This window comes from Sphingomonas yabuuchiae (assembly GCF_014199595.1).
GTDB lineage: Bacteria > Pseudomonadota > Alphaproteobacteria > Sphingomonadales > Sphingomonadaceae > Sphingomonas > Sphingomonas yabuuchiae.
On record NZ_JACHNX010000018.1, the window covers coordinates 1 to 57671 of the forward strand.

Consider the following 57671-nt stretch of genomic DNA (forward strand, 5'->3'; position numbering starts at 1 on the left):
ACCGCTGCGGTGAAACCCCTCTAGGCCGGTCACTCCCGACGGTCAACAACATTTTTCACAACAATGTCGTTTTTCTTGCGCCGCAACGTAACATCGCCGCCCTAGCCTCCCCCGTTGCCCCACGCCCTGCCTTATAAGCCCTGACGCTACGGCTCTCAGGACCGCGCAATGGCATCACGAACCTAGCATAGCTCTATCGACACGCCGGGTGGATACGATAGTCATCGCGCAGGAGATTGATATGAAACGCCTAATCACCCGGGTTATGCGATTGCGACAGGCCGACAGCCAGATCTCCTCGCGGGTTCGGGCCGTGCTGGTGGAGTCGCTCTACGCCTCGCCTCGCTCGCTGGTCATCGGCGCGCTGAGCAGCAGCGCCATTGCGGCGGTCGTCGCGATCTGCAGCGGCGACGACTGGCTGATCATATGCGCCATCGCCGTGGGGCTGGTGGGGCTGATCCGTATCGGCGACGCGCTGTCGAGCCGCCCGACCTCGGTTCCGCAACAGGAACGAGGCTACCGCTTGGGCGCGCTGAGCTATGCAACCTTGCTGGGCCTTTTCGGCCTGCTGACGCTGACGCGGACCGACAATGGGGTGTTGCACCTCCTCTCCGTCACGACTGCCATCGGCTATGCGGCTGGGATTGCGGGGCGCAATGCCGGGCGGCCTCTGATCGCCTTGTCCCAGCTTTGCTGCGCCTCCCTGCCGCTCGCGATCGGGCTGCTGATCCCGCTGAGCCCGTTGAAAGCGCTGATGGCGGCGGTGATCCTGTTCTTCGTCATCGCGATGATGGACATCACGCAGCAGACCTATGCCGCAATCCTGCGCGCCACCGTCGCCTCGGAAGAGAAGGCCGCGCTGGCCGAGCATCATGCGCGCATGGCTCGGCGCGACGACCTGACCGGCGTGTCCAACCGCACGGCCTTTCACGAGCAGTTCGAGCAGCGCCTGCAAGGGCTGGCGCAATCCGGCGACAAGCTCGCGTTGCTCTGGCTCGATCTCGATCGCTTCAAGGAGGTGAACGACTCCTTCGGGCATCTGGCGGGCAATGCGCTGCTTGTCGCCATCGCCCGGCGATTGAATGCGCAGTTCGGCGAAAAGGGCATCGTCGCCCGGCTGGGCGGCGACGAGTTCGCCGTCCTGTGCCATGTCTCGCAGAATGACGTCGTCGACCAGATCGGGGCGACCATTCTCCATCTGGTGCGCCAGCCGGTGCCGTTCAGCGGGCATATGCTGCACACCACCACCTCGATCGGCGTCGCCATCGCGCCCGAGGATGGCGGCGATGCCGACACGCTATTGAAGAATGCCGACCTTGCCCTCTACCGCGCCAAGGAGAGCGGCCGGGGCCAGGTGCTGTTCTACGAGCCGGTCATGGACGAGAAGATCGAGCGCCGCCGTCAGCTCGCGGCCGCGATGAACGGGGCACTGGAACGGGGCGAGTTCCATTTGCTCTTCCAACCCATCTTCCGCCTGGCCCAGAACAGCATCGCGTCGTGCGAGGCGCTGCTGCGATGGCACAGCCCGCAATTCGGCCCCGTATCCCCGGCCGAGTTCATCCCGATCGCCGAGGAAAACGGGCTGATCGTACCCATCGGTGCCTGGGTTCTGGAGCAGGCCTGTCAGGCCGCAAGCACCTGGCCATCGGGTGCGACGGTCGCGGTCAATCTTTCGCCCGTGCAACTGCGTACCGAGAATCTGACCGTCATGGTCGCGCGGGCGCTGAAGGACAGCGGCCTGCCCGCGAAACGACTGACGCTGGAGGTGACGGAGACGGTGCTGCTCGATGATGTCGAACGCTCGGTCGCCGCGTTGACGGCGCTGAACGCGATCGATGTGTGCACGACCTTGGACGATTTCGGGACCGGTTATTCCTCGCTCAGCTATCTGACCCAGTTTCCGTTTCAGACGCTGAAGATCGACCGTTCCTTCGTGATGGATCTGGAGCACAACCCCGCCTCGATCGCGATCGTGCAGACTATTGTCGAACTCGCCGCCAAGCTCGGCATGCGGACGGTGGCAGAAGGGGTGGAGACGCCCGCTCAGCTCGACCAGCTGCGCCGGACGCGGTGCGACGCGGTGCAGGGCTATTTGCTGGCCAAGCCGATGCCCGCCGCGGAGGTGGCCGCCTTGTTCGCCGAGGCCGCCATCGGGGAGCGAAGCCCCGGACAAGCAGTTCGCCTGCCCGGGGCCGGTTGATCAGGCTACGGCCTTGTCCCGCAAACGGCTTTGCGCGGCGACCAGCCGTTCCATCCGCTTCAGGTCTCCCTCGGTCAGCCGCAACGCGGCGTCGGCCCAGAGGTCGACCACGGCCTCCAGCTCCTCCAGCGGCAGCGGATTGACCGCCCGCGACGCCTCGTAGATGGCGCAATGGGCGCTGTGCCGCCGCTCGTTCTGGCGGATATAGTCGGCGACCATGTGCCGCCCCTCGCCCCGCTCGGCGAGGCCATGGACGAGGCCCATCTCGTACAGTTCCTCGGCGCTATAGGTCCGGCCGCTCAGGATCATCCGCTCGGCCCTCGCCGCGCCCAGCCGCCGCGACAGGAAGCAATGCGCCCCCATGCCCGGGAACAGGCCGAACATCGTTTCGGGCAGGCCGAAGCTGGTGCCCCGTTCGGCAATGACGACGTGGAAGGACAGAAGCGCCTCGAACCCGCCCCCCAGCGCGTCCCCCTCGACCAGCCCGATGGTGATGATCGGCCGTTCCAGTCCGCGCATGTTGCGATAGAGGATGCGGACGCAGCGATGGCCGTAACGGGCCAGCGCGTCATGGTTGCGGTCGCGGATCGCCTGCGCGAACAGGTCGAGATCGCCGCCCAGCGAGAATACGCCGGGAAAACGCGAGCCGAGCACGAGATAGCGGATCGGCAGCGTGCCGCTGTCGACCGCCTGCACGATCCCGTCCTGCCAGCGCTCGAAATCGCTCAGCAGATCGGGATTGAAGCTGGGCCGCGCACGCGGGCGCATCGCGGTCCAGAGCGTGTGGGCGGCGCCGTCATATTGCGTTTCCAGCTGCTCGAAGCTGAGCGCGCGGACGGTATCCGACATGAGCGAGGCGCGGCCATCGCGGAAGTCGTTCGCCATTTTGGGGTCATAAGCGGTCATCGGTGATACTCTCGACATGCAGCACCATGCTGCCTGTCGAGAATAGCCCGGACGCCGATCGCGCCCCTTGCCGAAACTGTCCCGTGCGCGACAGTTTCGGCCTTATAATACGTTAGTTAGCGGATGACTGGCCCAAATATTTGCCGAACCATGCCAGTTGTCGCTTCATCACGTCGGGGGCCTGGGTCGGCACGCAGTGTCCGGCATCGGGATAGATGACGAGGCTGGTCGGCACGTTCTGGCTCTTCAGCGCATTCCACCATTCGACCGACTGGGTGGGCGGTACCTCGATATCGCGTTCGCCGACATAGATGAAGGTCGGGGTCCGCGCCGTCTTGACGTGGTAGACCGCCGAGACATCCTCATAGGCCCGATAGTCGTCATAGACCGACTTGCCGAAAAACGGGATCATCCAGGTATTGATGCCGTTGGTCCCGTAATAGCTGACCCAATCGGACAGCCCAGCCCCGGCCACGATCGCCTTGAAGCGATTGGTCTGCGTGTTGGCCCACATCACCATGAAGCCGCCGTACGAACAGCCGGTCAGGCCCAGCCGGGCGTCGTCGATCGGCGCGAGCTTCTCGACCGCATCGATCCCGGCCAGAATGTCGCGCAGGTCGCCGCCGCCGAAATCGCGCTTGTTCGCGGCGGTAAAGGCCTCGCCCTGCCCATAGGAGCCGCGGGGATTGGGCAGGAAGCGGTAATAGCCGGCATCCTCGAACGCGCTGGCCAATCCCTTTTCGATGAAGCGCGGCGTGCTGGCGGCGCTGGGGCCGCCATGGACCTGCACGATCATCGGCGCCCTGGCATCGGGCTTTGCCATCAGCGGCGACAACAGCCAGCCTTGCACGGTGAAGCCCTCGTTCGTCCAGGTCACGCTGCGCGCCTGAACCGCGGGCTGTTGGGCGTCATTGTCATGCGTGATCTGGCGCAGATCGGTCACGCGCCCCGCATAGACGGCCGGTGCATGGGTGAAGTCCTCGACGACGCTGGCCGCCATGTCGCCCTTGGCATTCCATGCGATCTTGCCGTCCCCGGCCGACAGGCCCGCGGGACGGGCGAAGAGCGGACGCGGGGCTTGGCCCGGCGTCAGGGCGACAGCCCCCATTTGGTCGTTGCGCAAGGTCGCCGCGCGCAAGCCGCCCTTCGTCCAGATCAGCGCGGTGAAGGTCATCGGCTGGCCCTTGGTCTGATTGACCGGCGTGCCCCCGGCAAGCGGCACCGTCCAGACATCGCCGCCGATCGAGCCAAAATCGCTCATCAGCCCGCCGATATAGGCGACGGTCTTTCCATCCGGCGACACGCGCGGCATGTTCAACTGGGTGGCGGGCTTGGCGATCGCCGTCACCGCGCCGGTCGTCGCATCCACCCGGTCGAGCGTCGCCACCCACCAGTTCGCATCGCCATTGCCCAGCGCCGAGGTCACGACCAAAGCCGAGCCATCGGGCGTCCAGTCATATTCGTAGATATAGCGCCCCTGCGGCGACAGCGGCACGGCTTTGGCGGGTGCCCCCTCCCCTATGGCCACGACGGCGAGGCGCTGTTCGTCATTGGCGACACCGATCTCCCCGACCTGCCGCGCGCCCGCCTGGGTCGCACCGACATCCTTCGTCGCGCCCAGCGTGATGAGCATCGCCACCCGCTTGCCATCGGGCGAGAAGCGCGGGGTCGAGGCGAGGCCCTCTACGGTCGCGACTGGCCGTACCGTGTCACCGCGCGCGATCATCAGCGTGGCGACGCCGCCGTCCCGCGCCAGAAAGGCCAGGCCGTCGCCCTGCGGGGCATAGGTCAGCCCCGAATAGCTGCACGTCGTGCAAGGATCGATCCGCCGCACCACGCGTCCATCGCGCGCCGAACGCACCACGATACCGGGATGGTTGTTCTCGCCCGGCTCGATCGCGGCGACCTCGTTGCCCGAGGGCGCCATCGTCAGGCCGAGATAACGATGCACCGCCGCCTGCGTCGGAAACGCGACGGCCGAGACGAGGAGAAGGGCTAGAGGAAGACGCATCGGCGATCCTTGATGGAAGATGATGGCAGGCAAAGGTGACAAGATACTGAACTACGGGGCGGTCATGGCAGGATGGTCACGCATCCTCGACCACCCGGATGCCGCGCGCGTCCAGTTTGGCTAGCCGCGCCGGCAGCGCCTTGCTGATCGCCAGAAGCCGGGGGCGCGGGGCCTTTTTCCACTTCCGGCATTCCGGCAGGGTCCGGGCACACGCCACGCACCAGCCGGTGCGGCCATCGAAACGGCATATGCTGATGCAGGGGCTCTTCATGCGCGCACCATGATAGGCCCGCTATCCCTCTGCCCCGCCTCGACAATCATAACGCAGCCGTTCACCGCAACCGCATGAAGGCGGCGACCGCATTACGGACGCTGTCGGCGAAACGGTCGTAGATCATGCGGGAAACCTCGGCAATGACGGGCTGGCGATCCCGCCCTCCCCGCGCGAAGACGGCGATCGCGACACGGCGGCCGTCGGGCATGGTGATGAACCCGACATCGTTGGTGATGCCGTCGAGCGTGCCCGTCTTGTCCTCCACCAGCGTCCCGGCCGGAAGCAGCCCGCGAATGCGGCGGGTGCCCGTCCGGCACTGGCGCATCAGGCCCAGCAGATAGGCGCGGCTCTGGCTGGAGAGCGCGGTGCCGCTATCGAGGATCTTCAGCAGCTGGACCATCGCGACCGGCGTGGCGACATCCTTGATATCGGCCAGATGCCCGCGCTCACGAAGCAGCTGCGCAATCGTGCGGTCGACCCGCATCCCGCTGATGTTGTGCGACAAGACCCATTGCTGGACCTTGGCCGGGCCGCCGAGCGTGGCGAACATCTGGTCGGCCGCCAGATTGTCGCTGCGCACGATCATCGCCTCCATCGCCTTGGCGGCGGTGCGGCCGTTGACCATGTCGTTCAGGCTGCGTCGGCCCTGGTCCACCTCCGCCAGATAGGCGCCCGCAATGGCCAGCTTGACCGTGCTCGCCATCGGAAAGGGGATTCCGCCATTGACCATCGCGGTCGAGCCGTCGTCGAGGTCGATCGCCGCGATCCCATATTCACCCGACCGGCCGGAGAGCAGCGCGTTCATGTCGCGCTGAAGCTCGACGAGTTCCAGCGACCGTGCGGAGGCCGGGGCGGGAATAGCGCAACAGGTCGCAATGCCCATCAGGAGAAGACGGGAAAGCGGGGTAAAACGCATACAGCTTACTCGATCGAAGACGGATTCAGCGGCAGCGACGCTAACCAAAAAATCCGGACGCGTCGCGTGGAAATATGCGGGCTTTGCGGCGAGTCGGTCGAACGTGCGGCAGGCGGCGGCTGGCCTAGCGCCGGTCGGTGCTGTTACCGTCCCTCATGGCTTCCATGAATTTCGAGCTGCTGGACATACGGGTGTTCGTCGCGATCGCGGACGGCAAGAGCTTCCTGCGCGCCGCCGAGCAGCTGAACCTGTCGCAACCCGCGATCAGCCGTCGCGTCCAGAAGCTGGAGGCGACGGTCGGCACGCCCCTTCTGGAACGGACGACGCGGACGGTGCGGCTGACCCCGGCGGGCAAGGAGATATTGCCGCTGCTCCGCCGTCTGCTGGAGGAACTGGACGAATCGCTGCTCGGCATGATGGCTTCGGGCGAGCGACAGGCGGGACGGCTGACCATCGCCAGCATTCCCAGCGCCACGGTGCGTTTCCTGCCGGACGTTCTGGAAGCGCTGGGTCGCGACTATCGCAACGTCCGGGTGCGCGTGCTCGATCTGTCGGCGACCGAATGCGCCGAGGCGGTGCGGACGGGACAGGCCGAGTTCGCCATAACCCTGCCCGTCTCGTCGGACGGGGACATGGTCTATGAGCCGCTGACCGACGATCCTTATGGCCTGGTCTGTCGAAAGGACGACCCGCTGGCCGATCTCGCCGATCCGGCGTGGAGCGATCTGGCGGGGCTGCGACTGGTGACGGTGCATCCGGGCAGCGGCAACCGGACCGCGCTCGACGCCGGGCTGGCGCGTGCGGGCATCGAGTTGCGCTGGTTCTACGAGGTGACGCGGCTGACCTCGGCGCTGGCGCTGGTGCAGGCGGGACTGGGTCCGTCGGTGCTGCCGCGCCTGGCGTGCGAGGGGCCGGATGCGCGCGATCTGGTCTGGCGGCCGTTGCGCGGCGCTGAGGTCACGCGCACCATCGGCGTGCTGCGCCGCAGCTCCGCCACACTGTCCCCGGCCGCGTCACGGCTGATGGGGCTGCTTACCGATGCCTGGGCCGCCGAACCGCGTCCCTCCCCAGCGCGCGACGAGTAACGAGGCGGAGACATTGGCCGTGCCGCTGGTCAGCGCGCGGATCTCCGACAGGAAACGGTCGACCGCGATCAGCATCGCCGCCGCCCCGACCGGAATATCGGGCAGTAGGGACAGGGTGAGTAACAGCGCCGAAAATCCGCTGCCCGTCACCCCCGCCGCCGCCTTGGAGGTGATCAGCATCACGCCCAGATAGACCGCGACCCGCTCCGGCGTCAGCGCGATGCCCAGCGCCTCGCCCAGGAACAGGGTCGCGACGACCAGATACACCGCCGTCCCCGCCAGATTGAGCGAATAGCCCAGAGGAACGGTCAGTCCCGCCACGCTGCGCGGCACGCCCAGCGCCTCCAGCTTCAGGATCAGGCGCGGCAGCACCACCTCGGTCGAGGAGGTGCCCAGCACGATCAGGATTTCGTCGCGGAACACGCGCAACAGTGTGCCGCCGCCAATCCCCGTGGTGATCCACACCAGCAGGACCAGTCCGGCGATCAAGAGACCGCACGCCAGCGCCAGTGTCGCGAACAACAGCCCCAGCGAGCCGATGAACCCGACGCCATAGGTGCCGACCGTATAGGCGATCGCCCCGAACGCCCCCACCGGCGCGGCGCGGATCAGGAAGCCGAAGATCGCGAATTGCAGCCGGGTCAGTGCCTCGATTCCGCGCACGATCGGCGCGCCCGCCTCACCGATGCGGAGCAGGCCGAACCCGACCAGCCCGGCAACGAACAATACCGGCAGGACATCGCCCGCGGTAAAGGCCGAGAACAACGTATCGGGCACGATCCGTACCAGGAAATCGCCCGGCCCGGTGATGTGCCGCCCGGCCAGCTGCCGCTCCACCTCGGCCACCGCCTCGCCATATGGCGGTAGCGGCAGGCCGCGCCCCGGCTGCATCAGCGCCGCGACGCCCAGCCCGATGGCAAGCGCGGCGATGGTGATGCCGAGGAAGACGATCAGGCTGCGCAGCACTGTGGCGCCCGTGTCGCGCGCGGCGCCGTGGCGGACGATCCCCTCGACGATGGTGCAGAACAGCACCGGCGGCACCATCATCCGCATCGCCTTTACGAAAGCGATGCCCAGCGGCCCCAGATCGCGTCCGAACGCCGGGGCCAGCGCGCCAATCAGCGTCCCGGCGACGATGCCGATCAGCATCTGAACATAAAGGTGCCGCAAGACGCGCAAGACCCGATCCGCTCCAAATATATGCACGAAACGCATCAAGCGGACCGATCATTGCATTTGATCGACACGCCCGGTGTGAGGCTTAGTGCCGCGTGAGGCACGATGGCTCAAGCCCCTGCCACGACAAGACAATGCAACGACTAGAACCCGCGAGCGAGCGGGACGGCCAGAAGAGAGGTATGATGAAAGCCCGATCTCCAAGGTTCCGAACCCTGATGCCCCGCCGCGCCGCGCTGGGGCTGGCATTGCTGCTGGGGCTCAACGCCGTCAGCGCGCCCGCCCTCGCCCGCGATACGAAGCCCGCGAAAGTCCGCGAACTGCACGTCGTGACGTCGGGCGGCTTCACCGCCGCCTTCCACGCGCTGGCGGCGAACTATGAGCGCGACACCGGCGTCCATATCGTCGCCGAGCACGGCCCCTCGATGGGTGACACGCCGCAGGCGATCCCCAACCGGCTCGCCCGGCATGAGGACGCCGACGTCGTCATCCTCGCGCGCAGCGGACTGGACAAGCTCGCCGATCAGGGTCTGGTCGCGAAGGGCACCGAAGTCGATCTGGGCTTGTCCAAGATCGCCATGGCGGTGAAGGCGGGAGCCCCCGCCCCCGACATCTCCACTCCCGATGCGCTGCGCTCGACCCTGGTCAACGCCAAGTCGGTGGCATGGTCGGACAGCGCCTCCGGCGTCTATATCCAGTCGACCATGCTCGACCGGCTGGGCGTCACCGATCAGGTGCGTCCCAAGGGTCGGATGATCCCCGCCACCCCGGTGGGCCAGATCGTCGCCACCGGCCAGGCCGAGATCGGCTTCCAGCAGCTCAGCGAGTTGAAGACCGTCAAGGGCATCCGCATCGTCGGGCTGATCCCGGACTCGTTGCAGAAGGTGACGCCCTTCTCGGCAGGCGTTGTCGCCTGGTCGCCGCGTCAGGCCGAGGCCCGCGCGCTGATCGCCTATCTGTCCTCGCCCAAAGCCTATCCGATCATCCGCGACAGCGGATTGGAACCCGCCTCGCAAAAGGCCAAGCCATGAACACCTCCACCATGCCCTTCCCCGCCGCCGCCGATACCGCATCCCCGGTCTCGGCCGAGCGCCGCAAGTCCGCCTTCAAGTCGATCTTCATCGTTGCCAGCGGTAACTTCCTGGAGATGTTCGACTTCATGGTGTTCGGCTATTACGCCACCTACATCTCGAAGGCGTTCTTCCCGACCGGCAGCGAGTTCGCCTCGCTGATGCTGACCCTGATGACCTTCGGCGCGGGCTTCCTGATGCGCCCGGTCGGCGCGCTGGTGCTGGGCGCCTATATCGACAAGCATGGGCGGCGGCAGGGCCTGTTGCTGACGCTGGGCCTGATGGCGCTGGGCACGCTCGCCATCGCGGTGACGCCCACCTATGCGCAGATCGGCGTCGCCGCACCCGTCATCATCCTGCTCGGACGGCTCGTCCAGGGCCTGTCGGCGGGCGTCGAGGTCGGCGGCGTGTCGGTCTATCTGAACGAGATCGCGCCGCCGAACCGCAAGGGCTTCTTCTGTTCGTGGCAGTCGGCCAGCCAGCAGGCCGCGGTCGTCTTCGCCGCGCTGATCGGCCTGATCGTGTCGACCAGCCTGTCGCCCGAGACGATGCAGGCCTGGGGCTGGCGCATTCCGTTCATCATCGGTTGCGTGATGATCCCCTTCCTGTTCGTCATCCGCCGCCACATGGAGGAAACGGAAGTCTTCCTGAAGCGCAAGGAGCATCCGCCGCTGTCGCAGATCATGCGGACCATCGGCGGCAACTGGGGCGTGGTGCTTCAGGGCGCGCTGATGGCGGTGATGACGACCGTCTTCTTCTACATGATCACCGCCTATACCCCGACCTTCGGCAACAAGGTGCTGTCGCTGACCCCCGGTGCCGCGCTGTTCGTCACCGCCTGCGTCGGCGTCACCAACTTCGTGCTGCTGCCGGTCATGGGGGCGCTGTCGGACCGGATCGGGCGTCGGCCGCTCCTGATCACCGCCACGCTGCTCGGCGCGCTGCTCGCCTATCCGCTGATGAGCTGGCTGGTCGCCGCGCCCAGCTTCGGGCGACTGCTGACGGTCGAGCTGCTGCTCGCCGCCATCTATGCCACCTATAACGGCGCGTTCATCGTGTACCTGACCGAGGCGATCCCGGCGCATGTCCGCACCGTCGGCTTCAGCCTGGCCTATAGCCTGGCCACCGCGATCTTCGGCGGCTTCACGCCCGCGATCAGCACCGCGCTGATCGGCGCGACCGGTGACAAGGCGATCCCCGGTGCCTGGTGCGCCGCCGCCGCGCTGCTCTCGCTGCTCGCGCTGCTGATCGGGTCGCGCATGCGCCGCAGCGCCGACTGATCCTCGAACCGCCGCACTCCTGAAGGGGGTGCGGCGGTTTCCCTTCCTGAACAATTCGAGGCGGCGGCCAAGAAGCCTCTCGCCCACCCCTGAGAGGATGCCGAAATGTATCGTGGAGCACTGCTCGCGATCGGCCTGTGCGCGCCGCTGCCGGTCGCCGCGCAAACCACCCCCGCCCCCGCCCCAGCACAACGCAATGACGATGTCGCGCGCCTGACCCGCCTCGTCGAACAGCAACAGGCGCAGATCGAGCGGCTGGAAGCCCGGCTGGCGGCGGTCGAAGGCGGCAAGCCACAGATGCTCACCGCCGCCCCGCTCGGCCAGCCGCTGCCCAGCGATGCGCATCCCTCCGTCCCGCCGCAGATCGCGGCGCAGGCCCCGCAGGCGGCCCGGACGCCCGCGCCGCTCGGCCAGTCGCTACCCAGCGACGCGCACCCGCCCTCGCTCGACGCGCGACTGGCGCGGATCGAAAAGGCGCAGAAGGAAGGCGTGCATGTCGACTGGTCGAAGGGCACGCCCGAATTTACGAGCGCGGATGGCCGTTTCTCCTTCCGGCCGCGCGGCCGCATCCTGGTCGACGCCGCCGCCACGACCGGCAGCGCGCTCCCGAACCGGAACATCACCGCCACAACCGCCCGGTCGCTCCGCCTGGGCTTCGAGGGATCGATCGGCCCGCACCTTTCCTATTTGCTGGAGGGCGATTTCGCGGACAATGACCCAGCGATCAAATCCGCCTATCTCGCCTGGACCACCGGCTTTCTGGGACAGCAGGCCGAGTTCGCGCTGGGCAATCGGTTGAACGATCGCGGGCTGGACGGGTCGAGCGGCACCATCTCGGTCCCGTTTCTCGAACGCAATTTCGTCGGCCAGGGCATCATCCCGGTGCGCGGCTTTTTCGGGCTGGGCGCGGCCGCCCGCATCTATGGCGATGGCTGGCATGTCGGGGTGCAGGTGTCGGGCGACGACATCAGCAATCCGGGCACGCAAAGCGACGGCCTGACCATCGCGGGGCGCGCGCATTGGAACCCGGTCAAGACCGCCGACTGGCTGGTCCATCTGGGCGTCTGGGGCTTTCGCGAGACGATCGCCGCCGACGCGACCCGCCCGACGCGCAGCATCGCGGTCGGCGGCTTCTTCAACGACAATCTGCGGATTCTGCCCGGCACCTTCACCGGCGCGACGGCGGGCACAGGCTATGGTTTCGAGCTGGGCACCTTCCACAAGTCGCTCTGGGCGTATGGCGAATATGGCACGCGGCGGATCGAGAACCGCGCAGGGTCCGCGACCGATCAATCGGCCTGGGCGGTGCAGGCGGGCTGGTTCCTGACCGGCGAGACCCCGCCCTATCTGACGCGCGGCGGCGTGTGGAGCCGCCCCAAGGTCCTGCGTCCCTTCACCTCGGGCGGGCGCGGCGCGATCGAGCTAGCCACCCGTTACGAGGAGCTGGACTACAGCGACAATCCCACCGCCGGACGGGGAACCGCACTGACGCTGGGCATCAACTGGTATCTGAACAATTTCGTCCGGCTACAGCTGAACGCGATCGACTGGACCATCGCCAACCCCGCCCAGCTCGGCGGCGCGAACGATCATGGCCAGACCCTGATCGGCCGCGTCCAGATCGCCTTCTGAGGCAACGAAACGAAACGGAACGCAAGACTGCGCCCAAGCGCTGGACGGACAGACGGGTCAGCCCCCCCCATGGACGCACAGGAGCGAAAAGCGCATGAATGCCGCAGATGTCTTCACCAAGCTCGATGTCGAACTGAAGCCCGATCCCTCGCGTACCGTCATCCGCCCGTTCCGCTTCGACTATCCCGAGGCGTTCGACCGCAAGCCCAGCCGGGCCGAATGCGTCGCCCGGCACGTCATGGCACTCGACCCGGCGACGCGCGACCGGATGCTCGACTTGCTCCATGACGCGATGAGGCAGCGTCACCGCAATGTCGACAATGTGTTCCTCCGCCGTTTCGACCAGATCAAGGCGGACATTGGCGACATAGGGGTCGAGCGGGATTGCGATCGCCTGCTGCTGGGGGCTTATTTCAGCCAGGAATATGCGTTCGAGTCCGCCGCGCTGTTCAATCCCAGCATCGTCACCCTGCCCGACCAGGACCCGGACGACCAAAGCATCCGCTTCCTCCTGTCGCTGCGCGGCGTCGGAGAAGGGCATATCTCGTCCGTCACCTTTCGCACTGGCACCTGGGACGGCGCGACGGGACTGACCGTCGATCCGGCCAGTTCGCAGGGCGTTCCTCCGCGTATCGACAGCGAGGATGGCGAATGGGTCCGGATGCGGGCGGACGACAGCCAGGACATCTCCGAAACCGTGATCTTCCCGATCCTGCCCAGCCAGCGAAGCGGCATCGAGGATCTGCGGCTGGTCCATTTCACCGATCATGACGGGGTGCGCAGCGTCATCGGCACCTATACCGCCTTTGACGGCCAGACCGCCCGGTGCGAGCTGCTGCGCGGCATCAACGAGCAGAGTTTCGAGATGCGGCCGCTGACCGGCCGCCTTTCGGGCTACAAGGGCATGGCCCTGTTTCCACGTCGGATCGGCGACCGTTTCGCCATGATCGGGCGGCAGGACAATGTGAATCTGTGGCTGCTCTATTCGGACGACCTTCACATCTGGGATGAAGGGATGCGGATCATGGGCCCGCAATATCCGTGGGAGTTCGTCCAGATCGGCAATTGCGGCTCACCGATCGAGATCGACGAGGGCTGGCTGGTCTTCACCCACGGGGTCGGCATGGTCCGGGGTTATTGCGTGGGTGCATGTCTGCTCGACAAGGACAATCCGGCCAAGGTCCTTGCGCGTACGCATTCGCCGATCCTGTTCCCGTCGGCGGAACAGCGCGGCGGCTACGTGCCCAACGTCACCTATAGCTGCGGCGCGCTGCTCCATAAGCGCCACATCCTGCTGCCCTATGCCATCGGCGACCAGTACACCGCCTTTGCGACCGGCAGCGTCGACGATCTGCTATCGGTCATGGTGTAAGGGCGAGCCGGTTCCGACGGACCGGGCTCGCCCGAAACGGCGGCTCAGCTGATGGCCAGGACCGCTGCGCAGATCACGCCCCAGGACAGGACACAGGCCCCGCCCAGGATCGCCAGGCGGGTACGGGTCGTCAGCTTGTGCACCGTCCTCGTCTCGGCGGCGGGCACGGGGTCGGCCGTGAAGGACAGGATATTGGTCGGCCCCTGCGCCGCCGTCACCGCGCCGGGCGGCAAAGGCCGGTCGAACAGGCACCCCAGATTGCCGATGCTCTGCCACACCGCCGTCGCCTGAACGCGACCGATATTGGCCAGGCCGATCTCGATCGTCGCGCCGTGCACCACCGGCAGGTCGGTCTCGATGCGGCAACCCTCTCGGGTTAGGTCGAGGACAACGACGTCATGCGGATGCGGGTCACCGCCGATGCGCAGGACGCCGCGACGATCCAGCGGAGTCCGCTCCTCGCTACGATATTCGGCGACATCATATGCGGTCTTCGCCAGATTCATGCCAATGCCTTCTGAAGGGGGTCGCATTCGGCCCCGTCCGAACCGTCCACCGCGCCGCCGGGGTCATGCGAAGATGACACCGACGACATAAGCGGCAACGTCTCGATACGGGACAAACGAGAGAGTGGGAATGGTCGGTGCAAAAAGCGGATCAGTAAAGGCCCAGCACCGATCCGGCGAAGAACAATGCCCAGCCGCCGATGCCGCCGACCAGGATCAAGGCCGGGGCTCGCAGGCGGTGGAGGGACTCGATTTTGGCCGGCTGCTTGTTGCTGAAGCTGGCCAGCACGATCCGTTCCCGACTGGGGTCGAACTCTTCCCACAGACGCTCTTGCAAGGCGTGCACGGGCGAGGCGGCGGACGACGCGGCCGTGCCCTGGGCGGGCGTGGCCGCTTCGGTGCCGGTCGACGTGTCCGCCGTGACCTTGCGGGCTAGACTGTGTCGCATGGCAAACCCCAAACGGTTGGTGTCGATGGGAACCGCCTTAGGCCACCGTGTTTAGACGGGACTTAATCCGGCTGGTTAACCCGATGTTATCCATAAATCAGCCTGTTCACTTCGCCTTGTGACGGGATGGTGAAATATGCCATTTGCGACATCAAACGGACCAAGGGGATCACCATGTCGATCATCAAGCGGCTTGCCGGCCTTCGCCCTGCCATGCTGGCCATGCTGGCGAGCAGCGCCGTGTTGAGCGGATGCGCGACGGCACCGGCCCCACCGCTGCCCGCATCGGAATATGGCCAGGCCAACCAGCCCTATACGCTGGGCGTCGGCGACAAGCTGCGCGTCAACGTTTATCGCGAGCCGGAGCTGAGCGGCGAATTCTCGGTCAACGGCACCGGCGCCATCACCATGCCGCTGGTCGGCGAAGTGCCGGTCAAGGGCATGACCCGCGCCCAGGTCGAGGCAGAACTCACCCGTCGCCTGGGTTCGGGCTTCGTGCGCAATCCCAGCGTCTCGGTCGAGGTCTATGATTTCCGCACCTTCTCGATCCTGGGCGAGGTCCAGCGGCCGGGCAACTATCCGGCGCGTGAAGGCACGACCCTGACCGCGGCGATCGCGGTGGCGGGCGGTTATACCTACCGCGCGAATGAACGTCGCCTGCTGCTGCGGCGCGCCAATGGGCAGAGCTATTACAGCGTGGATGCGGACGCCAATGTCGAGATCCGCCCCGGCGATACGATCCAGGTGCCTGAGGTCCATTTCTAAGGGCTGCCCCAGGTGTCTCGCTCCTCCATTTCCGCTCCCGCCCTGCTGGTGCTGCTGACCTCCGTCGCGGTGCCGGTGGCGGCGCAGACCACCCCGACCGCGCCGAATTCCGGGCCGGGGCGGCTGACGCTGCCGCCGCAAAGCGATCCCATGCGGGATCCGCAGGCCCCGCTGCCGCCAGCCCCCTTGCCGCCGCGTGCCGTCGATCCCCAGACCGGCCGCCCGATCACGGTACGGCCGGATAATGTCGATCCGGTGGATACGGCCACCCGCGAGCGCCTGCAATCGGGCGCGACCGTTCCTGTCCCGGCCTATATCCCCCTACCCACCGGCTCGACCCAGCAGACCGAATTGCCGACGCAGCGCGTTGCCGATCGGGCGCTGGCCGCATCGCGGTTGCCGGGGACGACGGTCCGCCTGCGCCAGCGCCCCGGCTATGACGCACCCGGCCTGCGGGCGGGCGGGATGGTCATCCACCCCTATATCGACACCGGCATGGCCTATGACGCCAATGTCTATGCCGAGGAAAATCCGCGCAACGACGTCTTCGCCCATCTGACCGGCGGATTCGATGCCGCGTCCGACTGGGGCCGCCATCGCGCGGTGCTGAGCGGTTTCGTCCGGCGGCGCCAATATGGTCAGTACACCAGCGAGAATACGACGACCTATCGCCTGATCGGCGCCGGTCGCTATGACGCCGACTCGCATCTGTCCTTCAACAGCGAGGCGTCGCATCAGCGTATTCAGCTGGAGCGCGGCGCGGTGGAGGAAGTCTCCAGCCTGGCGCTGCCGACCCTCTATGATTTTACGAGCGGACTACTCGGCGCGCAGGTTCAATATGGCTCGACCCGCCTGAGTGCTCAGGGTGGTGTGAACCGCACCGCTTTTCGCGACAATCGGTCGCTCACGGGCGCAGTGACGGACCAGCGTTTCCGGAACTTCACGGGCTATACGGGTCAGGCCCGTCTTGAACAGGAAGTGCTGGGCGGCCGGACTCTCTACGGTCAATTCAACTTCGAACGGCGGCGGTTCGAGACCGCCGACGCCATCCGGCTGAGCAACGCCGATGTCTACACTCTCACCGGCGGCCTGCGCGGGGCACTGACCCAATTGATCCGGGGCCATGCCGGGGTCGGCCTTATTCGCGTCGACTTTCAGGACCCTGCCGCACCATCCATTTCCAGCCTAACCTTCGATACCCAGATCGACTGGCTGGTGCGGGATCGGACGACCATCTCGCTGTCGGGGGAACGGGATTTGCGAACGGTCGCGCAGCGCGGCGTGCGTGCGGCCCTGTTCACCACCGTAAATTTGCGGGTCGATGAAGAAATACGGCGCAATCTGATCCTGTCGGTCGGCCTGCGGCAGCAATTCACCGATTATGTCCAGGATACGCGTCGCGCTTCGGCGACCGGCGTCACCCTGGGTGCCGACTGGCTTCTGGATCGCCACTGGACCGTCCGCCCGCAGGTCAGCTACCTCCGGCGCACCGATCGCGGGTTCAATCTGGACCTCGGCCCGGAAGACGCGCAGGTCGGCGTCAGCGCCACATTCCGCCTATGATCGCCGCCGGGACGCCATCAGCCGCGCTGGCGCGGTGCATATCGGTCCCGGCCGGAGATCAAGGATCAATGACGATCGCGGGCCATGGAGGTTGGATTGCCTGAACGCTTGCAGGACGGGGCCGTCGCGGTCGCCAATTCCCCCTGGCGTCGGCGCGAGGACGCGCACGCGTCGCGGATGATCCAGGCTGTCGGCCGATACTGCATCATCCCGGCCGCCATCATCGCCATCTATCGCAGCACCCAGATGTGGTATGGGTATCCCACGTCGCAGGGCGACAATGCGCTGAACGACCCGTTCCTGATGCAGCTCGTGCTGTATTCGCTCGTCCCGCTCCTCGCGCTGACGACCCTCACCCTGCCCCGCATGGCCGCTCGGTCCATCGTCGAGATGGGCCCCATGGTCGCCTTGCTCGGAGTGTTTCTGTTCGGCTCGATCGTGACGTCAGCCAACCCCCAAATGTCGCTACGCGGACTTGTCCAGATCATCATCTTGGCATTGCCTATGATCTACCTTCGCGCATTTTACGGCGCGCGGGGCGCATTCGAACTGCTGCGCAAGGTGATGGGGGTCCTGCTCGTCATCAACTTCCTTTACGCCGCCCTATTTCCGCATATCGCCTTCATGAGCGGATCGCTGAACGGGGCCATGCGCGGCATGTTCGTGCACAAGAACGCGTATGGCGCCTATTGCGCGATGACCTTCGTGATGATGGTTCCGCCGGACATCAACATTCGCCGCTGGGACCGGTTGCTGCAGGTCGGCTTGTGCGGACTGGCCATGGTCGGCGCCGTTCTGTCCAAGTCATCAACGGCTGTCGTCTTGCTGATTGTCGGAACCGGCGTGTTGGTCATGATCAACATATTGAGCCGCGTCGAACAGCGGAGCATCCGAGCGATAACCTTCGGTAGCGCCCTGGTCTTTGCCATTTTGCTTGCCGGGGGCGCGGGCACCGCACTGCTAGGTGAGGTCGCAGGGCAGTTCGGCAAGGACGTCACCCTGTCCGGTCGCGCCGAGATATGGCAGACACTTTGGCCCGTTGCGCTGGACAAGCCTTGGCTGGGCCATGGTTTCGCGATGTTCCGCCAGACGGCGTATTTCCAGCAGTTCACGACAACGATCGCCTGGGGGCCCCGATCTACGCACAATACCTATCTCGAAATCGTGTTGAACTCCGGCTTTCCCGTATTGATCGTGTGGTTGTCCATCGTCCTGGGGGCAATTTTTCGTGCCGTCCTGCTCGTGAATGTGACGAAGCCCGACTATCGCCCGTTGCAAAAATCGGTAGCAGCCATCGTTCTCGTCCTGCTGGTCTCGACCAGCGAAGCTGGGCAGATGCTAGGTCCCCAGCCCTCCTGGCCGATCCTGGTCCTCGCGCTCTATTGTATCGCTGCCGCTACCAATGGTCGACTGCGCAGGAACTCCGTCGACGGCCCGACTTGGAACGGCTGGGTGGCCAGCCCTGCGCCGCGCTGACCGGTTAATTCGGAAGCCTCAATGTGCGGGTGGCGTAAACGGCCCCTGCACGCGACAGATGATGGGCGTCCCCATAGAGGATGTGCCCCGCATGGCGGAACCGGCATCCGGCTTCGTTGCATAGTCCCATAGTCGGGTCGAACAGCGTGACGCCCGGCACCTGTCGTGCGACATGGGCGAGCACGCCACGGGCCTGATCGGCAATGACCCGTGACCGGGGCAGTCGATCGTCGCTTACGCCCTTGTGCTTGGGATCGGCGTCCAGCCAGTTCGACACTAGCGCACGCTGGGGCATGATATCGACCAGTGCGACGCTATAGGGATCGATCGCGAAGTGCGGAACGTCCTGCACGATGACCACCTGGCGGCCCATCTTGCGAAGCACCTCCGCCGTATGGCGCAAACCGACCGCCAGTGTCTGACGCTGGCGGACCATCCACGCCGCGCGCTGGGCCGGGTTGCTGGGCCGATCGACCATGGTCTGGCGGTCCTGCGTGACGAAGGACGACCAATATCCCGCAAGGACCAATATCCGGATTTCCGGATGCGCGGCGACGGTCGACAGGACGCGCGCCATGAACGCCGCGCACTCGCGATGATGCATCGGATAGCGGTCCAGCACGCGGCTATAGCCGATGATAGGCTGGCATGACGATTTGGTCATCTGATAGACGGCGAGCGAGCGTCGCTCCGCAATCTGCCGCACGCCCTCCACCAGCGAATTGGCATGGCTGTCCCCCACGACCGCCACGGCGGGTCTGCCGCTGACGGGCAGGCACGACAGCTGCTCGCTGGGCGTGGAGTCGCCATAGGATGTCAGGCAGGGATTGGACATGGCGCTCCGCACGTCCCCATCCGCCTCCCTCAGCGCGGGCGAGGCGAGACGCGAGAGCCCGCCGCTCAGGTCGATTACCCCCAGCGGGATCACGACCGCCCCGAGCACCGCACCATAGCACCGCATCGATGGCAAAGAGGCCGGACGGCTGCGGCGAAAGGGCTGTTCGACAAGCGCATAGCTGATCATCGCGATCGCGAAGGTCGCGATCAGGAAACCGATGCGCGCCATCGGCTCCAGGTCGATGCCAAGCAGGTTCATCGCGGCCAATGGGGGCCAATGCCACAGATACCAGGAATAGGAATATCGCCCGATCACCACGCCGGGTTTCGCCCCCAGCCCATAGCGGTTCAGCACGGAACGAGGCGCGGCGATCAACGCCATGCTGCCCAGCACAGCCAGCGCTCGAAGGACGACGACCGAAACGGGGTAGGTGATAACCAGAGCCGATCCGAGCAGGACAACTCCCAGCGCCGCAAAGCCATCGGCGAACCGGCGCGAGGCCAGCCTCTTGTTGCCGGTCAGATCAACGGTCGCCAACCATGCGCCCGCAGCGAACTCCCAGGCGCGGAACGGCAGAAGATAAAAGGCCGCATCGGGTCGATACCATTCGAAAGCCGTCGCCGCCGCAAAGGATAACGCAATGATGACCGCAAAGAATTTCGCCAGCGCGCGAGGGCCTTTGGGAATGATCCCGACGATCAGGGGCGGCAACACCAGATAGAATTGCTGCTCCAGCGACAGCGACCAGGCCATCATCAGCAGTTGGCGGGACGCCTTTGGCGAAAAATAGTCGACGAACCCCAGGAATGCGAAATTCGATATGCCGAATATCGTCGAAATCGCGGTGACCGCGTAAACCTTGAGCTCGTACGGTGTCATGAAGACCATAGCGAACAGCGTTGCGGTGACGATCACTGCGACCAGCGCTGGCACCAGGCGACGGGCCCGACGCCGATAGAAATCGAGATAGCTGAACCGCCGCTGATCGACCCGGCGACAAATGTCGGATGTAATGAGGAAGCCACTGATTACGAAGAAGATATCGACGCCAACATAGCCGTTGGCCAGATGACCGACGTCATAGTGGAACAGCACGACCGCCAGAATGGCGATCGCCCGCAAACCTTCGATATCGGCTCTGAATCCCAACCCCATTACCGCGTCGTACCGCCTATGCCCTGCATCGTTGTGCCCAGAGGCAAGACGTCCAACACTTCAATCGCTTGCCCTATCCCGGCGTCATGACATTCGACGAACCCGAGGGGCATATCCCAAATGGTATAGAGACCGTCCCTTTGACGCGCGCCGCCATGCCACACGAACCATTTCAGGACGTTGCAGGCCATCGCGAAACAGAAACGGGCGACCGACATAGTGTCGGCCGCCCGCCATTTCGTCCTGACCAAACGGGTCGGGATCCTTCGGAACCCACCCGGATGCGAGGGGGTATCAGAGGACCAGCAGGTCACCTGCCGTAAGGTGCGGCGTCAGGTCGATGACCAGCGCGCCCTGATCATAGCTGCCGCCATGGGCCGCCTTGTAGACGAAGCTGTCGCTCGTCTTGTGGTCGGCGACCATCCGGGCATTGGCATCGGCATCGAGCGTGTAGGTGAACGCACCGCTGGCATCGATATGGAGCGTGCCGTACGCGCCCTTGAGGTCGATCGCGCCCTTCGACACGGTCTGTCCACCGACGGTGCGCAGCGAAAGGATGCTGCCGTCGGACATGATGTCGTTGGTCGAGACATTGCCCGTCACGACATGGCTGTCGGCGCCGATCTTATAGAAATCGTCGACCGCCTTGGCCTTCAAGACCGGCGCGCCGGACTTTGCCGCGGCCTTTGCCGCCGCGCTCGTTACGTCCTGGGTGCCGACATAGGCGGACAGGTCGATCGTCAGGCTCGACGTGACGACCTTGCCGCTGTCATTGGCCTTGTACTGGAAGCTCTCGGTCGGGGTCGCGACGTTCTTCAGCTTGGCCAGGGCGCCGGTGTCGAGCGCGTAGGTGAAGTGGCCGTTGCTGTCGACGTGCAGGGTTCCATAAGCACCCTTCAGGTCGACACCCTGTGCTCCGATCCGCGAACCGCCGACGGTGCTCAGCCCCAGCTTGTTACCCGCGGCGTTGATGTCGTTATCCAGGATGTTGCCGGACATCTTGGTGCCCGAGACATCCATCGCATAACGATCGGCGTTGATCCCGATCTTCTGGATCTTGTTCAGATTCTCGGAATAGCTTTCCTGCAGGATCTTGGCCGCGGCGGCATCGGCCTGCGCCTTCAGCACCGCGTCGGCCTGCGCCTTGGCGACGGCATCGGCCTGGGCCTTGGCGACCGTGCTGGCCTGCGCCTTGACGTCAGCCGACATGTTCGCCGCGGTCGTCTGAAGGTTTCCGCTGACATCGAAGACGCTCTTCAGGCCGTTGCCGGCAATCTGGGTCAGCTTGCTGTCGACGACGACATTGTCGTGGAAGGCACCGGTGGCTTCCTTGTCGATCTTCAGCGCGGCGTTGGCGACGCTGACGAAGGTGTTGTTCGCAATCTGGATGTTGCTGCGGCTGACATTGCCGTCACGCGACAAGCCGGTCAGCGCCACGCCGAAGTTCGAGCCCACGACCTCGTTGCCCGAGATCGTGTAGTTGCCGATATCGATACCGGCGCTGGCCATGATCGCCGACGACCACGCATATTTGTTCTGACCGCTCAGCTTGTTGTCGGTGATCTGGACGTTCCAGCCATTGATCGCGACACCGAAGCTGCCCCCCTTCACTTCGTTGCCCGAGGCGACGACGTTCGAGCTGGAGTTGACCATGATCCCGCCCTTGGTGGAGTCGGGAGACGTCGACTGGTCGATCTTGTTGCCGCTGATCTTGACGTTTGACGAGCTGGTCACCTGGATGCCGTCGGCGGTGCCGCCCACCAGATTGGACATGACGTTGTTGACGATGGTCAGGTCCGTCATGTCGACGACATAGATGCCGTCGTTCGACACATGGTCGAACTTGCTGTTGGAGATGGTGACGTTCTTGCTCGTCTTCATCGAGATGCTGCCCGTACCCGTGGCGGTACCGGCATTGATGAGCGAGACATGATCGATGACCCAGTTCTCGGCCTGGGCGGCATAGATCGCATTGAAGCCGGTCGAGAAGGTCAGGTCCTTGATGACGATGTTCGCCGTCTTGGTGCCGTAAATGCCCTGCTTGCCGGTGAAGGTCGGGTCGGTACCGGTGCCATAGGCGCCGATCGTGATCGGCTTGTCGGTGGTGCCCGAACCGTTGATGGTCAGCATGTCCGCATAGTTGCTGCCGCGCGCCAGCAGAACCGTGTCGCCCGCCTGCAGCTTGATGCTCGAAATCTTCGCAACCGACTGAAACGCCGCACCCGCACTGGTGCCGGCATTCTTGTCCGAACCGTTGGCAGCATCGACATAATAGGTCGTCATGTTCCGTCGTCTCCGGGGAAGGAAGCCGTGATCTTCCCGATGAGACGGTAGTGGCGATGACTCCGGAAACGGTCGGTTACATGGAAGGGTTAACGCATTGTATACGTTAAATCGCTGTGTTTATGGACCATTTTTCGGGCTTTCGGCGGTACGTTAAGATACCTTTCCGTGTCTTTAATTCGCCGATAACGCATTTTTGGCCCGCAAAAATGTTAACGCCGGCGTCCCGAAGGACACCGGCGTTAACATTTGCATTGCAATCGATTCGCTCGCCGCCGGGGTGGCGAGCGACGCCCGATTACACGCCCGGCGCGACGTTGAAGTCGATCGTCAGGATCGCATAGTCGGTGTTGTTGCCCTGGCCGTTCTGGCCGTCATGCGGCTTGTAGGCGAACTTTTCGACGCCTGCATTGCCGTTGAGAGCGATGGTGTCCGGATCGGTCTGGTCGACGACATAGGAGAAGACGCCCTTGTCGTTGATCGTCAGAGTGCCGTACACGCCCTTGATCTCGACATTGCCGAGGCCGGTGATGTGATAGTTGGTGTTGGTGGCGAGGTCGATCACGCCGCCGACATGCAGGGTATCACCGTCCGGATCGCTGTCATTCGCCAGGACGTTGCCGCCAGCGACGGTCGAATTGGTGGTGACGAAGTCGTCAACCGCGACCGGGCGCTGGTTGGCCATGCCCATGACGTCGAACTTGATGATGCCCTGATCGTAATTGCCCTGGCCGTCACGGATCTTGATGGTGAAGTCTTCGACCATCGTGCTGCCGGCGACGAAGTTGACGCCCTTGTTCAGCTCGTAGGTGTAAGTGCCGTCCTGGGCGATGGTCAGCGTGCCATACTGGCCCTGAATGACGTTGACGCCCTTGCCGCCGCCGATCGAGCCCGCGATGTACGCACCATCGACGCGCGCCACGGTGATGGCGCCGCCATCCGCGTCGGTCGCGCCACCGTTCAGCAGGATGTTGCCCGTCATGGAGCGGGTCGTCTCGTTCAGCTTCATGGTCTGGTCGTTGAAGATGGGCTTCGCCATGGTGATGATCCCTGTTTTTGCGTGTTGAAACTGTGAATGCTTAGCGATGTGGCAGCGTGCCGCCTCTCTACTGCCCCATATGGTAAGCGCCGGGTTAACCAGAGGAAGAGCGAATGTTTCCCCGCAATTTCGAACTGTCCCGAAGTGAAGCGATCCGGCATGGGGGGAGGCGCGCGGCCGTGCTGTAAGGATCAGCCAACGGAACCGTAGAATTGAAACCGCGTTCTCGTCCGTTTTTCCCGATGCGCCGAACTCGGGATAATCACCATGATATCCGGTATCCAAAAGCACCGGTCGAGGAGCGATCAGACTTCAATACGCCGTGAAGTCGCGCATTTCTGCCATTTCGCGCTCAATTGTCCGGCGATGAGGATCACCGTCTGCGGCATTCATTACGGTGACACACTGAATCGATAGGGTCAGGCTAAGGCCGAATCCGCCCAAACCCGCCCTGGGATGAAAATAAATTTAAACTTGGCTTTTATGGTCGAGACTTATGGCCGCTGGTTGTCAAAAGGGTCAGTTTGACGCGGGCCGATAACAAAGTTCCGAACGCCAACTCCATTCATCGTGGAAATCGCGCGCTTCATCGTAATGATTTCAATCGCGCAAAAACCCGCCATTTTGAAGAAAATGACGGGCTGATGGCTTTCAAATGAGATTCTACCCGAATCAGCGCAGCTTTCCCTTGTCCTGCTGCGGAACCGACGCCGCGATATGACGGATCATCCGTGGCCTGGGATGGGTGCCCGTCCGTGGCGAGTTCACGCCGTCATTCGCATTCGGCGCAAAGACCTCGGTTCCGGCGGGGGCGACGGTCCGGCTTCCCGCATAGTGAAGCCTGCAAGTCCACGCACCCGGTTGGCCCGATATCGCCACGACCGTCGCGATATCGGCCGTCGCGCCGGACGTCCATTGCAGCGTATCGCCGATCTCCGGCGCGTCGACGAGCGTGATCATGTCGTACGTGGCCGTTCCGTCCGTCCCCGCCTGTTGCGCCAGCTGTGTCACGAAGAACGGCTCGGGCCACCTGCCCTGGGTGTCGGATAGCCCGGCGGGACGCACGACCTCGATATAGGCGGCAACGGTGCCGTCCATGCCTGCCGCCTTGTCCGCCTCCAACTGGTAACGGAGCCCGTTCGGCCATTCCCCGCCCAGCTGATAGCCCTGCCCCGCAAGTGTCCGGAAGCCGTCGGTCGAGTTGGGATGGATGACCTGCCCGACCGCGATGATGGGCGTGCCCGGATGGCGCACGAGGATACGATCGTTCAGCGCCTTCCAGTTCGCGCGCATCACCGCATAGCCGCCGCTGTCATAGTCGTTGCGTCCCATCTGGTTCAGGATGCAGGTGAAAGGCCGCCGCCCGCCGTTCATCGCAACGATCTGGTCGATGATATCCCAGCGTCGCGACGCATTGGCCGCGATCAATTCCCGCTTCGATGCCGCGCCGGGCAGGCCGATGACCGCATGGGGAGTCCGACCGAGCGGTCCGGCACGGTCCAGCCAGCGCCGCAGCCAGCCCATGTTGCGCCGGGCATCGGCCACCAGCGGGCTATCCGCCTGACGCTCGCCGATGGAGTCGCAGACGATCAGCGGCACCGGGCGACCGTCCCAGCCCTTCGCGACCATGAAGTCCGGCCCATAATATGCCGGAAAGCTCATGCTATCGAGCGAGGCGGTGCTGGCCGTGTCGCTCCCGATCAGAGCCATCAGCGCGGCGGCATTGTCCGCCCCCCAGACCCGCTCTCCCCGCCGCGAGGTGATCTGATAGACCGGGATCTGCCGCTCCCCCGCCGCCGTGGAATATAGAGTGTAGACGGTCACGAGCGATTCCGGCGGGACGGCCAGCGACAGGTCGTCGCTCCAGGCGCCCGTCGAACCGCTCGCGACCGACAGGTCCGCCGCCCCCGCAAAGCGACAGGCCGTCGCCGGACCGCCATTCACCGAAACCCAGACGCCGTGCACCGTCATCGCGTTGCCCGGCAGGACCGTCTCCTGCGGACTGTTGCTGCCCTCGGTACAGGCGAAGCCCGAATAATGAAGCCGCAGATGGTCGATCGCATATTGCGGCGATCCGAAGATCAGCTTGGTCATGACGAAGCGCGTATCCGCCTGCGCCGTCACCAGCGCGCCCGACGGCATGCGTGCGCCGGACGCCCAGAACATATAGCGGTCCGGATCGCCCGACATGCGCGGATTGCCGAAGGCGGGGCGATTGCCCGCATAATCCTGCGCCATGGCTTAGGCCTCCCCGATCAGATCGGCCGCCGTTGTGCCGGTGGCGCGCACATGGCTGGGCCGGACGTTCAGATAGACCCCGCTCGCCACGTTGCGATAGGTGACGTCCCCCGCGCCATCGACCCCGCGCAAGGTGACATGCCCGCCCGTACCCACGAAAATCCGCTTCGGCACGGTGGCCAGCGCAACCGTATCGCTCGGCACGATGCCAAAGGGCGCGCGTGCCGGTGCATTCAGGCTGTCGCTGTTGAACGGATCGGTCATTATTCTTCTCCCCCCAAGATCGCCCGGACGCTGTCGTTCGGGACGATGTTCTCTATATGTTCGGTTTTATCCTGTAGGAAAGCGCCGATTGACCCGGTAACGGCGGCCCGAAGGACGCGTGTTTGTCGGCGGCGGCCCGGTATCCGGCCGCCGCACAGCTAATGGGATCGGTATGAGTCAGGCAGCCGGGGGTGTGGGTAAGCGGATCGCCAAGGGGAGCATGTGGCTCTCCGCCGCGCGGCTGGTGGTCAACCTTTCGGGCATGGTCAGCACCGTGCTGCTGGCGCGCCTGCTCGTCCCCGCCGATTTCGGCCTCGTCGCGATCGCCGCGACCCTGATGCAGATCGTCACCTCGATCACCGAAATGTCGCTGTCCCAGGCGCTGATCCGGCTGGACGATCCGACCGACCAGGATTTTCATTCGGCCTGGACGCTGTCGATGCTGCGCGGCGTGACGATCGCGGTGGTCCTGTCCGCGTCCGCGCCGCTGGTTGCCCATATCTATGGCGATCAGCGGCTGGTGCCGATCATGATCGTGCTCGGCTGCGGCGCGGCGCTGTCGGGTCTGGCCAATCCCTGGCTGGCGGTGTTCCAGCGCAAGCTGGTCTTCTGGCAGGAATTCGTGCTGTCGACCGCCTCGAAGATGACCAATGTCATCGTCGCGGTCGCCGTCGCCTGGTATTTCCAAAGCTATTGGGCGATCGTCGCCGGGATCGTCGGCATGTATGCCGCGACCGTCATCGCCTCCTATTGCATCCTTCCCCGCCTGCCCCGCTTCTCGCTGGCGAGCTGGCGCACCCTGTTGTCCTTCTCGGTCTGGACCAGCGCGTCGCAGCTGGTGAACGCGCTCAACTGGCGCGCGGATCAGCTGCTGGTCGGCAAGATCGCGACGCCGACCGTGCTCGGCTATTATAATGTCGGCTTCAACCTGGCCAATCTGGCGACGCGTGAGACCACGCTGCCCCTGATCCAGACGCTGTTCCCCGCCTTTGCCGCGATCAAGCATGACAAGCCGCGCCTGGCCGCAGCCTATATCCGCGCCGACCGCCTGCTCGTCGCGCTGGGCGTGCCGGTCGGCGTCGGCTTCGCGCTGGTCGCCCAGCCTATGGTCCCGCTGTTCCTCAATCCCAAATGGCTTCCCGCCGTGCCGATCATCCAGGCCTTTGCGGTGATCTTCGGGCTTCAGGGCATTGCCGGGCTCGTCACTCCGCTGGGCATGGCGATGGGGCAGGTCCGCCTGTTGTTCATGCGCGACCTGCAAGTGTTGTGCATCCGCCTGCCGCTGATGATCGCGGGAGCGGTCATCTGGGGCGTGCCGGGTCTGGTCGCGGCGCGGGTCCTGACCGGGCTGTACCAGATCGCCATCGCCATGCTGCTTGCCAAGCGCCTGGCCGGGGTGAGCCTGATGCGGCAACTGCGCACCCATTTGCCTACTCTTATCAGCTGCTGCGCCATGGCGCTGGCGGTCTGGTGGGTCGCCGGAACCGGGTGGCGTCTATTCGCTGGGTACGATCTGGCGCAGGACCTCGTACTTCGCGTGATGGTCGGCGGCATCGTCTATATCGGCGCGCGCGTGATTCTGTGGATCGTCATGGGCCGTCCGGAAGGACTGGAGCGTGAGGCCGCCAATATGGTGGGCAAGCTGCGCCGCAGGCCCGCCTGACCCAGAGGCGCTTCCTCTCGCATGCAACACCGTATCAAAACGGCACATAAATAAAGCCCATCCGAACTCGCATCTTTATGGGCCTGTGGGAAGTTGCAGAAACAAAACCACGAATCCGCCTGAGCGGACGCCTGGGGGGCATCAGCCCGTTAACGAGTTGGGGCTATATCCTGACTCCATGATCGTATCGGAGTCTCCGGTGCGGCCTATAGCATGGGCGTAAGGAAGGGCCGAGTTTTGCGTACTGCCGACGGGGGACAAGACGATCTGCGGGCGGCCATGCGCCGATACCGATCCGTATTCGGGATGATCGTGGCGGTCAGCGCGATCCTGAACGTGCTGCTGCTGGCAGGCTCGATCTACATGATGCTGGTCTACGACTCGGTCCTGCCGGGGCGATCGATCCCTACGCTGGTCGGTCTGCTGGTCATGGTGACGCTGGCCTATGCCTTTCAGGGCTTTTTCGAGAATCTGCGCGCGGGCATGTTGTCGGATGTCGGCAACGGTCTGGACCGCGCCCTGTCGCGCCGTGTCCAGACCGCGATGGGCCAGATATCGCTGAACGGCGGCGTGCAGCAGGGCGACGGGCTGGGTCCGATGCGTGATCTGGACCAGATTCGGTCGTTCATCAGCGGCTCGGGCGTGGCGACGATGATCGACCTGCCCTGGATCCTGTTCTTCCTGGGCATCCTGTTCATGCTGCACGTCTGGCTGGGCGTCACCACGCTGGTCGGCGCACTGATCCTGCTCGGCCTGACGCTGATCACCAACCGCAAGATGAAGCAGCCCGCCAACGACCTGCATCAGATCTCGTCGGTCCGCAACGCGCTGGCCGAGGGCAATATCCGCCATGTCGAGCTGTTCGCCGCGCTGGGCATGCGCGACCGGATGCGCGAGCGTTGGGAACGGGTGAACGATCATTATGTCGGCCTGTCGAACCGCGTTGCGCGCCAGAGCGCCGAGCTGGGCGGCCTCAGCAAGATGCTGCGCATGCTCCTCCAATCGGTGATCCTCAGCGTCGGCGCGCTGCTGGTCATCAGCGGCAAGGCGAGCGGCGGCGTGATCTTCGCCTCGTCCATCCTGTCGGGCCGCGCGCTGGCCCCGGTGGATCAGGCGATCGCCAACTGGCGCAATCTGGTCGGCGCGCGGCAGGGCTGGGCGCGACTGAAGCAACTGTTCGCCCGCGTGCCCGCCACCGAGCCGGGCGCGATCCGCCTGCCCCCGCCCCGCCAGAGCCTGCTGGTCGAGAATCTGGTGGTCGGACCTCCGGGCACGCAGCGCACGACCCTGCACGGCGTCCAGTTCCGCCTCAATCCCGGCGACGCGCTGGGCCTGATCGGCCCCAGCGGTGCCGGGAAAACCACGCTCGGCCGCGCGCTGATCGGCCTGTGGAAGCCGCAGGCGGGCGCGGTCCGCCTGGACGGCGCGGCGCTCGACCAGTGGTGGCCCGAGGATCTGGGCCGGTCGCTCGGCTATCTTCCGCAATCGGTCGAGCTGGTCGGCGGCACCATCGCGCAGAACATCGCCCGCTTCGACCTCCAGGCCACGTCGGACGCGATCATCGCGGCGGCGCGGGCGGCGGGCGTCCATGCGCTGATCACCAGCCTGCCGGGCGGCTATGACACCCAGCTGACCGATGACGGGCGCGAACTGTCCGCCGGGCAGCGGCAGCGGATCGGCCTGGCGCGCGCGCTGTACGGCGACCCGTTCCTGGTCGTGCTGGACGAACCCAATTCCAACCTCGACGCCGAGGGCGAGGCCGCGCTGGCCGCGGCGATCGGTAGCGTGCGGGATCGCGGCGGCATCGTCGTCGTCATCGCCCATCGTCCAAGCGTACTGGGCCAAGTCAACAAGATCATGTATCTGCGCGACGGGCGGATCGAAGTATTCGGGCCGAGCGACCAGGTGATGGAACACCTGTCCCGCGCGGCAATCCCCCAGGCGGCGGCAGCGGCGCCGGAGCGTACCCTTGAGGAAAGCAAGTCATGAACGGCATCGTCACCACCGGCGGCCCCGGATCGCGCCTGGCGATCATCGAGGAACAGTCCGTCTCCTATGATCCGGTGCGCAGTGCCAGTCGGCATTTCCGCGTCGCGCTGATCGCCATTCTGGTCCTCGTGCTGGGCTTCGGCCTGGCGAGCGCGCTGATCCCGATCGGCGGCGCGGTGATCGCGCCGGGCCAAGTCGGCGTGAAGAGCCGGATCAAGCGGATTGCCCATCCGGGCGGCGGCGTCATATCCGAAATCCTGGTCGAGAACGGCCAGCGTGTTCGCAAGGGCCAGATTCTGATGCGCTTCGACGATCAGGTGACGGGCGCCGATGCGCGCTACTCCAGCCTGAGCGTCGACCAGCTGCTGGCCCAGCGCGCACGGCTGGAGGCCGAACGACTGGGTGTGGCGAACATCGCATTCCCCGAGGAGCTTCTGAAGGGCGGCGAAGGCGCACAGCGCGCGATGGCGGACGAGCGCAAGCTGTTCAACATCCGCCGCACCGAGCAGGCGGGCCTGATCGCCCAGCTGCAATCGCGGGTCCGCCAGTATGAGCAACAGATCGGCGCCTATCGTGCGCAGATCAACGCGCTCAACAAGCAGACGGCGCTGATCGACCCCGAGCGTCAGGGCGTGAAGGACCTGTGGGACAAGGGGCTGGTCACGATCAGCCGCCGCAACCAGCTGGAACGCACCGCCGCCGATCTTCAGGGCAATGTCGGCGCGCTCCAGGCCAATATCGCCTCGACCGAGGCGCGGATCACCGAGGCGCGCGAACAGATCATCCAGCTGGGCGAAACCCGCCGTTCGGAAGCGGGCACCCGCCTGGCCGAGCTCAACAACACGCTGAACCAGCAACAGGTGCGCAGCGTCTCGGCCGTCGATGCCCAGAACCGCAGCGTCCTGCGCGCCCCCTATGACGGGGTGGTCGACAAGCTTCAGTTCAGCACGATCGGCGGCGTCGTCCGCCCGGCCGAGGTGATCATGGAGATCGTCCCCGACAGCGACGAACTGATGGTCGAGGCAGGCGTCTCGCCGACCGACATCGATCAGGTCCATGTCGGGCAGCAGGCGCGCATCCGCTTCAGCGGGTTCAACTCGACCGCGACGCCCGAAATCCATGGCAAGGTCGTGACCGTGGCCGCCGACCGCTCGACCGATGCGGAGGGCAAGCAGGCCTTCTACCCGGTCCGCGTCGCCATCGACGATGCCGAAATGCGCCGTTATCCCGAGATGCGGCTGCGTCCCGGCGTTCCGGCCGAAGTGTTCATCGAGACGGGCAACCGCACGATGATCTCTTACATCACCAAGCCCCTGCGCGACCAGTTCGAGCGGGCTTTCCGAGACAATTGATATAATGCGCGACGGAGTGGGGGAATGACCGTGTTCAGGGGGACGGCGCTGAATCTGGGCGCAGGATTGACGATGCTGGCCCTTCTGGGGTCCGCATCGGGCGTGGCGATGGCACAGGTTCCGACGGCGGCGGGCATGCCGCAGCCGTTGGAGCCGCAACTGCCGCGCGAAACGCCCGAAGGGACGATCGCGGCCAATGCGACGCCGACATTGACCACGCTGCAGGATGCGATCGCCCGCGCCTATTGGAGCAATCCGACGCTGGTGGCGGAGCGCTCGACGCTGAAGTCGGTCGACACGCTCTACCCGCTCGCGCGCTCCAATTACGGGCCGCAGGTGACGTTGCAGGGTTCGCACCAGTTCACCCGAACCCGCGCGGAAATTTTCCCCGGCCTGTACAACCGGCCTGAGGGATTCTCGAGCACCGCGCAGATCATCTTCTCGCAGCCGGTGACGAGCTTCGGGCGTCGCGCCTCCGCTGAGCAGAACGCGCTGGCGCAGGTCGCATTGGAGCGCGAACAGCTGCGTCTCGTCGAAGCCTCGACGATGTTCGGCGTCATCTCGGCCTATGTGTCGGTCATCCGCGACCGCAACATCGTCGAGCTGGCCCGCCAGAACCTCTCGCTGCTGGAACGCCAATTCTCGGACGGGCAGAAGCGCTTTGCGGTGCGCGACATCACGTCGAGCGATCTGCAACAGGTGCAGACCCGCGTCGAGTTCGGCCGTGCCCAGCTGCTGAACGCGCAAGGCCAGCTGGGGTCGAGCCAGTCGCTGTTCCTTCAAGCGACCGGCGGCCTGCCCGGCGCACTGACCACCCCGCCCGAGCTGGCGCTGGGTGTCCCGTCGCTCGACGCCGCCTATGCCATGGCCGAGAATGGCAGCCCGATCATCCGCGGCGCCCAGTCGCGCGAAAAGGTTTCGCGCGCCCAGATCGCGCAGGCCCAGGCCGAGCGCAATCCGAACATCTCGCTGGAAAGCAGCGGCACCTACGGCCCGACCAACATCTATCAGAACCAGCTGCGCACCACCGATCTGCGCTCCTCGGTCGTCGTCACCATGCCGCTGATCGACTCCGGCACGCGCCGCCTGTCGATCGAGCGCGCGCGGCAGCAGAACGACGCCGACTGGCGCCTGGTCGACGCGGCGTTGCGCGAGACGCGGCAGTCGGTGGCCGAGGCCTGGGACGCACATCGCGCCGCCCTCGCTTCGCTGATCCATCTGCGCGACGCATCGGCGGCGGCGCAGGCCGCCTATGACGGCGCGGTCATCCAGGAACGCGCGGGCGACCGCACGACCCTGGACGTGCTCGACCTGGCGCGCGACCTGCTGAACATCCGCACCAGCTATGCCACGGCGGAGGCCAGCGAATATATCGCACGGGCACGGCTGTTGTCCGCGATGGGCAATCTGGAGGCTCCGAAGCTGATCTCCGGCCTGCCCGCCTATGACGTGAACGCCAATTTCGACCGCGTGAAGCGCAAGGGCGACATCCCGCTGCTGACGCCGATCCTGTCGGGGCTCGACGGATTGACCACGGGCAATGTGATCGGTCGCGAACGCCCGGTCCGCGATCCGTCAGGGGCGTTCCGCGTCGAAAGTGCCGTCACGCCGCTCGAGGTGCCGCCCGCTCCGCCGGTACAGGTCCCGAGCACGCCGACCGCCCCGGCCAAGCCGCCCAGACGCTAAGCCCCATCAGACCGACAGGAGCACCCCATGGCACGGACCCCTATCCATGTCGTCAGCCTGACGACCGCGACCGAACGGCGGGAGAATTTCGCCCGCAATGCGGAGAAGTCCGGGCTGGACTGGTCCTTCTTCGACGCGCACCGCGAGCCGCAGGGCCTGCGGTATGACGAAGCCGCCGCGATCCGCGAACATGGGCGCCCGCTCCAGCCCGGCGAACTGGGATGCTATTCCAGCCACGCCGCACTGTGGCGGCAACTGGTCGCGGATAAAGACGCCGACCAGTATCTGGTGCTGGAGGATGACGTCATTGCCGACTGGGCGGCGATCAAGCTGCTGTGCGATGTCGACTATGCGGCCGAGGGCGTTGATTATCTGCGCCTTTTCTATAAAAAGCCCTCGCCGCACCTGCCGTGGCGGCGCAACTGGCCCGCGCAGGACCTGTATGTCGTGCGGCTCTATGGCAAGCCCTATGGCACCCAGGGCTATTTCATCACCCGCAAGGGCGCGCAGCGTTTCCTGGATCTCTACACCGATGCGGTGCGGCCGGTGGACGATCAAATGGACCGTTTCTGGGAAAGCGGCATCCCCAATCTCTGCCTCTTCCCCTTCCCCATCATGGAGGAATATCGCGGCTCGACGATCGGCGGCGCGCGCTTCGCCGGAAAGCCGACGCGCGGCGCCAAGATGCGGATGACCGCCGACCGGATGCGGCGCAAGATCGCCTTTATCAAGGATCGGACGTTCGGTCGCTGAGACGACCGGTATCGGGGTGGCTACGGTGCGGGCCGCCCCGATACATAAAGTTCGGCACGGATCGCGCGGTGATCCGATCCGGTATAGGGCAACACATCGACCCGCCCGAACCGGATGCCGCGACCGATAAAAATCTGGTCGATCGGCAATAGCGGAACTGGCCAGTCTCGCCCCGCCAGTCGCGCGGGAAAGCTGAACAATGCCCGCGTGATCCGCCGCATCGACGACAGGCCGTGATCGAGCTCGGCCATGCCATGGCCCCAGGGTGTCAGGTTGAAATCACCGCTCAGGACCATACGATCGCTGTCGGTTTCGCGGATTCCATCGATCAGGCTGCGGCGGAACCGTGTCTGGGGCTGCGGCGGATAGGGCCATGGCGCATGAACCGTCGCGACCGTGACGACAGCGCCGCCGGGCAAGGTGACATCGCCGCGAACCAGCGCCGGTCCGGCGATCTGGCCCACCTGGTTCGTCAGCCGCCAGTGCACCCGCCCCATTGGCCGCCGCGACAAGATGGCCAATTCGCAGCCCTGGCAGTGGCTGCGATAGGGAAAATTCGTCGCCAGCCGCGCCAGCAATGGCCCGGCCTGCCGCGCTTCCTGAAGCAAGAGGACATCCGCGCCGCTATCGCGCAGGACCGCGGCCGCCCGATCGGGCGTGGTGACGCCGCCATGGAGGTTGTGGGTAACGACGACCAGCCGCTCCGCCCCTGCTGGCGGCTCGATCGCGGACGGCCTTGCGCCGATTTCGTGCAGGATCGGCCAGCCGACCAGTCCCAGCGCCGCAATATTAAGCCCGATAAAGCTCCATCGCGCGCGGCGCGGCGCCATCGGCAATGCGAAGAGGGCGAGCACCCCGGCAAGGGGAAGAAACGAAGCGAAGGCATCCGCAACCGGCCAATACCGCCCCAGCAGCGCACACAGGATCAATGCCCAGGCCATGCCGAGCAACGTCCAGCCGATCCATGACCAACGCCGCATCGCACCCATGCCCCTTGCCCAGAGCCATCGCCGCTAGAGGAAGGCGGCGGATCGTGTCAAACCGATCCGGATATCCCGTCGCAACCGCTGTCGGAGACGGCAGGGCCATGGTACAGCCCCGCCGTAAAGAGGAATGAACCGCATATGGCACGCGTAATCTGGGGTGAGAGTACATCGACCTTGTCGGCGGTGCAGGACGACGGCACGATGATCTCGTCCACGCTGCGTCGCGGGGTGATGGGCGCCCTGGGCATCGGCGTGACGCTTCAGATCATTCTGATGCTCGGCGTCCTGCTGGTCGGCGTGCTGGCGGATACCGCGATACCCGGTCGCAACACCGCGACCCTGTGGGGGCTGCTGTTCCTCGGCCTCGTCCTTTACGGGGTCTTCGGCCTGCTCGACAGCCTGCGGTCGCGCCTGTTCTTCGATGTGGCGGGTGCGATCGACCAGCGTCTGGCGCCGCGCGTCCATGACGGCGTGTCGCATGTCGCGCGCGTCGGGGCGCCGGATGGCGACGGACTGGGACCGCTGCACGACGCCAATCGCCTGCGCGCCTTCCTGATGGGCCCGATCCCGTCCGCGCTGATCGACCTCTGCGTCGCGCCATTCTCCCTTCTGATGCTGTTCGCCCTGCACGCCTGGGTGGGCCTGGTCGGGCTGGCCGCCATGGTCGTGCTCGGGCTGATGGCCTGGCTCCTTGGCCGGTCGGCAGGGCAGAAGGCCGAGACGCTGGACGAACTACGGCCCCTACGCTGGATGGTGGCGGAGGAAAGCCGCCGCAATGCCGTGGCCGCCCGCGCCATGGGCATGGAGGGTCGCCTGCGCCAGCGCTGGATCGGCGCGTCGCAGGAGGATCTGCTGGCCGAGCGTGCGCTGCATGGCCGCTCGGTCGGGCTGGTCGGCGCGGTGCGCGGCTTCCGGCTCGTTCTGTTCATCCTGTTGCTGACGATCGGGGCGGCGCTGGCCTTCACCGACCGCGCCGCCTGGAGCACCGCGCTGATCGCCGCGCTGCTGCTCTATCAGGTCCTGGCGCCGGTCGAACTGGCCGTGACCGGCTGGGGCGACTATACCGGCGCGCGCTCGGCCTGGGAGCGGTTGAACCTGCTGCTCCGCCAGATGCCGCTGCGCGATATCACCACCCTGCTGCCGCGCCCGGAGACCGAGCTGACCACCGAGCAGGTCTATGTCTTCGCGCCCGGCACCCAGCGCCCCGTCGTCAACAATGTCGGCATCCGGCTGGCGGCGGGCGACTCGCTGGGGATCATGGGGCAGACCGGTGCGGGCAAGACCGCGCTGCTCAACGCGATCGCCGGTATCTGGCCGCTGGCGCGCGGCGTCATCCGCATGGACGGCGCCGCGCTCGACCAGTGGGACGAAGAGGAACTGGGCAAGTTTGTCGGTTATGTCCCCCAGCAGGTCGAACTGATCGAGGGCACCGTCGCGCAGAATATCGCCCGCTTCGACGCCGACGCCCCGACTGAGGCCGTGCTGGCCGCCGCCCGGCGCGCACATGTCCACGACCTGATCCTGCGTCTGCCCGACGGGTACGAAACCCAGGTCGGGCGTGGCGGCCAGCTGCTTCCCGCCGGTCTGCGTCAGCGCATTGCCGTGGCGCGGGCGTTGTTCGGCAAGCCCTTCATCCTGTTGCTCGACGACCCCACGTCGAACATGGACGGCGATGGCGAGAAGATGCTGGCCCAGGTCATGGAGGATGTCTGCGATGAAGGCGGCATCGTGATCGTCGTCACCCATCGCCCCGCCCTGATGCACCGTGTCGACTATATCATGCAGCTGCAGGCGGGTTCGATGGCCGCCTTCGGCCCGGCGGGGCAGATCCTGCAACGTGCCGAGGAACAGCGGGTCCAGGCCCTGGGTCAGGCGTAACGCCGGGGGCGTACGGACGCTCCTCTCCCAGCGGAGTCACTGGAGATCACGCTATCGTGGTGAAGAGCGGCGGCGGTGAGTCGCAAACTCGTCGCCCCGCCGCTCCATGCTTCGGTCATGTCATCGCCTTTGGCGACGACTACCGGCTTGTCATCCGCCCGCACCTATCGCGCGTGACGGTCGTGCGCGTGCGGTTGCCGCACCGTCAGGCCCGCGGACGGTACAACGTATTAGACTCCAAAGACCTGAATAGGCCCATCCCTCCCCTTTGGGGGAAGGGCCGGGGGTGGGGCGCTTCCGCAAGCGCGGCATTCGTTGAAAGGCCCCACCCCAACCCCTTCCCTGAAGGGGAGGGGCTCATGTTGACCAATATAATGTTATCTTGCCCTCGACCGTCCCACGCGCGTTGCGTGGGAACATGCCGCCGCCATCGTGGACCTAGGCAGGCTCACCCTGCCGCCATTTTGGGCCCATCTTTGGGTCTACGGCCAAGCGCCGATCTCGCTGGCTCGGAGTTTCAGGGTGCGGTCAGCCGTCGCGTTCGCAACAACGGTCCCGGCCAAAATGCCCGGGGCTGGAACAGGCTGAGTGCGATGTCGGGAAACTGGCAGAGGCGGAAACCTCCGGGCCTCGTGTGCGCCAACTGATCTGTGGAGGAGGCCGATTGCGGCCATTCCGCTCCTGTAAGGACCATCGCATCCCGCGCAGGCCCTGCCGGAAGCCGGGTCCTCCGACCCGGCTTCCGGTGCTCGTCATCAGCTATAGTAGCTGGAATATTTCTTGTAATAACGCAGTTCGTCGCCCGCCCCTGCGCGGCTCTGAGCCTTCAGGTCGACCATCGTCATGATGATGCCACCGATCCGCGCTTCGGCCATGGCGAGGTGGTCCAGTGCCAGCCGGACGGCCGGGGCCGGGGTCTTGCGCCAGCGCACCGCCACCAGCGCGACATCGGCCATTGACGCGATCGCCCGCGAGTCCGCGATCGCCAGCAGCGGCGCGGTGTCGAGGATCACCAGGTCGAACCGCTCACGCAGCTGATCGACCAGCTGCTGCATCGCGCTGGAGGCGATCAGGTCATAGTCGTTCTCGGCCGTCGACGAACGCTGCGGCAGAAGGAAGGCGCCGCTGGCGCTGTCGCGCACCAACACCTGGTCCAGCGTCGCTTCGCCGCGCAGCAGGTCGGCAAGGCCATATTGGATCGCGCCTTCCATCTGGCGGCTGGTCGCCTGGCGACGCAGGTCGCAATCGACCAGCACGGTCGACAGACCCGCCAGCGCCGACGAGCGGGCCAGCGAGAAAGAGGTCGAGGTCTTGCCCTCGGCGGGCAGGGCCGAGGAGATGGCGACGACGCGCGCCGCCTGCTCTTCGCGTCCGACCTTCAGGGCGGTGCGGATCGAGCGATAGGATTCGCTGTACACGCTGCCCGGATGGTCGATCAGATGCTGGCTGATCGTGGCGGGCGTCGGCGACTTGATCCGGTCGCGCTTCAACGTGCGCAGGTCCGGCACCGAGGCCAGCACCGGCAGGCCCAGCGCCCGCTCGACCTGACGCCGCGTGCTGAAGCCGTTCTCGGCCAGTTCCAGACCGGCCGCGACCATCGCCGCCGCCAGCAGGGCCGCCAGCAGCCCCCCGCCCGCGAAGACGACCTTCTTGGGGCTGACAGGTGCGGTCGGCGCCACGGCGCGGGCGATCACGTAACCGGCACTGCGCTCGGTGCCCTGACGCGCGATCGCCTGCTGATACCGCTCCAGCAATGCCTCATAGAGGCTCTTAAGCGTCGTCGCCTTGCGCTCGAGTTCGGCGAGACGAACCGAGGCGGCGTTGCCCTGGAGCAGCTGCCCCTTCTGCGCGCCCAGCGACGAGACGATCGACGACGTGCGCCGACGGGCGACATCCGCCTCGGCCGAGAGGCTCTGGCGGACGCGCGCGGTTTCCGCCGCGATCTGGCGACGGGTTTCCTGAAGCCGCTGGTTGGTTTCGAGGACCTGTGGATGACGGTCGCCATAACGCTCCGACAGCGACGCCTGCTGTGCGCTGAGCGTCGCTTCCTCGGTCCGCAGCTGCTGGAGCACCGGCGAAACGACCGCAGAACCGGCACCGGCACTGCTGGCGCTGCGCGCGGTGTTGCGCGCCTCGGCCACCGCCTGCTGCGCCTGCGCATCGGCGAGCTGCTGGTTCAGTACCGCGATCGACTGCTGGGCGTTGGTGCTCTGGTTCTGGATGTCGACCAGGTTGGTCGCGGCACGGAAGCGGGCGACCTCCGTCTCGGCCACCTGCAACTGGCCGCGCGCCTCGTTGATGCGCGAGGCGAGCAGCGCGATTTCCTTGTTGCGCTCGTCGCGCTTCTCGACCTGCTGGCGGGTCAGATATTCGTCGATCGTCGTGTTGACGATCTTCGCCGCCATCACCGGGTCGGTCGAGAGGTAGTTGACGTTGATCGCATAGGAGGTGCCGTCACGCGTCGCGGTCAGCCCCCCGGCAATCGCGCGGATCGCGGCATTGCGGGCATCCGCCGGGCTCAGCGGATCGGTGCCCACGAAATTCGGGTTCTTCGCCAGGCCCAGCCGATCGACGACGCGGCCCAGCGTCTCGGGCGACAGGATCTGCGCGACTTCGGTGTCGACCGACGAGGAGTCGGTCGTCAACGGCTGTACCCGCTGATCCTCCTGCGCGTTGACGATCTCTTCGTTCGTGCGCTGGATACCGACCTGACCCTCGGCGCTGTAGCGCGGCGTGACCATCTTGTAGCTCAGCCCGGTCAGGCCGAGCACGATGATCATGGTGATCAGGATGGGGACCAGACGCCGACGGACCGCGTTCAGCACCGCGCCGAAGTCGATGATCTTGGCGGAGTCCTGATCGACAGGCACCAGCGGGTTCATAATCGTGTCTCCGTCCCGCTTGCCGGGATGTCGCGATGAATATCCGGGGCTGTGTACCGGCCAATCGCCACCCGGCGCAAGCAGATGCGTAACGATCCGCAGCGACCGGCCGAACCATCATAGGACAACCTTTCCGCATCGAAGGATGCCATGGCGGTCGCTTTTTTGCTGCACCGCAACTGTCCCAGGACGGTGTCATTTTTGCAGGTGGCACCGTTCATGATATAGGCTACCGCCCGATGGAGCCTGCACGTTGCGGGCGGCCGGGCGGACGTTTTCCCGCCTGCACGAGGGAGATAGCGTGATGGCATCGGGAGCTGCACAGGACGCTGGACGCACGGCGATACGCGTGCTCGCGGTGGCGTCGCAAGGCGGCCATTGGGAGCAGATGATGCTGCTGCGCAGCATGCTGGAAACCCACGCCACCCGCTTCGCCACGACCGAGGCCGACCTGCTGGCCAAGGCCGGGATCACCGACGGCATCATTCTGCCCGACTGCAATCTCGACGCCCCCTGGCCGAGCCTCAAATGCCTGATCCGGTCCTTCGTGACCGTGTTCCGCCTGCGGCCCAAGGTCATCATCTCGACCGGCGCGGCACCGGGCTTCTTCTGCCTGCTCGCCGGACGGCTGATCGGAGCCCGGACGGTGTGGATCGACAGCGTCGCCAATGTCGAGAAACTGTCCAAAAGTGGGACATTGGCGAAATGGGTCGCCAGCGAATGGCTGACCCAATGGTCGCATGTCGCCAAGCCGGACGGCCCCCATCATGTCGGAGGCGTGCTGTGATCTTCGTCACCGTCGGAACCCAGCTGCCCTTCGACCGGCTGATCGAGGCGATCGACACTATCGCGCCCTCGCTCGGCGAGCCGGTCTTCGCCCAGACCGGCGCCTCGACCTACACGCCGCGCAACATCGAATGGAGCGCGCGCATCCGCCCGATCGAGGTCGATGCCTATTTCGCCAAGGCGCGCGTCGTCGTCGCCCATGCCGGGATCGGCACCATCCTGACCTGCCAGCGTGTCGGTCGCCCGGTGATCCTGTTCCCGCGCCTTGTGGCGCATGGCGAACATCGCAACGACCACCAGATGGCGACGGTCGGCCAGCTCGAAGGGCGGCCCGGCCTCTATGTCGCGCGCACCGGCGAGGAACTGCACGCGCTGCTCGCGCAGGATCTCGCCCCACCGCCCGGAACCGATGTGGTGCCGGAGGGGCGTCAGCGGCTGATGCAGCATCTCGATTCCGTCATCCGCAGCGCGGGCGCGCGGTGATGGCGGGCTGGACGCGCCGGGGCATATTGGCAGGGGGCGGTGCCGCCGCCATGACATTCGGCCTGCGGGCATCGGCGGCCGATGACGTAGCCTTGCGCTCGCTTGGGCGGGGCATCCGCTTCGGCGCCGCGATCGATCCAGAGGATCTGAAGGATCCGGCCATGCGCCGCCTGTTCCAGCGTCATTGCTCGTCGCTGACACCACGCAATGCGCTGAAATGGACGGGCACCGAGAAACAGCCCGGCGTGATCCAGTTCGACGATGCAGACAAGATCGCCGACTTCGCGCGCGAGATCGGTGCGGGCCTCTATGGCCATACGCTGGTCTGGTATCGCGTCCCCGCCTGGGTCGATGCGATCACCAGCGCGGACGAGCTGCGGGCGGCGATGAACCGGCATATCGATGCGACCGTCGGCCATTTCGCCGGGCGCGCCTATGCCTGGGATGTGGTCAACGAGGTGATGGACTATGACGCGGCGCAGTGGCGTCCGTCGGCCTTCTATCGCCTGCTCGGCAAGGATCATGTGCGCGAGGCCTTCGAGCGCGCGCATCGCGCCGATCCCAAGGCGATTCTGGTCATCAACGAAACGCATCTGGAAAAGGCGGGCGCCAATTACGACGCCCGTCGCGCCATGATGCTCGACCTGCTGCGCGAACTGCGCGGGGCGGGGGTTCCGGTTCATGCGATCGGTCTGCAGGCGCATTTCCGTCCCGGCTTCGACCAGCTCGACGCCCCCGCCCTGACCGCGTTCCTGCGCGAAGTCGGCAAGCTGGGCATGGGCGCCTATATCACCGAGATGGACGGATCGTGCCGCTTTGCGCATCGGCTGCCTCCAACGGCGACGCAGGGCGATATCTATGGCCAGGTCTTTGCCGACATGGTGCGCACCGTCGCCGCGACGGGCACGCTGCGCGGGGTCACGACCTGGGGCCTGCGCGAGAAATTCTCGAAGGCGGAAGCGCGCCAAGGTCATGGCTGCCGTGCGCGCGCTTTGTTGTATGACGAAGACCTGACCCCCCTGCCCGCGCTCGACGCGCTGGCGGGCGCACTGCGGGAAACGGGTTCGTCACGGAGCAAGCGATGAACGACATGACCCAGGCGACCAGCGACCGCCGGAAGGTCGCGATCTTCGTCGAGCGTTTCCTGCCGCCCAGCCAGGCTTTTGTCCTGGCACAGGCGCGCGGTTACGAACGCTATGCGCCGCGCTTCCTGGTCGGCAAGCGGATCGATCAGGGCCATGGCGGTCAGACCGACCTGCCGGTCCATGCCATCGACGCCTCGCCCGCGATGAAGGCGGGGTCGCTGCTGCTCAAGATCCCGCGCGTCGCGGCCCCCGCCCTGTTCCCGCCGCTGGCCGGGGCCGACCTGATCCATGCCCATTTCGGCAAGAATGGTTATGTGTTGGGTCCGCTCGCCAAGGCGCTGGGCCGTCCACTGGTCACGACCTTCCACGGTTTCGACGCCACCTATCGCGGCGATCCCAAAAAGCCCGGCGGGTTCAATCAGGTCCGTTTCTTCGCCAAGGGTCGCGCCCGGATGGCGCAGGCGGGCGGCTATAATATCGCGGTATCCGACTTCATCCGCGACCGGCTGCTCAGCCTCGGCTTCTCGCCGGAATCGATCTTCCGCCACTATATCGGCGTCGATACGCGCATATTCCGTCCCGATCCCAGCCCGCGCGTGCCGGGCCGGGTCGTGTCGATCGCGCGGTTCGTCGAATATAAGGGCTATCGCTACATGATCGACGCGCTGGCGCAGGTCGCGGCCCAGGGCATCCCGGTCGATTATGTGATGATCGGCGACGGTCCGCAGGCGGACGAAACGCTGCGCTATGCCCGCTCGAAGCTGCCGAAGGTCACGCACCATGCGCGATTGAGCCAGGAGGCGATCCGCGCCGAGCTGGGTCAGGCGCAAATCTATCTGCATGGCAGCGTCACGCTCGACAATGGCCATGCCGAGGCGTTCGGCATCGCCAATCTGGAGGCGCAGGCCGTCGGCACGCCGGTGATCGCCTTCCGCTCGGGCGGGGTCGGCGAGGCGGTGGAGGAAGGCCGGACCGGCCTGCTCGCCGATGAGCGAGACGTCGACACCATGGCGGCGGCGTTGGCGAGCCTGTTGTCCGACCGTGACCGTTGGCGCGCCTTTCACGAGCGGGCCCCGGCCTGGGTGGCGGAGCGGTTCGACCTTGTCGCGCAAACCCGCCTGCTCGAAGACTATTATGACCGCGTCCTCGCGGACCATCGGGGGAAATAACCGTGGCGCGTACCACCGGAGCCAAACCCAAATGGGGGCTCAATCGACTGAAGAAGCTGCGCAACGTTTTCGTCGAGGCGAAGCGTTTCTGGTATGTCCGCTTCTGGGGCATGGACATTCACCCGACCGCGCAATTCTCGCTGTCGGCCAAGTTCGACCGGACGAACCCCAAGGGTCTGCATATCGGCGAGGAAAGCTATGTCGCCTTCGACGCCGCGATCCTGACCCACGACCTGACGCGCGGCCTGTATCTGGATACCTGGATCGGGCGTCGCTGCTTCATCGGGGCGCGCAGCATCATCCTGCCGGGCATCCGGATCGGTGACGAATGCGTCATCGGGTCGGGCTCGGTGGTGACCAAGGATGTGCCGCCGAATTCGCTGGTCGCGGGCAATCCGGCGCGCGTCATCCGCAGCAACCTGCGGATCATCTCGCGATATGGCCGGATCGGCGCGGATGAAGAGATTGATCCGGTCGACCCGGTCGCGTGACAATTTGTAAATCGGCACGGGTTCGTCATCGCGGCGTCGCATATTTCCATGCTAATGCGATCAGGCGACAGATTATGGGGACGTGCGAGGAGATATGATGAAGCTGTCGGTCCTCATCAACAACTATAACTACGCCCAGTATCTGCGGGCCTGTATCGACAGCGTGCTGTCGCAGGACCATGCGGCGTATGAGATCATTGTCGTCGACGATGGGTCGACCGATGACTCGCGATCGGTGATTGCCAGCTATGGCGATGCGATCACGCCGGTGCTGAAGGCCAATGGCGGTCAGGCGTCCAGCTTCAACGCCGGCTTTGCCGCATCGAGTGGCGACATCCTCATGATGCTGGATGCGGACGATTATTTCCTGCCGGGCAAGCTTGCGCAGGTCGCCGCCATCTATTCGAGCCACAAGGTCGGCTGGTGCTTCGACCGCGTGACCAACGAGGAGGATGCGGGCATCGCCGATCCGGTCGTGTTGACCCCGATCGACAAGCGCGAGACGATGCGCGCCGGGGGCTTCCCCACCCTGCCCGTGCCGACCTCCGGCCTGACCTTCCACCGCTCGATCCTGTCGCAGATCCTGCCGATGCCGCTCGCCGACGACGTGGTGTTGAGCGACAATTACCTGAAGTTCGCGGCGGCCTATCTGGCGCCGGGCATGCTCGTCGAGACGCCGCTGACCTTCCAGCGGCTGCACGCCACCAACCGCTACACCAATACCGACCGCGCCAAGTCGCTGAAGCCGCAGATCATGATGGCGACCGGCCTGCACCTCGCCCGGCGTTTCGACGGGCTGGGCCGCATGGGCAAGAGCCTGGTGACGGGCGGCATCGCCGATGCGCATCTGGGGCTGACCGACACGCTGGCCGAAATCGACCGGGTGGCGCGCGAGGCACGCGGCATGGGCTGGACGCGGCAGAACCTGACGACGCAGGTGGTACGCAAGCGGCTGACCGGCGCGGCCAAATCGTTGCTGGGGCGCTGAGGGCGATGGCCGACACCGCCCCCGTCCACGTCACCCTCGGTGTTCTCACCTTCAAGCGGCCCGAGGGGATCGACAAGCTGCTGCGCGTCATGCGGAACCAGCATCGCGATCCGGCACGGCCCTGGCGGCTGAGCATCGTCGTGGTCGACAATGACGCAGGCGGCAGCAGCCGCGATGCGGTGATGGCCCATGCCGATCACCCCGAATATGACCTGCATTACGTGATCGAGCCGCAACAGGGCATTCCCATCGCGCGCAACCGGGCGATGGACAGCGCGCCTGCGACGACCGAATTGTTCTGCTTCCTCGACGATGACGAGTGGCCGGTCGATGGCTGGCTGGACTCGATGCTGCGCACGCGCGCGGCGACGGGGGCGGACTGCGTCTATGGCCCGATCGAGCCGGTGTTCGAGGGGCCGGTCGACGACTGGCTTCGTCGCAGCAAGCTCTACGACCGCAAGCGCTATCGCGAGGGCGAGAAGCTGAATTTCGCGGCGTCGAACAATGTGATGTTCGACTTGGCGCGGTTCCGCGCGCTTGACCTGCGCTTCGATGCGCGGATGCGCTTTACCGGCGGCAGCGACTATCTGTTCTTCAACCAGGCGTTTCGGCGCGGCATCCGCATCCACTGGTCGAGCGAAGCGCTGGTCTATGACATGTTCCCGGTCAACCGACTGACGATGAAGTGGCAGCGCCAGCGGCAATATCGGCTGGGCAACACCTTCGCCGTCGCGACCCGGATCGAGGGGACAAACGCCGAAAAGGCCAAGCAACTGGCGCGCGGCGTCGTCCGCATGGGACTGGGCGCCGCCATGTCGCCCGCCATGCTGGTTTCGCCCTATTGGGGCGGGCGCGCGATGGTCCATCTGCTGCGCGGGGCGGGCCTGACGATGGGCATATTGGGTCACGCCTATCAGGAATATGCCCCGTCCAAGATGAAGGGCTGAAGGCTCGGGGATCGGCTGGGTAATTGGGTCCCTATCGGGGGCCCCGCAATCCTGCCTGACCATCGCGGCGGGGGCCGCAATCCAGCCGGGAAGACGCTTCCCATTCTTCATATGGTGTCGCAACTGGGCCCCGGCCTTTGCCGGGGTGGAGGTTCAGCGGTGTCGTGGCGCTTTATCCACGGGGACGCGCCTGCGGTTCGCACGAACCGATGTCCCTCCGCGAAGTCTGACCGCCTGTCACATCATCTTGCAAGGTAGCCTCGGCCGAACGTCAGCATCGCGGGGCCCCACAAACGAAAAGGCGGCCTCGGTCATGGACCGGAGCCGCCTTTTCGTTGCGCCACCATGCCTGGGGCGTCCCGGCCGAAACCGGGGCTCGCATGACCATCAATATGCGTTGCGGTGAAGCAGGACCTGGAACGTCTGCAGCACGATGCGCAGGTCGCGCCAGATCGACCAATGCTCCAGATATTCTAGATCGGCCTGGAGCCGGTTGCGCAGATCGTCCTCGATCACCGTCGCGCCCCGGAAGCCACGCACCTGCGCCAGGCCGGTCAACCCCGGCTTGACCGAGTGGCGATGCCAGTAGCGGCCATCGACTTCCCAGAACAGCTTCTCGGCGGCGCGCGAACCCAGCGCGTGCGGGCGCGGGCCGACGATGCTCATGTCGCCCTTCAGCACGTTGATGATCTGCGGCAGCTCATCCATGCTGGTCATGCGGATGAAGCGGCCGACCTTGGTGATACGGTCGTCGTCGCGCGAGGCGGAACGGTTGCCCGCCCCGTCGCTGCCCTCGACATACATGCTGCGGAACTTCAGGATGTGGAACATCTCGTTGCCCCAGCCGATGCGAACCTGACGGAACAGGATCGGGCCCGGGCTCGTCACCTTGACCGCCACCGCGATGATGCCCAGCACCGGCGCCAGCAGGAACAGGGCCAGCCCCGAAACGGCGATGTCGAACAGCCGCTTGAGGAAGCGGTCGAACAGTCCCAGCGGCCCGACCGTCACGATCATGGTCGGCGTGTTGGCGCAGGACGAAATGCCCAGCGGCGCCAGCTTCGACAGTTCGGGCACGAAGATCTCGCTCTGCACCCCGGTACCCTTGAGCGCGCTGGCCCAGGCGATCCGACGCTCGGGCGGGCAGGCAACGACCACGCGGTCGGCGCTGGCGACGAGTCGCGCCAGACGGTCGTACATGATGGGATCGTGCAGATCGGGGTCGAAGCGGTCGCCCGTCTCCACCACCTGCGAAAAGTCGCCATCCGGCACCGGGGCCTGGCCGTCGCGCAGCAGCATTACGGTGAACGGGTTTCCGCCGATGATCGACGTCATGTTCCGGACAAAAGCATAGCGTGCACTAACGATCAGGATGGTGCCGGTCAGCGCGCCCAGCGCCATCACCGCGCGCGGGAAATCCTCGCTCGCCTGGAACACGAAGGCCAACAGGATGACGGCGCAGACAGAAAGCAGCAATGCCTTGGCGCCTTGCGATGCAGCATAGCGCGGGTTCTGGAGATTGTCCTGGTCATAGGCGCGGATCGAAAAGGACGTGATGAAGTACACGGCTACCAGCGTCGCAATCGCCACACCCCAGCGCGTATGTCCCGCCAGGGCCACTCGCAGACTAACCGCCGCAACAAAGCCGCCCAACAGGCAGGCCAAGTCTATCAAGATCAGGGCGACAAGCGCGCGAAAACGGAGAATCGATGCCGGAATATTCAAACGCTTGACCCTTTGCCGTGGCGCTTCGCCTTGGAATGTCCGCATTTCCATGACAGCCCACCTGCTCTGGTTTCTGTTGATACCGTATGAATGTAGCCGCAGCGCCTCATTCCGAATAGATATTTTGCGCTGCAACATCGTCTCACGGTGGAATGCCGATGCCAAGCCTAAAAACCTGGTAATTAACCGTCCATGACGCAAAAACAGGCCCTTATGGGTTAAAAAATGAGGCGTTTCCCGGCTTGTCAACCCTTCATCGCACTGCAGCATGGCATTTTTCCAGGGCCTGCGGGACAGGTGGACGGTGCTCTTTTCGCGACCGTCCCACCCAAGGGCAGTTTGTGGAGGTGTCGGGCGTCCATAGGGGGTTGTCCGGGGGGGCGCCGCACGGCTAGTCCCAAGCGGCAAAGGCTCTGAACGGGTCCAGCTTATGGGGTTTGACGAATGAAGATCGCTGTTTTCGGCCTCGGTTATGTCGGCATGTCCAATGCCGTATTGCTCGCCCAGCACAACGACGTCGTTGCGGTCGACATCTCGGTCGAGCGGGTGGCGATGGTCAATGACCGCAAGTCGCCGATCATCGACACCGAACTGGAAGAGTTCCTGGCCAACCGCACGCTTTCGCTGTCCGCGACCACGGACGCGGCGCAGGCGCTGGCCGGTGCGGATTTCGTGATCGTGGCGACGCCGACCAATTATGACGTCGACACCAACAAGTTCAACACCAGTTCGGTCGAGGCGGTCATCGAGCAGGCGACCATCCATGCGCCGAACGCGACCGTCGTCGTCAAGTCGACCATCCCCGTCGGCTTCGTCGACGATGTCCGCGCGCGCCTGAAGACCGAGCAGGTCATCTTCAGCCCCGAATTCCTGCGCGAAGGCCGCGCGCTGTACGACAATCTCCACCCCTCGCGCATCATCGTGGGCGAGCGGTCGGAGCGGGCGCGCACCTTCGCCAACCTGTTGCTGGAAGGTGCCGAGAAGAAGGATGCCCCCATCCTCTTCACCGACGCGCGAGAGGCCGAAGCGATCAAGCTGTTCGCCAACACCTATCTTGCGATGCGCGTCGCCTTCTTCAACGAACTGGACAGCTATGCGATCGCCGGGAACATGGACACGCGCCAGATCATCGAGGGCATCGGCCTGGATCCGCGCGTCGGCACGCATTACAACAACCCCAGCTTCGGTTATGGCGGCTACTGCCTGCCCAAGGACACCAAGCAGCTGCTGGCCAATTATTCCGAAGTCCCGCAGAACCTGATCCGCGCGATCGTCGACGCGAATCGCACGCGCAAGGATTTCCTGGCCGATCAGATCATTGCCCGCCGCCCGCGCAAGATGGGCGTCTTCCGCCTCACGATGAAGGCCGGTTCGGACAATTTCCGCCAGTCCTCGATCCAGGGCATCATGAAGCGCGTAAAGGCGAAGGGCATCGAGGTCGTCGTGTACGAACCCGCGCTGGAAGAAGACCAGTTCTTCGGCTCGCGCGTCGTGCGCGATCTGGATGCGTTCAAGGCGGAATGCGATGTCATCATCGCCAACCGCAACGCACCGGAACTGGCGGACTGCCCCGAAAAGCTGTTCACCCGCGACATCTTCGGTTCGGACTAATCGGCTTGCGGGGCCGGAGCATCCTCGCTTCGGCCCCGTCCATCCTCGGCCGGTGAAGCCGACGCCTTATGCGAAGGGCGAGCTGTACCGGCCGAGCAGGCCGACCAACTCGCTCTGCCGCCGCACCCCCGTCTTCTGAAATACCGCGCGCAGGTGCACGCGGGCGGTGCCGTAGGTCATACCCAGATGTGCCGCCGCATCCTGCAACGCGACGCCTTCCGCCAGATGACGCGCCAGCCGCGCCTCGGTCGGGGTCAGGTCGAACAATAGGCGAAGCAGATCCGCGCCCGGGATCGCCCGGTTTTCACCACCGGCGGTCAGCAGCAGCAGTCCGTCACTTTCGAACAGGTCGCGCGCGGAGCGCACCAGCGGGACGATATGCATGACCTGGATCGGTGTCCCCGCCCTGTCACGCACGACGATCGATCCAGCCTGATGGCGGAGCCGACCCGGCATCGAAAGTGCGGTCTTCAAGGCAGCATTTGCGTGCGGATCGGCGAAGCACAGTGTTGCGTGATGATCGGAGGCCAAGGACCCAAACTGGTCGCGGAACGCCTGATTGGTGGCTCGTAGCCGACCATTCGCCCCGACGATCGCCGCCGCCGACCCGATCAGCGCCAGCCCGTCGACCAGCCCCTGCGCACGGGCATTCTGGATCTGCGACGCCAAGCTCATCGCCCGGCCGATGTGCGGACGAAGCGCATCCAGATGCGGCAGAGCGGCCCTTGCGGCCTCATGGCTTTCAAACGCCTCGATCGTCATCACGAGCATGTCGTGATGCGCGCCCTGCAGCAGCGTCCCGGCCCCCGCGCAGGCGCCGCGTGGTTTGAAGAAGTCCTGGTAGACGGACATTGTTGCGATATCGTCGAGGCTGCGAACGTCCGTATCCGTCACGAATTGCGGCGAACGTTGATGGACCAGCGGCGCACCCCGCTCGTTCCTCTCCATCCATCCTTCGGCGACATAGTCCGCAAAGAGTTCGGCCACGCCCGGCGACGCCATGTGGAACCCGGTACCGTCCGTCGCCGAGAAAATGATACCCCCGCGTGCGCCCACCGACCCCGCGATGAGGTCGAGCATGTCCGGCCATTTCTCGGGCGAGCCGCCAGCTTCGTACAGGCTGGCCAACACTGTTGCATCAACCATGAACATAGATCCGGATCGGATGTATAAACCACCATTTGAGAGCCGAATTTTTGCTTATATGCAACATGGATTAATGATTTGGCCCCGGCATGGGGCTCTTACCTTGCAATAGGTGCCGCCCGTCACAGCCCAGGATCGCTCCTGCCGAATGGCTGGTGATGGCCCTAATCCCTGCCAGCCGGCAGAACCTGCTTCGAAATCGCGGACCGTGCGTTGGTCCCGGGCAAGAAGGAGAAGGTCATGTCCCAGGAAGTACCTACAGCCCCAGAACCTGCCAGCTTTGCCGATCTGCCTATCCAGCCGACCGGATCGGGCGTGCAGGATCTCGAGATCGCCTATGAGCAGATGGAACTGGCCAGCGGCGATGCCGCATCGGCGGACGAAGCGCTGGGCCAAGGTGCCGATGGCATGTCCCCCGGCGATGACACCGTGATGCCTATCGAGGACGAAGAAGCCGCGATCATTAGCGCCGCCCATCCGAGCTGACCACGCAGCGGTTTCGCTGTCTTTCACCCTATGGCCATGTCGCGCCGACGCTGGTCATAGGGTTCCACTGATCCTAAACCGCTTCCGCTTGCAAGGGAGACGCAGATGGGAAGCCGGCCTCTGACAGACGATCAAGCCATCATGGAGTCGGACGCCCTCATCATCGTCGATCCGCAAATGGATTTCTGTCCCGGCGGTCGATTGGCCGTAGCGGGTGGCGACGAAATCATGGCGGGCATCGACGCACTCGCCTCGCATTTTCGCCATGTCGTCATCACGCAGGACTGGCATCCTGCGGGCCATCTGTCTTTTGCAAGCAGCCATGCCGGTCGACAGCCCTTTGACAGGATTTCTATGCCTTATGGCGAACAGGTGTTGTGGCCTGATCACTGCATCCAGGGAACTACCGGGGCCGAATTCCATCCCGGCGTGCAAGGCGCAATCGACCGTGCCGACCTGATCATCCGAAAAGGCTGTAATCCGCAGGTCGATTCCTATTCGGCCTTCTACGAAAATGACCGGACGACGAAGACCGGGCTTGCGGGCTATCTCCGTGACAAGCAGGTCCGGCGATGCGTGTTTGTCGGGCTGGCCTATGACTTTTGCGTGGCCTGGTCGGCCCTGGATGCCCGGCGCGAAGGCTTTGAGGCCGTCATCCTGAAGGATCACACACGGGCGATCGGCATGCCGCTCGACAACGGCACAACGATCGACGAGGCGGAGGCTCGGTTCCGCGCGGCCGATGTCCGTTTCGTCTAGGACGCAGCGACATTCCGTGACGCCATACGCCCCGCCCCCGGTTCATCGGGCGGGTAGCTTGGTCCCCAGCAGCACCAGACGATCGCCGGTGATCCCGAACCAGTGCGGCACACCCGCTGGCAGCAGCACTACGTCGCCGGGCCGAAGCGGGTGCGTCGTTCCGCCCTCGATCCGCTCCCCCTCGATCAGATCGGCACGGTTTGTGACCGGGGCGACGAGGGTACCGCCCGAGATCAGCGTACCGGCACCTTCCAGCACGATGGCATATTCCGCCTCTGCCGGATGAACCGCCGGACGGCCGGGCTTTTTCCATATCTCGATCGCCGCGACGCGAGCGCCGTCGCGGACCAGCGGACGCCATGCGAAGCCCTGGCCCGGCTTCATATCGGCCAGCATCGCCGCGATCTGCCCGCGAACCTCCTTGGCGCTCGCAAAGTCGGAGGCCCCAGGACCGGTCGGAACGTCGCCCGATTGCGCCATCACGCTGATCGACGCCAGCAGCATCGAGGCGATGACAGCGGATATTTTCCTGATTGAAATCGGCATCTTACAACCTCTCCCTGTTATGGGATCGTTGTTGCACCAAGCGATGGTCGCGGCAACAGGTCCGCAGCCGAATTGCCATCCGTCAGTCGCGCGACGCAGCCGCCCGCCAATCGCGATAGCCGATGACCGCAAGGCCGATCATTACCGCATACAGCCCAGCGGTCAGCATCAGGCCCTTGAACAGGAACATGCCCACATAAACGATATCGACCGCGATCCAGAGCAGCCAATTCTCACGGTGCCGCCGCGCGGTCCAATATTGCGCGACCAGGCTGAAACTGCTGAGCGTCGCGTCCAGCCATGGCAGCGCCGCATCGGTGTGGCGACTGGTGAACCAGCCGATCGCCACCGCCCCCAGCGCGCCGATCGCTAGACCCGCCCCGGCTTTCGCGCGTGTCAAAGGCTTTACGACGACCGCGCCGGTGGCGTTCCGATTACGGTGCCAGACGATCCAGCCATAGACGATGCCGATGCCGAACACCGCCTGCAGCGCCATGTCGGCATAGAGCCGCACGTCGAGGAACAGCTTGAAGTAGAGCGCGCAGGCGACGAGGTTCAGCGGCCAGCAGAAGACGTTGCGCCGTGCCGTCAGCCAGATCGCCAGGAAGCTGATGGCGACCGCCGCGATTTCCAGTGCCGTCATGACAGGTTGAGCCCCGCGCGAAGGCAGGCGAGGAATTCCCGACCCGCGACCGATTGAAACCAGTCGGCATGGCCCAGAAGATACCCGTCCCATGCGATCAAGGCCGCATCGGGATCACCGACCGCCCCGGCAAAATAGTCGATCTCGGACAAGGCGAACTCGATATGCACCAGCGGCAGGAGCCGGACGATCGTCTCCTTCGCGACGGCATCGAGCGGGCGGATCGTTTCATATCCGGCGATCAGGGACAGCGCGGCCATGGGATCGGCGATATGGTCGTCCCGCCCCTCCCCCAGGTCCAACCAGGCAAAGGCCGTCCGCTCGATCGCGGTCGCCAGATCATGCGCCGCGCAGGTCCGGTCGGCCAGCCCGAAGTCGAACACGGTTTCGACCTGGCCGTCCGCTGCCCAAAACAGGTTGGAGGGATGCCAGTCATTATGGGTCCACAAGGGCTTTTGCAGGGCCAGCAAAGCCGCAATCCCTTCGCCCGACGTGGCAAATAGAGACGCCAAGCTCTTATGCCATGGCCGTTTTTCGAGAAACGCCCCGAGCGCAGGCCGGGCATCGACATAGGCCTGAGCCGCCGCTATCGGATCGACGGCGGACAGGATCGAGAGGCTGCCGACCAGAGGCTGCACGATGCGCGCTGGAGCGGCATAACCTTCGGAAGCGCGATGCAACCGCGCGAGTGCGACCCCGGCGGCATGGGCATGGCCATGGGACTGAAAGGGCGTCCAGGACAAACAGTCCCGATACAGATCCTCTCCAGGCGCCCGCCGGTGAAGCTCATAGGTCCAGTCACCCCGCGAGATCGCACTCGTCCCTTCGCCGGTGCGCAACAGGTCCGGCACGGGCATTCCGGCGGCGGCGAGATGGGCGATGAAACCGTGCTCCTCCGCCAGTCCCGCCACGCTCCGCACCCGGCGATCATGCCGCTTCAGCAGCAGCGCGTCGCCGCCGGTATGGATCAGCGTCGCAGCGGAAAAGGGACGCGGCGAATGCCAGTGCAGCGCTTCGATGGCGGGTGCATCCGGAAAGCACGCCAGCACCGCCGCCGCTTCGTCGGGTGTGATGGCGGGCCAGGTGGGGGCTTCCATCGCCAGTCCCATGCCGTGCACGCGGTGTGCCTCGCCCGGATCGCCTGCCCCGCTCATCCTCAGAAGGCGCGCGACACGGTGGCGACCACCGCCGCACCGCCGCCGACATAATAGCCCGGCGCATTGCCCGTAATGACCGTGCCACCGCGCCCGATCGTATCGCGAGCGTTGGTGGTCACCGCCTGGACACCCGCCAGGACACGCGGATTGGTGACGTTGATTGCGTTCAGTCGCAAATCGGTCCGCTTGCCGTCGAGCCAATCGGCCAGATGCACGCCGACCGCGAGGTCCAGCGTCGCATAGCCGAGAATGCTCTCGTCATTCATGAAGGTGGCATATTGGCGGCCGACATATTTGCCCGCGATGCTGCCGAACAACAGCCCATCGTCATAGGTGCCGCCGCCGCCGATCTGGAAGGTCGGGCTCGACACCGCCCGCTTGCCCCGCGTCGGCAGAAAGTCCGTGCCCACCGGCAGATCGTCGTCGATCCGCGCACGCAAATATTCGCCCGAGACATAGACGCTGACGCCCTTGGCGGGGCGATAGTCGATCTCGCCATCGACACCGTAAGAGGTCTGCCCCCCGGCATTCAGCGTCGAATTGACCAACGCACCACCATTATCGATCACGGTCGCCAGCTGGCGGTTGCGGAACTTGTAGTGGAAGCCGGTCACGGACGCCGACAGGCTGGGGCCGATATAGCGATAGCCCAGTTCCTGCGACACCGAATATTCGTTCTTCAGCGCATCCGTGCCGCGCGTCGTGACGACGCCGCCATAATAGCTGTCGTAGAGCGTGAATTCGTTGGGCGTTCGGAAATTGGTGGTGACGTTGGCGAACAGCTGCTGCCGGTCGTCGATCGCGTAGTGGACGGCAGCACGCGGCAGGGCGACGAAGCTGTTGCGGCGGACCGCGCTCTGCGGCCCCGGCAGATAGTTGCGGCCGTTGCGCAGCAGGTTGACGCCCTTGAAGCCGATATCGACCGTCAGGCGCGGGGTCAGCGCGATGCTGTCGGCGAGGAACACGCTCTTCGTCACGGTGACGGTACGCTGGTTCTCATAGGCGAGCAGACGGCCGTCGGCGGTGCGGATCGCCCGGCTGCGATAGCCCCAGCGGTCGGCGGGGCGACCGTCCGCATCGACCGACGTATAGGTCTGCGTCACCCGGTCGGTGCCGTAATCGAACCACAACCCCGCCGTCAGCCGGTGGATGCCCGCCTGCAAAGTCAGCTTGGCGACCTGCCCGGCCCGCATCTGGTCGCCGGTATAGTTGCCCAGCACCGTCGCCACGCCGTCCACCGCCCCGGGCAAGGTGATCGGCTGGGTCAGTTCCTCATTGCCCAGGAAGTTGCCGGTCGTCGCCAGCTGCGTGCCATAAGGCGAATTGCCATAACCGAACTGGAGATAGCTCGTGCTATCGAAGGTCAGCCGGTCCGACAGCACCAGATGCACCGGTGCCGAGGCATAGAGATTGCGGAACGGCGCGCGGTACAGTTCCCAGTAATTGGTATCGCCCGGCCTATAGCGCGCGTCGTAATTGAACCGGCGCCCTTGCGTCTGCCACTCCGCCAGCGTCGGGCTGGGGTAAGCGGAGGAATTGGCGTCGTTGTACGACAGCGCCAGGCTGGCCCGGTTGCCATTGCCCCACTCACGCAGCAGCTTGGCATCGACATGCTGGCGCGTGTCATATCCCGCCCCCCGCCAATTGTCCGCGCGTGTGTTGGAATAGGAGACGAACGCCTTCAGGCCCGTGCTCCCGATCTCCCCCGTATCGACCCGGACGAAGACACGGCGCATGGCATAGGAACCGAGCGCCAGGTCGGCGAGCATTTGCCGGGTCGCCTTGGGATCGTCGAGGCTCAGCGACAGCAAACCGCCCGCCCCCACGACGGTCGGCGCATCGAGATCCACCGATCCCGGCGACAGCGCGATGCGACGTAGATTCTCCGTATCGGCGAATTGCGACGGATAGGCGTAATAATAGCCGATATCATTTTGCGGCGCGCCCTCCATCAGCACCCCGATCTCGTCCTGCCCCAGGCCGCGCAGCGTCAGGCTGGAACTGGTCGACAGGCCGTAAGGGTCGCTGGAGGCGACGTTTGCGCCGGGCAGCAGGTTGACCAGCTGGAAGGCGTTCTGGGTCGGCGCCTGCTTGACGATGAAGTCGGTCGCGACCTCGCTGACCGCATGGGGCGCGGTCTGATCGGGCAGCAGGCCTTCGGGATCGCGGTGGCCGATCACGCGGATATCCGCAGGGGCATCGGGGGCTTGCTGCGCCAACGCGGTCACCGGCCACGCGGCGGACAGCATCAGGGCACCAAGGCGGATCATCGTCTGATCGCGCGAAATCACAACCGGCATCGTCTCTTCGTCCACTTCACGGAGGGACGACGGAAGAGCCGCGTACCCTCCCTACGCCGGTATGACCCGGATCAGGTTCAGCGGGTCATGGGCTGCTGCCCATCTCTCAACCGCGCATCAGCGGCCCCCCGGGGATGGCGCCGTCTAGGCGGTTATGCGCCGCATGCAAATGCTTATCGCCTCTGGCCTTGCCGCAAACCCCGAAAGGACTGGCAGGCCCGACGCGCCCGTGGCACATGATCCGCCATTCATCATAAGGGGTTACGAATGCGCGCTGGTGCCTGCCTGATCGCTCTGCTGCTTGCCACCACTGCCCATGCGCAGACGCCCGGCACCACCTATCACCGCGCACCCGATGCCATCGCCAAGGCGCTGGAAAACCCGCCGACCCCGGCCGTCGCGGTCAGTCCCGACCACCGCACGCTCGCGATCCTGGGGCGGGAGAACCTGCCGACGATCGCCAATCTGTCGAAGCCGATCCTGCGCCTCGGCGGCTATCGCATCGATCCCGCGACCAACGGCCAGGCCGAGGTCCGCGTCCAATGGCTGAACGCGCTGAGCTTCAAGGACATCGGCAGCGGCCGGACCGTCGCGGTCCAGTTGCCCAGCGGAATGCGCTTCGCGTCGCCGGACTGGTCGCCCGACGGCAGCCGCCTCGCCTTCTATGCGCAGGATACGGACGGCCTGTCGCTCTGGGTCGCCGAGCGCGATGGCCGGGCGCGGGCGGTCGCACGGGGGCTGAACGGCGCCTTCGGCACGCCGTTCGTCTGGATGCCGGACAGCCGGTCGCTGGTCGCCTATACGGTTCCCGCCGGGCGTGGGTCTCCGCCCGCCGCCGCGACGACGCCGACCGGGCCGATCGTGCAGGAAAGCAGCGGCCGGACGTCGGCCGCGCGCACCTATGAAGATCTCCTCGGCGACGCGCATGACGAGGCGCTGTTCGACCATTATTTCACCGGACAGCTCGTCCGCATCGGCTTGGACGACACCGCCCGGCCGATCGGCACGCCCGGCCTGATCCGTGATTTCAGCGTCTCGCCCGATGGCCGCTACCTGCTGACCGAGCGGCTGAAGCGGCCCTATTCCTATCTGCTGCCCGCCCGTTTCTTTCCGACCGAGATCGCGGTCTCGACCATCGACGGCCAGCCGGTGAAGACGCTCGTCGACCGCCCGCTGGCCGACGACCTGCCGGTCGATTTCGATGCGACGGTAAAGGGCCCGCGTGAGGCGGAATGGCGGTCCGACGCGCCCGCGACCCTGGTCTGGGCCGAGGCGCTGGACGGCGGCAACCCGCGCGTGAAGATCGCCTTCCACGACAAGGTCATGATGCAGGCCGCGCCCTTCGACGCCCCGCCGATCGAACTGGCCCAGACCCCGGCGCGCTATGCGACGACGATGTGGGGCGATGACGGCTTTGCCATGGTCGTCGACCGTGAATGGCGCAGCCGCACCGAACACCGTCTGGCCGTCGCGCCGTCGCGGCCGGGGCAGAGCCGGATGCTGCTGACCCGCAATTATCAGGATCAATATGGCGATCCGGGCCGCCCGATCCTGGAGGAGAATGCGGCGGGCAAGCCGGTGATGCGCTTCACTCCCGAACATGACGGCATCTATGTCACCGGCGAGGGCGCGACCAAGGCGGGGGCTTTCCCGTTCCTCGCCA

At 65.3% G+C, this 57671-nt stretch carries 46 protein-coding genes and 1 riboswitch (1 of these 47 running past the window's edge); of the genes, 26 read left to right on the forward strand and 20 right to left on the reverse strand.

Annotation, left to right across the window (positions count from 1 at the left end; all coding sequences use genetic code 11):
- Positions 1-241 precede the first annotated feature (241 nt).
- Entirely contained in the window at positions 242-2200 is a 1959-nt protein-coding gene (locus GGQ89_RS16115; RefSeq protein WP_184106421.1) for a putative bifunctional diguanylate cyclase/phosphodiesterase, read from the forward strand.
- Here the strand turns inward: GGQ89_RS16115 and GGQ89_RS16120 are convergent, their stop codons facing one another.
- The 4 genes from GGQ89_RS16120 to GGQ89_RS16135 all read right to left on the reverse strand — a co-directional run bounded on the left by GGQ89_RS16120 (position 2201) and on the right by GGQ89_RS16135 (position 6274).
- Positions 2201-3106: a crotonase/enoyl-CoA hydratase family protein gene (locus tag GGQ89_RS16120; RefSeq protein WP_056432545.1), complete on the reverse strand. Its 906-nt coding sequence runs from the start codon at positions 3104-3106 to the stop codon at positions 2201-2203.
- 112 nt (positions 3107-3218) lie between these two features.
- On the reverse strand, positions 3219-5117 hold the full coding sequence (locus tag GGQ89_RS16125; protein ID WP_184106422.1) for a S9 family peptidase: 1899 nt from the start codon (positions 5115-5117) through the stop codon (positions 3219-3221).
- 76 nt (positions 5118-5193) lie between these two features.
- Complete coding sequence (locus GGQ89_RS16130) at positions 5194-5388, reverse strand: DUF1289 domain-containing protein (protein ID WP_184106423.1); 195 nt, start codon at positions 5386-5388, stop codon at positions 5194-5196.
- 61 nt (positions 5389-5449) lie between these two features.
- Positions 5450-6274, reverse strand: a complete 825-nt coding sequence (locus GGQ89_RS16135; RefSeq protein WP_244955801.1) for a serine hydrolase — start codon at positions 6272-6274, stop codon at positions 5450-5452.
- 188 nt (positions 6275-6462) lie between these two features.
- On the opposite strand from GGQ89_RS16135, the gene GGQ89_RS16140 reads away from it, so the two are divergent.
- Positions 6463-7392, forward strand: coding sequence for a LysR family transcriptional regulator (locus GGQ89_RS16140; RefSeq protein ID WP_184106425.1), 930 nt, complete (start codon positions 6463-6465; stop codon positions 7390-7392).
- On the opposite strand, the gene GGQ89_RS16145 is transcribed toward GGQ89_RS16140, so the two are convergent.
- Positions 7321-8541: a cation:dicarboxylate symporter family transporter gene (locus tag GGQ89_RS16145; RefSeq protein WP_206362737.1), complete on the reverse strand. Its 1221-nt coding sequence runs from the start codon at positions 8539-8541 to the stop codon at positions 7321-7323. The genes GGQ89_RS16140 and GGQ89_RS16145 overlap by 72 nt on opposite strands.
- A gap of 245 nt (positions 8542-8786) precedes the next feature.
- Between GGQ89_RS16145 and GGQ89_RS16150 the strand changes: the two genes are divergently transcribed.
- The 4 genes from GGQ89_RS16150 (at position 8787) to GGQ89_RS16165 (ending at position 13922) form a co-directional block, all read left to right on the forward strand.
- Positions 8787-9599: a substrate-binding domain-containing protein gene (locus GGQ89_RS16150; RefSeq protein ID WP_206362736.1), complete on the forward strand. Its 813-nt coding sequence runs from the start codon at positions 8787-8789 to the stop codon at positions 9597-9599.
- On the forward strand, positions 9596-10918 hold the full coding sequence (gene tcuC / locus GGQ89_RS16155) for an MFS transporter (protein ID WP_276208905.1): 1323 nt from the start codon (positions 9596-9598) through the stop codon (positions 10916-10918). Before GGQ89_RS16150 ends, tcuC begins: the two co-directional genes overlap by 4 nt.
- Before the next feature lie 105 nt (positions 10919-11023).
- Positions 11024-12550: an OprO/OprP family phosphate-selective porin gene (locus GGQ89_RS16160; RefSeq protein WP_184106428.1), complete on the forward strand. Its 1527-nt coding sequence runs from the start codon at positions 11024-11026 to the stop codon at positions 12548-12550.
- Between the two features lie 94 nt (positions 12551-12644).
- Complete coding sequence (locus GGQ89_RS16165; RefSeq protein WP_056432562.1) at positions 12645-13922, forward strand: glycoside hydrolase family 130 protein; 1278 nt, start codon at positions 12645-12647, stop codon at positions 13920-13922.
- A gap of 44 nt (positions 13923-13966) precedes the next feature.
- On the opposite strand, the gene GGQ89_RS16170 is transcribed toward GGQ89_RS16165, so the two are convergent.
- A complete protein-coding gene (locus GGQ89_RS16170) occupies positions 13967-14428 on the reverse strand; it encodes a hypothetical protein (RefSeq protein WP_184106429.1) in 462 nt (153 codons plus the stop codon).
- Between the two features lie 151 nt (positions 14429-14579).
- Positions 14580-14876: a hypothetical protein gene (locus tag GGQ89_RS16175; protein WP_184106430.1), complete on the reverse strand. Its 297-nt coding sequence runs from the start codon at positions 14874-14876 to the stop codon at positions 14580-14582.
- Between the two features lie 174 nt (positions 14877-15050).
- Here GGQ89_RS16175 and GGQ89_RS16180 point away from each other — a divergent pair, with 174 nt between their 5' ends.
- The 3 genes from GGQ89_RS16180 to GGQ89_RS16190 all read left to right on the forward strand — a co-directional run bounded on the left by GGQ89_RS16180 (position 15051) and on the right by GGQ89_RS16190 (position 18680).
- Complete coding sequence (locus GGQ89_RS16180; RefSeq protein ID WP_076718106.1) at positions 15051-15641, forward strand: polysaccharide biosynthesis/export family protein; 591 nt, start codon at positions 15051-15053, stop codon at positions 15639-15641.
- A 12-nt stretch (positions 15642-15653) separates the two neighbouring features.
- On the forward strand, positions 15654-17204 hold the full coding sequence (locus GGQ89_RS16185; protein ID WP_206362735.1) for an outer membrane beta-barrel protein: 1551 nt from the start codon (positions 15654-15656) through the stop codon (positions 17202-17204).
- Between the two features lie 96 nt (positions 17205-17300).
- A complete protein-coding gene (locus GGQ89_RS16190) occupies positions 17301-18680 on the forward strand; it encodes an O-antigen ligase family protein (protein WP_184106432.1) in 1380 nt (459 codons plus the stop codon).
- Positions 18681-18684: 4 nt separating this feature from the next.
- Here the strand turns inward: GGQ89_RS16190 and GGQ89_RS16195 are convergent, their stop codons facing one another.
- The 5 genes from GGQ89_RS16195 to GGQ89_RS16215 form a co-directional block, all read right to left on the reverse strand.
- Entirely contained in the window at positions 18685-20673 is a 1989-nt protein-coding gene (locus GGQ89_RS16195; protein WP_184106433.1) for an acyltransferase family protein, read from the reverse strand.
- A gap of 294 nt (positions 20674-20967) precedes the next feature.
- Positions 20968-22956: a right-handed parallel beta-helix repeat-containing protein gene (locus GGQ89_RS16200; RefSeq protein ID WP_184106434.1), complete on the reverse strand. Its 1989-nt coding sequence runs from the start codon at positions 22954-22956 to the stop codon at positions 20968-20970.
- A 298-nt stretch (positions 22957-23254) separates the two neighbouring features.
- Entirely contained in the window at positions 23255-23995 is a 741-nt protein-coding gene (locus GGQ89_RS16205; RefSeq protein WP_184106435.1) for an Ig-like domain-containing protein, read from the reverse strand.
- A gap of 672 nt (positions 23996-24667) precedes the next feature.
- Positions 24668-26233, reverse strand: a complete 1566-nt coding sequence (locus tag GGQ89_RS16210; protein ID WP_184106436.1) for a hypothetical protein — start codon at positions 26231-26233, stop codon at positions 24668-24670.
- A 3-nt stretch (positions 26234-26236) separates the two neighbouring features.
- The gene (locus GGQ89_RS16215) at positions 26237-26497 is read right to left on the reverse strand and encodes a spike base protein, RCAP_Rcc01079 family (RefSeq protein WP_184106437.1); all 261 of its coding nucleotides are present in this window, start codon (positions 26495-26497) and stop codon (positions 26237-26239) included.
- 172 nt (positions 26498-26669) lie between these two features.
- Between GGQ89_RS16215 and GGQ89_RS16220 the strand changes: the two genes are divergently transcribed.
- The 5 genes from GGQ89_RS16220 to GGQ89_RS16240 all read left to right on the forward strand — a co-directional run bounded on the left by GGQ89_RS16220 (position 26670) and on the right by GGQ89_RS16240 (position 33940).
- A complete protein-coding gene (locus GGQ89_RS16220; protein ID WP_184106438.1) occupies positions 26670-28160 on the forward strand; it encodes a lipopolysaccharide biosynthesis protein in 1491 nt (496 codons plus the stop codon).
- A 237-nt stretch (positions 28161-28397) separates the two neighbouring features.
- Positions 28398-30149: a type I secretion system permease/ATPase gene (locus GGQ89_RS16225; protein WP_184106439.1), complete on the forward strand. Its 1752-nt coding sequence runs from the start codon at positions 28398-28400 to the stop codon at positions 30147-30149.
- Positions 30146-31501, forward strand: coding sequence for an HlyD family type I secretion periplasmic adaptor subunit (locus tag GGQ89_RS16230; RefSeq protein WP_056432597.1), 1356 nt, complete (start codon positions 30146-30148; stop codon positions 31499-31501). The genes GGQ89_RS16225 and GGQ89_RS16230 overlap by 4 nt, the downstream gene beginning before the upstream one ends.
- A gap of 24 nt (positions 31502-31525) precedes the next feature.
- Entirely contained in the window at positions 31526-33187 is a 1662-nt protein-coding gene (locus tag GGQ89_RS16235; RefSeq protein WP_076715924.1) for a TolC family protein, read from the forward strand.
- Between the two features lie 27 nt (positions 33188-33214).
- Positions 33215-33940: a glycosyltransferase family 25 protein gene (locus GGQ89_RS16240; RefSeq protein WP_184106440.1), complete on the forward strand. Its 726-nt coding sequence runs from the start codon at positions 33215-33217 to the stop codon at positions 33938-33940.
- A 20-nt stretch (positions 33941-33960) separates the two neighbouring features.
- Here the strand turns inward: GGQ89_RS16240 and GGQ89_RS16245 are convergent, their stop codons facing one another.
- A complete protein-coding gene (locus GGQ89_RS16245; protein WP_184106441.1) occupies positions 33961-34920 on the reverse strand; it encodes an endonuclease/exonuclease/phosphatase family protein in 960 nt (319 codons plus the stop codon).
- Positions 34921-35064: 144 nt separating this feature from the next.
- On the opposite strand from GGQ89_RS16245, the gene GGQ89_RS16250 reads away from it, so the two are divergent.
- Complete coding sequence (locus GGQ89_RS16250; protein WP_184106442.1) at positions 35065-36804, forward strand: type I secretion system permease/ATPase; 1740 nt, start codon at positions 35065-35067, stop codon at positions 36802-36804.
- Positions 36805-37559: 755 nt separating this feature from the next.
- Here the strand turns inward: GGQ89_RS16250 and GGQ89_RS16255 are convergent.
- Positions 37560-39686 carry a GumC family protein gene (locus tag GGQ89_RS16255; protein WP_184106443.1) on the reverse strand — a complete coding sequence of 709 codons (2127 nt, stop codon included), beginning with the start codon at positions 39684-39686 and terminating at the stop codon, positions 37560-37562.
- Positions 39687-39990: 304 nt separating this feature from the next.
- Between GGQ89_RS16255 and GGQ89_RS16260 the strand changes: the two genes are divergently transcribed.
- The 7 genes from GGQ89_RS16260 to GGQ89_RS16290 all read left to right on the forward strand — a co-directional run bounded on the left by GGQ89_RS16260 (position 39991) and on the right by GGQ89_RS16290 (position 45635).
- Positions 39991-40473: a glucuronosyltransferase gene (locus GGQ89_RS16260; protein WP_076715915.1), complete on the forward strand. Its 483-nt coding sequence runs from the start codon at positions 39991-39993 to the stop codon at positions 40471-40473.
- On the forward strand, positions 40470-40955 hold the full coding sequence (locus GGQ89_RS16265) for a glycosyltransferase (protein ID WP_076715914.1): 486 nt from the start codon (positions 40470-40472) through the stop codon (positions 40953-40955). Before GGQ89_RS16260 ends, GGQ89_RS16265 begins: the two co-directional genes overlap by 4 nt.
- Positions 40955-42040: an endo-1,4-beta-xylanase gene (locus GGQ89_RS16270; RefSeq protein WP_184106444.1), complete on the forward strand. Its 1086-nt coding sequence runs from the start codon at positions 40955-40957 to the stop codon at positions 42038-42040. The genes GGQ89_RS16265 and GGQ89_RS16270 overlap by 1 nt, the downstream gene beginning before the upstream one ends.
- Positions 42037-43209, forward strand: coding sequence for a glycosyltransferase (locus tag GGQ89_RS16275; protein ID WP_206362733.1), 1173 nt, complete (start codon positions 42037-42039; stop codon positions 43207-43209). The genes GGQ89_RS16270 and GGQ89_RS16275 overlap by 4 nt, the downstream gene beginning before the upstream one ends.
- 2 nt (positions 43210-43211) lie before the next feature.
- Positions 43212-43700, forward strand: a complete 489-nt coding sequence (locus tag GGQ89_RS20300; RefSeq protein WP_056432624.1) for an acyltransferase — start codon at positions 43212-43214, stop codon at positions 43698-43700.
- A gap of 97 nt (positions 43701-43797) precedes the next feature.
- On the forward strand, positions 43798-44688 hold the full coding sequence (locus tag GGQ89_RS16285) for a glycosyltransferase family 2 protein (protein WP_083706756.1): 891 nt from the start codon (positions 43798-43800) through the stop codon (positions 44686-44688).
- A 5-nt stretch (positions 44689-44693) separates the two neighbouring features.
- A complete protein-coding gene (locus tag GGQ89_RS16290; protein ID WP_184106445.1) occupies positions 44694-45635 on the forward strand; it encodes a glycosyltransferase family 2 protein in 942 nt (313 codons plus the stop codon).
- A 387-nt stretch (positions 45636-46022) separates the two neighbouring features.
- Here the strand turns inward: GGQ89_RS16290 and GGQ89_RS16295 are convergent, their stop codons facing one another.
- Entirely contained in the window at positions 46023-47630 is a 1608-nt protein-coding gene (locus tag GGQ89_RS16295) for a sugar transferase (protein WP_342354527.1), read from the reverse strand.
- A 174-nt stretch (positions 47631-47804) separates the two neighbouring features.
- On the opposite strand from GGQ89_RS16295, the gene GGQ89_RS16300 reads away from it, so the two are divergent.
- Positions 47805-48971 carry a nucleotide sugar dehydrogenase gene (locus GGQ89_RS16300; protein WP_184106447.1) on the forward strand — a complete coding sequence of 389 codons (1167 nt, stop codon included), beginning with the start codon at positions 47805-47807 and terminating at the stop codon, positions 48969-48971.
- A gap of 66 nt (positions 48972-49037) precedes the next feature.
- On the opposite strand, the gene GGQ89_RS16305 is transcribed toward GGQ89_RS16300, so the two are convergent.
- Positions 49038-50117: a helix-turn-helix transcriptional regulator gene (locus GGQ89_RS16305; protein WP_184106448.1), complete on the reverse strand. Its 1080-nt coding sequence runs from the start codon at positions 50115-50117 to the stop codon at positions 49038-49040.
- A gap of 240 nt (positions 50118-50357) precedes the next feature.
- On the opposite strand from GGQ89_RS16305, the gene GGQ89_RS16310 reads away from it, so the two are divergent.
- On the forward strand, positions 50358-50603 hold the full coding sequence (locus GGQ89_RS16310; RefSeq protein WP_184106459.1) for a hypothetical protein: 246 nt from the start codon (positions 50358-50360) through the stop codon (positions 50601-50603).
- A gap of 141 nt (positions 50604-50744) precedes the next feature.
- Entirely contained in the window at positions 50745-51362 is a 618-nt protein-coding gene (gene pncA / locus GGQ89_RS16315; protein ID WP_184106449.1) for a bifunctional nicotinamidase/pyrazinamidase, read from the forward strand.
- Positions 51363-51404: 42 nt separating this feature from the next.
- Here the strand turns inward: pncA and GGQ89_RS16320 are convergent, their stop codons facing one another.
- The 4 genes from GGQ89_RS16320 to GGQ89_RS16335 all read right to left on the reverse strand — a co-directional run bounded on the left by GGQ89_RS16320 (position 51405) and on the right by GGQ89_RS16335 (position 55978).
- Positions 51405-51866: a cupin domain-containing protein gene (locus GGQ89_RS16320; RefSeq protein WP_244955802.1), complete on the reverse strand. Its 462-nt coding sequence runs from the start codon at positions 51864-51866 to the stop codon at positions 51405-51407.
- Positions 51867-51990: 124 nt separating this feature from the next.
- The gene (gene pnuC, locus GGQ89_RS16325; RefSeq protein ID WP_184106451.1) at positions 51991-52551 is read right to left on the reverse strand and encodes a nicotinamide riboside transporter PnuC; all 561 of its coding nucleotides are present in this window, start codon (positions 52549-52551) and stop codon (positions 51991-51993) included.
- Positions 52548-53705 (reverse strand): phosphotransferase enzyme family protein, encoded by a 1158-nt coding sequence (locus GGQ89_RS16330; protein ID WP_240456415.1) that lies wholly within the window; start codon positions 53703-53705, stop codon positions 52548-52550. Before GGQ89_RS16330 ends, pnuC begins: the two co-directional genes overlap by 4 nt.
- Before the next feature lie 2 nt (positions 53706-53707).
- The gene (locus GGQ89_RS16335; RefSeq protein WP_184106452.1) at positions 53708-55978 is read right to left on the reverse strand and encodes a TonB-dependent receptor; all 2271 of its coding nucleotides are present in this window, start codon (positions 55976-55978) and stop codon (positions 53708-53710) included.
- A 61-nt stretch (positions 55979-56039) separates the two neighbouring features.
- Positions 56040-56149, reverse strand: a riboswitch (TPP riboswitch).
- A gap of 126 nt (positions 56150-56275) precedes the next feature.
- Between GGQ89_RS16335 and GGQ89_RS16340 the strand changes: the two genes are divergently transcribed.
- On the forward strand, positions 56276-57671 hold the 5' portion of the coding sequence (locus tag GGQ89_RS16340; RefSeq protein WP_184106453.1) for a S9 family peptidase. The gene runs 1028 nt beyond the window's last position; the window shows 1396 of its 2424 coding nt (coding positions 1-1396); its start codon is at positions 56276-56278; its stop codon lies beyond the right edge, outside the window.

What these genes read in the sequence shown, in the direction of transcription:
- GGQ89_RS16330 (WP_240456415.1), bottom strand. Translation starts at nt 53,705, where the DNA reads ATGAGCGGGGCAGGCGATCCGGGCGAGGCACACCGCGTGCACGGCATG.
- GGQ89_RS16230 (WP_056432597.1), top strand. Translation starts at nt 30,146, where the DNA reads ATGAACGGCATCGTCACCACCGGCGGCCCCGGATCGCGCCTGGCGATC.
- GGQ89_RS16320 (WP_244955802.1), bottom strand. Translation starts at nt 51,866, where the DNA reads ATGCTGCTGGCGTCGATCAGCGTGATGGCGCAATCGGGCGACGTTCCG.
- GGQ89_RS16255 (WP_184106443.1), bottom strand. Translation starts at nt 39,686, where the DNA reads ATGAACCCGCTGGTGCCTGTCGATCAGGACTCCGCCAAGATCATCGAC.
- GGQ89_RS16165 (WP_056432562.1), top strand. Translation starts at nt 12,645, where the DNA reads ATGAATGCCGCAGATGTCTTCACCAAGCTCGATGTCGAACTGAAGCCC.
- GGQ89_RS16120 (WP_056432545.1), bottom strand. Translation starts at nt 3,106, where the DNA reads ATGACCGCTTATGACCCCAAAATGGCGAACGACTTCCGCGATGGCCGC.
- GGQ89_RS16205 (WP_184106435.1), bottom strand. Translation starts at nt 23,995, where the DNA reads ATGGCGAAGCCCATCTTCAACGACCAGACCATGAAGCTGAACGAGACG.
- GGQ89_RS16180 (WP_076718106.1), top strand. Translation starts at nt 15,051, where the DNA reads ATGTCGATCATCAAGCGGCTTGCCGGCCTTCGCCCTGCCATGCTGGCC.
- GGQ89_RS16285 (WP_083706756.1), top strand. Translation starts at nt 43,798, where the DNA reads ATGAAGCTGTCGGTCCTCATCAACAACTATAACTACGCCCAGTATCTG.
- GGQ89_RS16200 (WP_184106434.1), bottom strand. Translation starts at nt 22,956, where the DNA reads ATGACGACCTATTATGTCGATGCTGCCAACGGTTCGGACAAGAATGCC.
- GGQ89_RS16175 (WP_184106430.1), bottom strand. Translation starts at nt 14,876, where the DNA reads ATGCGACACAGTCTAGCCCGCAAGGTCACGGCGGACACGTCGACCGGC.
- GGQ89_RS16260 (WP_076715915.1), top strand. Translation starts at nt 39,991, where the DNA reads ATGGCATCGGGAGCTGCACAGGACGCTGGACGCACGGCGATACGCGTG.
- pncA (WP_184106449.1), top strand. Translation starts at nt 50,745, where the DNA reads ATGGAGTCGGACGCCCTCATCATCGTCGATCCGCAAATGGATTTCTGT.
- pnuC (WP_184106451.1), bottom strand. Translation starts at nt 52,551, where the DNA reads ATGACGGCACTGGAAATCGCGGCGGTCGCCATCAGCTTCCTGGCGATC.
- GGQ89_RS16300 (WP_184106447.1), top strand. Translation starts at nt 47,805, where the DNA reads ATGAAGATCGCTGTTTTCGGCCTCGGTTATGTCGGCATGTCCAATGCC.
- GGQ89_RS16170 (WP_184106429.1), bottom strand. Translation starts at nt 14,428, where the DNA reads ATGAATCTGGCGAAGACCGCATATGATGTCGCCGAATATCGTAGCGAG.
- GGQ89_RS16125 (WP_184106422.1), bottom strand. Translation starts at nt 5,117, where the DNA reads ATGCGTCTTCCTCTAGCCCTTCTCCTCGTCTCGGCCGTCGCGTTTCCG.
- GGQ89_RS16145 (WP_206362737.1), bottom strand. Translation starts at nt 8,541, where the DNA reads ATGCTGATCGGCATCGTCGCCGGGACGCTGATTGGCGCGCTGGCCCCG.
- GGQ89_RS16235 (WP_076715924.1), top strand. Translation starts at nt 31,526, where the DNA reads ATGACCGTGTTCAGGGGGACGGCGCTGAATCTGGGCGCAGGATTGACG.
- GGQ89_RS16215 (WP_184106437.1), bottom strand. Translation starts at nt 26,497, where the DNA reads ATGACCGATCCGTTCAACAGCGACAGCCTGAATGCACCGGCACGCGCG.
- GGQ89_RS16245 (WP_184106441.1), bottom strand. Translation starts at nt 34,920, where the DNA reads ATGCGGCGTTGGTCATGGATCGGCTGGACGTTGCTCGGCATGGCCTGG.
- GGQ89_RS16270 (WP_184106444.1), top strand. Translation starts at nt 40,955, where the DNA reads ATGGCGGGCTGGACGCGCCGGGGCATATTGGCAGGGGGCGGTGCCGCC.
- GGQ89_RS16250 (WP_184106442.1), top strand. Translation starts at nt 35,065, where the DNA reads ATGGCACGCGTAATCTGGGGTGAGAGTACATCGACCTTGTCGGCGGTG.
- GGQ89_RS16305 (WP_184106448.1), bottom strand. Translation starts at nt 50,117, where the DNA reads ATGGTTGATGCAACAGTGTTGGCCAGCCTGTACGAAGCTGGCGGCTCG.
- GGQ89_RS16160 (WP_184106428.1), top strand. Translation starts at nt 11,024, where the DNA reads ATGTATCGTGGAGCACTGCTCGCGATCGGCCTGTGCGCGCCGCTGCCG.
- GGQ89_RS16195 (WP_184106433.1), bottom strand. Translation starts at nt 20,673, where the DNA reads ATGGGGTTGGGATTCAGAGCCGATATCGAAGGTTTGCGGGCGATCGCC.
- GGQ89_RS16310 (WP_184106459.1), top strand. Translation starts at nt 50,358, where the DNA reads ATGTCCCAGGAAGTACCTACAGCCCCAGAACCTGCCAGCTTTGCCGAT.
- GGQ89_RS16150 (WP_206362736.1), top strand. Translation starts at nt 8,787, where the DNA reads ATGCCCCGCCGCGCCGCGCTGGGGCTGGCATTGCTGCTGGGGCTCAAC.
- GGQ89_RS16130 (WP_184106423.1), bottom strand. Translation starts at nt 5,388, where the DNA reads ATGAAGAGCCCCTGCATCAGCATATGCCGTTTCGATGGCCGCACCGGC.
- GGQ89_RS16290 (WP_184106445.1), top strand. Translation starts at nt 44,694, where the DNA reads ATGGCCGACACCGCCCCCGTCCACGTCACCCTCGGTGTTCTCACCTTC.
- GGQ89_RS16135 (WP_244955801.1), bottom strand. Translation starts at nt 6,274, where the DNA reads ATGGGCATTGCGACCTGTTGCGCTATTCCCGCCCCGGCCTCCGCACGG.
- GGQ89_RS16240 (WP_184106440.1), top strand. Translation starts at nt 33,215, where the DNA reads ATGGCACGGACCCCTATCCATGTCGTCAGCCTGACGACCGCGACCGAA.
- GGQ89_RS16295 (WP_342354527.1), bottom strand. Translation starts at nt 47,630, where the DNA reads ATGCTGCAGTGCGATGAAGGGTTGACAAGCCGGGAAACGCCTCATTTT.
- GGQ89_RS16335 (WP_184106452.1), bottom strand. Translation starts at nt 55,978, where the DNA reads ATGATCCGCCTTGGTGCCCTGATGCTGTCCGCCGCGTGGCCGGTGACC.
- GGQ89_RS16220 (WP_184106438.1), top strand. Translation starts at nt 26,670, where the DNA reads ATGAGTCAGGCAGCCGGGGGTGTGGGTAAGCGGATCGCCAAGGGGAGC.
- GGQ89_RS16140 (WP_184106425.1), top strand. Translation starts at nt 6,463, where the DNA reads ATGGCTTCCATGAATTTCGAGCTGCTGGACATACGGGTGTTCGTCGCG.
- GGQ89_RS16210 (WP_184106436.1), bottom strand. Translation starts at nt 26,233, where the DNA reads ATGGCGCAGGATTATGCGGGCAATCGCCCCGCCTTCGGCAATCCGCGC.
- tcuC (WP_276208905.1), top strand. Translation starts at nt 9,596, where the DNA reads ATGAACACCTCCACCATGCCCTTCCCCGCCGCCGCCGATACCGCATCC.
- GGQ89_RS16275 (WP_206362733.1), top strand. Translation starts at nt 42,037, where the DNA reads ATGAACGACATGACCCAGGCGACCAGCGACCGCCGGAAGGTCGCGATC.
- GGQ89_RS16115 (WP_184106421.1), top strand. Translation starts at nt 242, where the DNA reads ATGAAACGCCTAATCACCCGGGTTATGCGATTGCGACAGGCCGACAGC.